Source organism: Nocardia vulneris (assembly GCF_001613425.1).
Lineage (GTDB): Bacteria > Actinomycetota > Actinomycetes > Mycobacteriales > Mycobacteriaceae > Nocardia > Nocardia vulneris.
Map to the genome: position 1 here is coordinate 1 of NZ_BDCI01000059.1, position 47,364 is coordinate 47,364.

The 47,364-nt window shown below is 68.1% G+C and carries 44 protein-coding genes, 2 tRNA genes and 1 pseudogene; 39 read left to right on the forward strand and 8 right to left on the reverse strand.

The window, feature by feature from the left end:
- The 10 genes and pseudogenes from NVU01S_RS44700 to NVU01S_RS41560 form a co-directional block, all read left to right on the forward strand.
- Positions 1-276: pseudogene (locus tag NVU01S_RS44700) on the forward strand (hypothetical protein); the annotation flags it as partial.
- An 86-nt stretch (positions 277-362) separates the two neighbouring features.
- The gene (locus NVU01S_RS41520; protein WP_156161891.1) at positions 363-1,316 is read left to right on the forward strand and encodes a hypothetical protein; all 954 of its coding nucleotides are present in this window, start codon (positions 363-365) and stop codon (positions 1,314-1,316) included.
- A gap of 59 nt (positions 1,317-1,375) precedes the next feature.
- Positions 1,376-2,194, forward strand: a complete 819-nt coding sequence (locus tag NVU01S_RS41525) for a hypothetical protein (protein WP_043679130.1) — start codon at positions 1,376-1,378, stop codon at positions 2,192-2,194.
- Positions 2,195-2,215: 21 nt separating this feature from the next.
- Positions 2,216-3,166, forward strand: coding sequence for a hypothetical protein (locus tag NVU01S_RS41530; protein ID WP_043679133.1), 951 nt, complete (start codon positions 2,216-2,218; stop codon positions 3,164-3,166).
- An 83-nt stretch (positions 3,167-3,249) separates the two neighbouring features.
- The gene (locus NVU01S_RS41535) at positions 3,250-4,203 is read left to right on the forward strand and encodes a DUF2157 domain-containing protein (protein ID WP_043679137.1); all 954 of its coding nucleotides are present in this window, start codon (positions 3,250-3,252) and stop codon (positions 4,201-4,203) included.
- Positions 4,204-4,319: 116 nt separating this feature from the next.
- Positions 4,320-5,819: a CoA-acylating methylmalonate-semialdehyde dehydrogenase gene (locus NVU01S_RS41540; RefSeq protein ID WP_043679140.1), complete on the forward strand. Its 1,500-nt coding sequence runs from the start codon at positions 4,320-4,322 to the stop codon at positions 5,817-5,819.
- Position 5,820: 1 nt separating this feature from the next.
- On the forward strand, positions 5,821-6,960 hold the full coding sequence (locus NVU01S_RS41545; protein ID WP_043679143.1) for an acyl-CoA dehydrogenase family protein: 1,140 nt from the start codon (positions 5,821-5,823) through the stop codon (positions 6,958-6,960).
- Positions 6,957-8,024 carry an enoyl-CoA hydratase/isomerase family protein gene (locus NVU01S_RS41550; protein ID WP_043679147.1) on the forward strand — a complete coding sequence of 356 codons (1,068 nt, stop codon included), beginning with the start codon at positions 6,957-6,959 and terminating at the stop codon, positions 8,022-8,024. Before NVU01S_RS41545 ends, NVU01S_RS41550 begins: the two co-directional genes overlap by 4 nt.
- On the forward strand, positions 8,017-8,910 hold the full coding sequence (gene mmsB, locus NVU01S_RS41555) for a 3-hydroxyisobutyrate dehydrogenase (protein WP_043679150.1): 894 nt from the start codon (positions 8,017-8,019) through the stop codon (positions 8,908-8,910). The genes NVU01S_RS41550 and mmsB overlap by 8 nt, the downstream gene beginning before the upstream one ends.
- Positions 8,910-9,686, forward strand: a complete 777-nt coding sequence (locus tag NVU01S_RS41560) for an enoyl-CoA hydratase (protein ID WP_043679155.1) — start codon at positions 8,910-8,912, stop codon at positions 9,684-9,686. The genes mmsB and NVU01S_RS41560 overlap by 1 nt, the downstream gene beginning before the upstream one ends.
- Positions 9,687-9,788: 102 nt before the next feature.
- On the opposite strand, the gene NVU01S_RS41565 is transcribed toward NVU01S_RS41560, so the two are convergent.
- Together NVU01S_RS41565 and NVU01S_RS41570 are read right to left on the reverse strand one after the other, a co-directional pair.
- The gene (locus tag NVU01S_RS41565) at positions 9,789-10,847 is read right to left on the reverse strand and encodes an Hsp70 family protein (RefSeq protein WP_043679158.1); all 1,059 of its coding nucleotides are present in this window, start codon (positions 10,845-10,847) and stop codon (positions 9,789-9,791) included.
- Positions 10,848-10,973: 126 nt separating this feature from the next.
- Entirely contained in the window at positions 10,974-11,525 is a 552-nt protein-coding gene (locus NVU01S_RS41570; protein ID WP_029902979.1) for a MarR family winged helix-turn-helix transcriptional regulator, read from the reverse strand.
- A gap of 150 nt (positions 11,526-11,675) precedes the next feature.
- On the opposite strand from NVU01S_RS41570, the gene NVU01S_RS41575 reads away from it, so the two are divergent.
- Positions 11,676-11,750, forward strand: a tRNA-Cys gene (locus tag NVU01S_RS41575).
- 119 nt (positions 11,751-11,869) lie between these two features.
- On the opposite strand, the gene NVU01S_RS41580 is transcribed toward NVU01S_RS41575, so the two are convergent.
- The gene (locus NVU01S_RS41580; protein WP_043679161.1) at positions 11,870-13,279 is read right to left on the reverse strand and encodes a metallophosphoesterase; all 1,410 of its coding nucleotides are present in this window, start codon (positions 13,277-13,279) and stop codon (positions 11,870-11,872) included.
- Between the two features lie 16 nt (positions 13,280-13,295).
- Complete coding sequence (locus tag NVU01S_RS41585; RefSeq protein ID WP_052281213.1) at positions 13,296-13,865, reverse strand: Rv0361 family membrane protein; 570 nt, start codon at positions 13,863-13,865, stop codon at positions 13,296-13,298.
- A gap of 282 nt (positions 13,866-14,147) precedes the next feature.
- On the opposite strand from NVU01S_RS41585, the gene NVU01S_RS41590 reads away from it, so the two are divergent.
- From NVU01S_RS41590 to NVU01S_RS41605, 4 genes are all read left to right on the forward strand, one after another.
- Positions 14,148-14,504 (forward strand): hypothetical protein, encoded by a 357-nt coding sequence (locus NVU01S_RS41590; protein WP_043679164.1) that lies wholly within the window; start codon positions 14,148-14,150, stop codon positions 14,502-14,504.
- A gap of 85 nt (positions 14,505-14,589) precedes the next feature.
- Positions 14,590-15,408, forward strand: coding sequence for a CPBP family intramembrane glutamic endopeptidase (locus NVU01S_RS41595; protein ID WP_244467478.1), 819 nt, complete (start codon positions 14,590-14,592; stop codon positions 15,406-15,408).
- A gap of 90 nt (positions 15,409-15,498) precedes the next feature.
- Positions 15,499-16,998 carry a flavin-containing monooxygenase gene (locus NVU01S_RS41600; protein ID WP_373864247.1) on the forward strand — a complete coding sequence of 500 codons (1,500 nt, stop codon included), beginning with the start codon at positions 15,499-15,501 and terminating at the stop codon, positions 16,996-16,998.
- An 81-nt stretch (positions 16,999-17,079) separates the two neighbouring features.
- Positions 17,080-18,090, forward strand: a complete 1,011-nt coding sequence (locus NVU01S_RS41605) for a hypothetical protein (protein WP_043679171.1) — start codon at positions 17,080-17,082, stop codon at positions 18,088-18,090.
- A 7-nt stretch (positions 18,091-18,097) separates the two neighbouring features.
- Here NVU01S_RS41605 and NVU01S_RS41610 read toward each other — a convergent pair whose 3' ends face one another.
- The gene (locus NVU01S_RS41610; RefSeq protein WP_043679174.1) at positions 18,098-18,781 is read right to left on the reverse strand and encodes a hypothetical protein; all 684 of its coding nucleotides are present in this window, start codon (positions 18,779-18,781) and stop codon (positions 18,098-18,100) included.
- Between the two features lie 312 nt (positions 18,782-19,093).
- Here NVU01S_RS41610 and NVU01S_RS41615 point away from each other — a divergent pair, with 312 nt between their 5' ends.
- Positions 19,094-20,269, forward strand: coding sequence for a beta-ketoacyl synthase N-terminal-like domain-containing protein (locus NVU01S_RS41615; protein ID WP_244467479.1), 1,176 nt, complete (start codon positions 19,094-19,096; stop codon positions 20,267-20,269).
- Between the two features lie 53 nt (positions 20,270-20,322).
- Here the strand turns inward: NVU01S_RS41615 and NVU01S_RS41620 are convergent.
- The 3 genes from NVU01S_RS41620 to NVU01S_RS41630 form a co-directional block, all read right to left on the reverse strand.
- Positions 20,323-20,398 (reverse strand) — tRNA-Arg (locus NVU01S_RS41620).
- A 101-nt stretch (positions 20,399-20,499) separates the two neighbouring features.
- Positions 20,500-21,219 carry a DUF305 domain-containing protein gene (locus NVU01S_RS41625; protein WP_043679181.1) on the reverse strand — a complete coding sequence of 240 codons (720 nt, stop codon included), beginning with the start codon at positions 21,217-21,219 and terminating at the stop codon, positions 20,500-20,502.
- A complete protein-coding gene (locus tag NVU01S_RS41630) occupies positions 21,216-22,139 on the reverse strand; it encodes a thioredoxin-like domain-containing protein (protein ID WP_043679184.1) in 924 nt (307 codons plus the stop codon). Before NVU01S_RS41630 ends, NVU01S_RS41625 begins: the two co-directional genes overlap by 4 nt.
- Before the next feature lie 114 nt (positions 22,140-22,253).
- On the opposite strand from NVU01S_RS41630, the gene argS reads away from it, so the two are divergent.
- The 23 genes from argS to murA all read left to right on the forward strand — a co-directional run bounded on the left by argS (position 22,254) and on the right by murA (position 47,227).
- Entirely contained in the window at positions 22,254-23,912 is a 1,659-nt protein-coding gene (argS, locus tag NVU01S_RS41635) for an arginine--tRNA ligase (protein WP_043679187.1), read from the forward strand.
- A 268-nt stretch (positions 23,913-24,180) separates the two neighbouring features.
- Positions 24,181-25,596, forward strand: coding sequence for a diaminopimelate decarboxylase (gene lysA / locus NVU01S_RS41640; RefSeq protein WP_043679189.1), 1,416 nt, complete (start codon positions 24,181-24,183; stop codon positions 25,594-25,596).
- A complete protein-coding gene (locus NVU01S_RS41645) occupies positions 25,596-27,002 on the forward strand; it encodes a homoserine dehydrogenase (RefSeq protein WP_280140882.1) in 1,407 nt (468 codons plus the stop codon). Before lysA ends, NVU01S_RS41645 begins: the two co-directional genes overlap by 1 nt.
- A 62-nt stretch (positions 27,003-27,064) precedes the next feature.
- Positions 27,065-28,126 carry a threonine synthase gene (gene thrC / locus NVU01S_RS41650; protein WP_043679224.1) on the forward strand — a complete coding sequence of 354 codons (1,062 nt, stop codon included), beginning with the start codon at positions 27,065-27,067 and terminating at the stop codon, positions 28,124-28,126.
- 49 nt (positions 28,127-28,175) lie between these two features.
- On the forward strand, positions 28,176-29,141 hold the full coding sequence (gene thrB, locus NVU01S_RS41655; protein ID WP_043679227.1) for a homoserine kinase: 966 nt from the start codon (positions 28,176-28,178) through the stop codon (positions 29,139-29,141).
- A gap of 377 nt (positions 29,142-29,518) precedes the next feature.
- Positions 29,519-31,501 (forward strand): transcription termination factor Rho, encoded by a 1,983-nt coding sequence (gene rho, locus NVU01S_RS41660; RefSeq protein ID WP_156161892.1) that lies wholly within the window; start codon positions 29,519-29,521, stop codon positions 31,499-31,501.
- A 679-nt stretch (positions 31,502-32,180) separates the two neighbouring features.
- Complete coding sequence (gene rpmE / locus NVU01S_RS41665) at positions 32,181-32,417, forward strand: 50S ribosomal protein L31 (RefSeq protein ID WP_014982060.1); 237 nt, start codon at positions 32,181-32,183, stop codon at positions 32,415-32,417.
- 88 nt (positions 32,418-32,505) lie between these two features.
- The gene (gene prfA, locus NVU01S_RS41670) at positions 32,506-33,576 is read left to right on the forward strand and encodes a peptide chain release factor 1 (protein WP_014982061.1); all 1,071 of its coding nucleotides are present in this window, start codon (positions 32,506-32,508) and stop codon (positions 33,574-33,576) included.
- A 25-nt stretch (positions 33,577-33,601) separates the two neighbouring features.
- Positions 33,602-34,477, forward strand: coding sequence for a peptide chain release factor N(5)-glutamine methyltransferase (gene prmC, locus NVU01S_RS41675; protein ID WP_043679197.1), 876 nt, complete (start codon positions 33,602-33,604; stop codon positions 34,475-34,477).
- Between the two features lie 38 nt (positions 34,478-34,515).
- Entirely contained in the window at positions 34,516-35,181 is a 666-nt protein-coding gene (locus NVU01S_RS41680; RefSeq protein WP_042257058.1) for an L-threonylcarbamoyladenylate synthase, read from the forward strand.
- 52 nt (positions 35,182-35,233) lie between these two features.
- Positions 35,234-36,391, forward strand: a complete 1,158-nt coding sequence (locus tag NVU01S_RS41685; protein ID WP_014982064.1) for a glycosyltransferase family 4 protein — start codon at positions 35,234-35,236, stop codon at positions 36,389-36,391.
- An 11-nt stretch (positions 36,392-36,402) separates the two neighbouring features.
- Positions 36,403-36,858 (forward strand): Cg1360 family ATP-synthase-associated protein, encoded by a 456-nt coding sequence (locus NVU01S_RS41690; protein ID WP_014982065.1) that lies wholly within the window; start codon positions 36,403-36,405, stop codon positions 36,856-36,858.
- A 253-nt stretch (positions 36,859-37,111) separates the two neighbouring features.
- Positions 37,112-37,960 (forward strand): F0F1 ATP synthase subunit A, encoded by an 849-nt coding sequence (gene atpB, locus NVU01S_RS41695; RefSeq protein ID WP_171904504.1) that lies wholly within the window; start codon positions 37,112-37,114, stop codon positions 37,958-37,960.
- A 76-nt stretch (positions 37,961-38,036) separates the two neighbouring features.
- Entirely contained in the window at positions 38,037-38,285 is a 249-nt protein-coding gene (locus NVU01S_RS41700; protein WP_014982067.1) for an ATP synthase F0 subunit C, read from the forward strand.
- A gap of 5 nt (positions 38,286-38,290) precedes the next feature.
- A complete protein-coding gene (locus tag NVU01S_RS41705) occupies positions 38,291-38,854 on the forward strand; it encodes a F0F1 ATP synthase subunit B (RefSeq protein ID WP_043679200.1) in 564 nt (187 codons plus the stop codon).
- Between the two features lie 97 nt (positions 38,855-38,951).
- On the forward strand, positions 38,952-39,764 hold the full coding sequence (locus NVU01S_RS41710) for a F0F1 ATP synthase subunit delta (protein WP_042257060.1): 813 nt from the start codon (positions 38,952-38,954) through the stop codon (positions 39,762-39,764).
- An 84-nt stretch (positions 39,765-39,848) separates the two neighbouring features.
- The gene (atpA, locus tag NVU01S_RS41715; protein ID WP_014982070.1) at positions 39,849-41,486 is read left to right on the forward strand and encodes a F0F1 ATP synthase subunit alpha; all 1,638 of its coding nucleotides are present in this window, start codon (positions 39,849-39,851) and stop codon (positions 41,484-41,486) included.
- A gap of 69 nt (positions 41,487-41,555) precedes the next feature.
- The gene (locus tag NVU01S_RS41720) at positions 41,556-42,527 is read left to right on the forward strand and encodes a F0F1 ATP synthase subunit gamma (RefSeq protein WP_043679203.1); all 972 of its coding nucleotides are present in this window, start codon (positions 41,556-41,558) and stop codon (positions 42,525-42,527) included.
- A gap of 99 nt (positions 42,528-42,626) precedes the next feature.
- A complete protein-coding gene (gene atpD, locus NVU01S_RS41725; RefSeq protein ID WP_043679206.1) occupies positions 42,627-44,075 on the forward strand; it encodes a F0F1 ATP synthase subunit beta in 1,449 nt (482 codons plus the stop codon).
- A gap of 6 nt (positions 44,076-44,081) precedes the next feature.
- Positions 44,082-44,459 carry a F0F1 ATP synthase subunit epsilon gene (locus NVU01S_RS41730; RefSeq protein WP_014982073.1) on the forward strand — a complete coding sequence of 126 codons (378 nt, stop codon included), beginning with the start codon at positions 44,082-44,084 and terminating at the stop codon, positions 44,457-44,459.
- Positions 44,460-44,697: 238 nt separating this feature from the next.
- On the forward strand, positions 44,698-45,114 hold the full coding sequence (locus NVU01S_RS41735) for a DUF2550 domain-containing protein (RefSeq protein WP_014982074.1): 417 nt from the start codon (positions 44,698-44,700) through the stop codon (positions 45,112-45,114).
- A 48-nt stretch (positions 45,115-45,162) separates the two neighbouring features.
- Positions 45,163-45,744 (forward strand): cob(I)yrinic acid a,c-diamide adenosyltransferase, encoded by a 582-nt coding sequence (locus NVU01S_RS41740; RefSeq protein ID WP_043679210.1) that lies wholly within the window; start codon positions 45,163-45,165, stop codon positions 45,742-45,744.
- A 223-nt stretch (positions 45,745-45,967) separates the two neighbouring features.
- Entirely contained in the window at positions 45,968-47,227 is a 1,260-nt protein-coding gene (gene murA / locus NVU01S_RS41745; protein WP_043679213.1) for a UDP-N-acetylglucosamine 1-carboxyvinyltransferase, read from the forward strand.
- Positions 47,228-47,364: the final 137 nt, after the last annotated feature.

The following is a 47,364-nucleotide window of genomic DNA, read 5'->3' on the forward strand; positions in this document are numbered from 1 at the left end:
GCTCCGGCGGCGCCCGCGCCGCCCGCACCCGGTGCGCCAGCGCCGGCGGCACCGCCGGCGGAGGCCCCCGCGCCGCCCGCCGCTGCAGCCGTTCCGGTGGTGCACGGTGACACCCAGGCCGCGCGCACCGACCCGGTGCTGGCCAGCAAGACGGTCGCGGTACCGCGCGAGCGGGACACCCCGGCGTGGGTGGTGCCGACGCTGTTCGTCGCCGCGATCGTGGCGACCGCGGTGTTCACCAACGCGGACCGGATCGTCCGTCGGCAACGACAGTGACCGCCGTGTCGGGGCTGCCCGCCTATTCCGAGTTCGTCTCGAACCCGGAACCCGCACCCCCGCGGCCCCGGAAGCGATGGCCGTTCGTGGTTCTCGTGGTCCTCGGCGCGGTGCTGGTGCTGGCCCCGATCGTCACCGGCATGTTTCCGCGGGCGGTCAAGGGCGAGGCCATGATCGACGCGTTCGAGCCCTACATGACCCGCTCGAGCCTCGACGGCTATCAGCGTGATCTGCAGGTGCTGGCAGACGCGCGCACGAACGTGGTGACCTTGCAGCAGCGTGGGCAACAGCCGGGTACCTACGACCGGGTCGAGCAGTTCGTCCGGGACTATCCGGAGATTCGCGCGCACCTGTCCGGGATGATCGGCGCGATCGACGACAACCGGCAGAACTACGAAAAGCTCTCCTCGGTCATACCTTTCGGCACGCTGCCCTGGTTGCTGGCGCTACCGGGCGCGGTGCTCGTGGCGGCGGGAGTGTTCGGCTATCGGCGGGCCAAGGAGGGGGAGCGGGCGCTCGTCTGGCGCTCGCTGGCGGGACTCGCGGCACTCGGGCTGATCGCGACATCGGCGTTCGGCGGGTTGTTCGCGGCCGCTCCGGCGGGGCAGCCCCTGATCGATGATCTGCGCCCGATCCTCACCCATGACGAGGTCCGCCAGCTACAGAGCTACTTCGTCACGCTGGTGGCCGCGGACGGTGAGCTGAACAGCCGATACACCGGCGCGGTCCGGAACGCGCACCCCGACGCGGATCTCACCGGCATCACCACGCTGGAGGCGCAGTGGCAGCCGATGACCTCGCGCTTCGCGGCCCTGATCGGGGCGATGAACGACAACGTCCGCAACTTCGATGCTGTTGTCGCGCTGAACGAATCGACGCGCCCGGTGGGTTTCGGCGCGTTCCGCGGTCTCGGCTATTTCTACCTCGTACCCGGCGTACTCGCGCTCGCGCTGGCGGGCACGGGTGCGCGGCTACCGAGCGGACGGCGCGGCGGCGTAGCACCCGCGCCGTCGGATTCGCCTGGCGGTCGAGAGAAATGAGTATCCGTCACACAGTCGATCGACCGCACCGTGGTCGAAAGCTCAGGAGGCAAGCCGGTATGCGCCTACGAAAGACGTTCGCACTGGCGGCTTTTGCCGCGCTGGTGCTGCTGGTTCCGGGGTGTTCCGGTGGTGGCGACGACGATCCCGCGCCGAGCGGGCCCGAGCAGTTGGTCGGATTGCTGCGGTTCACACCGGGTTCGGTGTCGGGCGACGAGGTGTCAGGCACCTGGTTCCGGATGGTCCAGCCGGGCGGTACCCCGGAGAAGGGGCCCTATATGCCCAACGGTGATTCACCGGCCCAGGGCGGTTCGACCACGCTGCTCGAACCCGGCACGGCCGGTGGGCTGCGCATCGGCGGATATCAGAGCGAGCCGAACCCTGGCTTCGCGCAGGGTAATTCGCTGTCCGCTTCGATCACCAAGCCGACCAAGTTCTTCGCGGTCGAGTTCGGCATCTCGACCAACCCGGTGGACCCGCAGACCCAGCGCCGGGTGCCGCCGCCGACGGTGACCGACGACGGCGGCACCCTGACCGCCGACCTGTCGTCCTGGGCGGCCTCGTGGAACGACCAGGAGTTCAACCAGGGCGCGCCGAAGCCGCCGGAGAAGCAGGACGCCCAGGTCGCGGGCGCCGAGCAGGTGCAGAAGGTGTGGGACTGGGTCGCTAAGCAATGGTTCGACAAGCCCAAATCCGATGCTGCGCAGGGGCCGTCGGCGACCGGCAGCTATGACCGCAAGTCTCGCGAGTTCACCCTGCAATGGACCAGCTTGATCGTCGGCGGGCCGTTCAACGGTTTCACCGGCGTGTGGCATCTGGAGGGCGTGTTCGAACCCGACGCCGCCGCGCCGGCCGCGCCGGCGCCCTCGGCCAAATAGACATCGAAGGAGTTCCGCCCGATGAGTTCTCGCACGACGACCCGGCCCGCGCTCACCGTGGCCATCCGCGCGGTGGCCGCGCTGACCGTGATCGGCAGCGCCGTCGCGGTCACCGCGTTGACCGTTCGCACCGACGACGACGTCACCACCGTGGTGGTCACCCAGGAGCAGGCGGCCGCGGCCGCCCGGCACGCGGCACCGGTCACGCCCGCGCCCGCACCTGCGGCGGCAGCTCCGGCACCGGCCCCGCCGGGTCCGGCGGCGCCACCCGCGGCGGCACCCGCTGCCGCGGTCCCGCTGGGTTCGGGTGGTGTGCCCGCCGCGGTCGCGATCAACCCGGGCGCCGGAGCCCCCAATGCCGGTGCGGCCCCGAACAGTTCCGTGCCGCTCGGTACGGGCAACGCCCCCAATAGCTCGGTGCCCCTCGGTGCGGGCAACGCCCCGAACAGTTCGGTGCCGCTCGGCGCCGCCGATCCGTTCGCGTCCGCGCCGGTCGCGACCCAGCCGCCGTGCCCGCTCGGCTGGCCCGCCCCGAAACAGCAGGGCGGACTTGCCTCGCTGATCGGGCTCGCGCCGCTGGCCGGTCCGTTCTCCTCGGAGGCGTTCGCGCTCGGCTCGGTCTATCAGCCCATCCTGCAGCTGGCCGGTCCGGTGCTGGCCGAGATCGCGCCGGTGATCGCGCAGTACCAACCGGTGATCGACCCGATCATCACTCAGGTGCAAGGCGTAGAAGCCGTTGTCCTGCAAGCGATCCTGCCCTATTACGGGCCGTATCGCGGACAGCTGATCGCCGCCGAGGGCGAGCTGGCCAAGGTGCTGACCCCGATCCTCAACCGGGTCTACAACAGTGAGATCGCCTCCTGCTTCGTCGCGTGGCAGGGCCAGCTCATCGACCAGGCCAAGGGCGGCCGGATCACCGTCGCGTCGCTGGCGCACCCCGGCACCGTCGTGGAGCTCGGCCCGGAATCCTGAGGTACCGCCGCGTCCCTGACGCGCGAGGACGCGCTGTGCCGTGATCCGGCCTCGGCCCCGCGGAATCCGGACATAATGTGCGGATGGCGAAAGCCCGGCAGGCGGCCTTGCGGAGGCTGGTCACCGACGGCGTGCTGACCGAAGCGCAGTACGCCGCGGTCGTGGACGCGCTGGCGGCGCGGGAGCAGCGCCCGCCGGGCAAGGTGGTGGCCGAGATCGCCGCGTATATCGGCGCCGGGCTGGTGTTCGGCGGGATCGCCTTGGTGATCGGGTCGTCCTGGGACGATCTCGCGCGGGCCGGGCAGGTCGCGGTGTTGTTCGCGGTGTCGCTCGGGCTGGTGCTCGGCGCCGTGGCCGTGGTCGGCGGCCCCGCGCGGATGTTCGGCCGGGCCGAGTCCGGCTCGCGGGTGCGACTCGCGTCGGCCTTGCTCGCGCTCGCCGCCGGATCGGTGGCCGGGATGGTCGGGACCGCCCTGGACCACAGCTCCGCCGATGCCGGGACTTGGGCCGTGCTCGCCGGGTTGGTGACCGCGGCGCTCGGCTATATCGCCGTCCCGGCGGTGCTCGGCATGCTCGCCTGCGGGGTGTGCAGTGCCGCGGCGGTGCCCGGCCTGCTCGGTGATCTGGCGGGCGCCACCGATGTCTGGGTCGGGTTCGGCCTGCTCGCCGTGGCGGGAATCTGGTTCGCGCTCACCAGGTTCGGCGCCTTCGTCGAAACCTGGCTCGGCTACGCGATCGCGGTGGCGATCGCGTTGCTCGGCGCGGTGGTCGTCGAAGCGGACGGCAGGCCGTGGGCGTTCCTGCTGAGTGTGCTGGTGGCCGGCGTCTGTTTCGGGCTGTTCGCGCAGCGGCGCTCGACGGTGCTGGTGGTCGGCGGCGCGCTCGCGGTCGCGCTCGCGGCGGGCCAGGCGGTCACCGAACTGACCGACAACCCGCTAACTGTCGCAGTGACCGTGCTTGCGATCGGCGCCCTGATCCTGGGCGGCGGCGCATTCCTGCTCACCCGTGGTCCGAAGTCCGAGCCGCCCGCGGCCTGAGCGAGCGCTCGACCGGGTGGGGTTCGTCACACTCCGCAAAAGCATGGACGTCCAACTATAGGATGACCGCATACCGCACGCGCGGTGTCATGGTCGGCTACCAGGACAGGACTGGCATGGTTCGCGAACTCACTCACTTCATCGGCGGGCAACACGTAGCGGGCACCTCCGGCAAGTTCGGCGATGTCTACGACCCGAACCTCGGTCAGGTGCAGGCCAGGGTGCCGCTGGCGAGCAAGGACGAGGTCGCCGCGGTCGTCGCGAACGCCGAAGCGGCGCAACGGGTGTGGGCCGCGTTCAATCCGCAGAAGCGGGCCAGGGTGCTGATGAAGTTCCTGACCCTGGTGCAGGACGACATGGACAACCTGGCCGCGCTGCTCTCCTCGGAGCACGGCAAGACCATCGCCGACGCGAAGGGCGACATCCAGCGCGGTCTCGAGGTCATCGAGTTCGCGACCGGTATCCCGCACCTGCTCAAGGGCGAGTACACCGAGAGCGCGGGCACCGGCATCGACGTCTACTCGATGCGTCAGCCGCTCGGCGTCGTCGCGGGCATCACGCCGTTCAACTTCCCGGCGATGATCCCGCTGTGGAAGGCGGGCCCGGCGCTGGCCACCGGCAACGCGTTCGTGCTCAAGCCCTCCGAGCGTGATCCGTCGGTGCCGCTGCGGCTGGCCGAGCTGTTCCTCGAGGCGGGGCTGCCCGCGGGGGTGTTCAATGTCGTCAACGGCGACAAGGAGGCGGTCGACGCGCTGCTGCACGATCCGCGGATCAAGGCCGTCGGCTTCGTCGGCTCCACGCCGATCGCCCAGTACATCTACGAGACCGCGACCGCGAACGGCAAGCGCGCCCAGTGCTTCGGCGGCGCGAAGAACCACGCGATCGTCATGCCGGACGCCGACCTCGACGACGTCGCGGACCAATTGATCGGCGCCGGTTACGGTTCCGCGGGCGAGCGCTGCATGGCCATCTCGGTTGCGGTGCCGGTCGGGCAGGAGACCGCGGATCGCCTGCTCGCCAAGCTCACCGAGCGGGTGCACAAGCTCAACATCGGGCGGTCCGACGATCCGGGCGCCGACTACGGCCCGCTGGTCGGCAAGGACGGCGTGGACCGGGTGAACAACTACGTCCAGATCGGCATCGATGAGGGGGCCGAGCTGGTGGTCGACGGGCGCGGCGTGACCGTTCCCGGCGCCGAGGACGGATACTTCGTCGGCGCGACGCTGTTCGACAACGTGACGCCGGAGATGCGGATCTACCAGGAAGAGATCTTCGGTCCGGTGCTGAGCGTGGTGCGCGCCAAGGACTACGAAGAGGGTCTGCGGCTGGCCAACGAACACGAATACGGTAACGGCGTAGCGATTTTCACTCGCGACGGCGACACCGCCCGCGATTTCGCCGCCCGCGTGCAGGTCGGCATGGTCGGCATCAATGTGCCGATCCCGGTGCCGATCGCGTACTACACCTTCGGCGGGTGGAAGCGTTCCGGCTTCGGCGACCTGAACCAGCACGGCCCGGACTCGATCCGCTTCTACACCAAGACCAAGACCGTCACGCAGCGCTGGCCTTCGGGTTTGAAGGAGAGCAACGCCTTCGTGATTCCCACGATGGACTGACATGTTCATCCTCGACGACGACGAGAAGGCGATCCGCGACACCGCGCGCGGCTTCGCCGACGAGTTCCTCGCGCCGAACGCGCTGGAATGGGATGAGCAGAAGCACTTTCCGATCGACGTGCTGCGCAAGGCGGGCCCGCTCGGCCTGGGCGGTATCTACGTGCGCGAGGACGTGGGCGGTTCGGGGCTGCGCAGGCTCGACGCCGTGCGGATCTTCGAGCAGCTCGCGACGGGGTGCCCGGCTATCGCCGCCTATATCTCCATCCACAACATGGCGACCTGGATGATCGACCGCTACGGCGATGCCGCACAGCGTGATCGGTGGCTGCCGCGGTTGACCTCGATGGAGCTGCTGGCCAGCTACGCGCTGACCGAACCGGGCGTCGGCTCGGACGCGGCGGCCTTGAGCACCAAGGCCGTTCGCGACGGTGACGACTACATCTTCAACGGCGCAAAGCAATTCATCTCCGGCGCGGGTGCCACGGATGTCTACGTGGTGATGGCGCGGACCGGCGCCGACGGGGCACGCGGTATCTCGGCGTTCATCGTGCCCGCCGAGACGCCCGGAGTTTCCTTCGGCGCCAACGAGAAGAAGATGGGCTGGAACGCTCAGCCCACCCGTCAGGTGATCTTCGAGGACGCCAGGGTGCCCGCGGCGAACCTGCTCGGCGCCGAGGGCGACGGCTTCCGGATCGCCATGAACGGCCTCAACGGGGGGCGGCTGAACATCGCCGCCTGCTCGGTCGGCGGCGCCCAGGCGGCACTGGACAAGACGGTGCCGTATCTGGCCGAGCGGCACGCGTTCGGCAAGCCGCTGCTGAAGAACGACGCGCTCCGATTCCAACTCGCCGATATGCGCACCGAATTGGAGGCGGCCCGCACCCTGCTGTGGCGGGCGGCGGCCGCGCTCGACGCGGACGCGCCGGACAAGGTCGAGCTGTGCGCCATGGCGAAGCGGTTCGCCACCGACACCGGTTTCGAGGTGGCCAACAAGGCGCTGCAACTGCACGGCGGCTACGGCTACCTGGCCGAATACGGTGTGGAGAAGATTGTCCGGGATCTGCGGGTACACCAGATCCTGGAAGGGACCAACGAGATCATGCGGGTGGTCGTCGCCCGTGCGGTGGAAGGAGCGGCATGACCGACGCGGCTGAGCCCGAGGTCCGCATCGAGCAGCAGGACGGCCTGGGACTGATCACCCTGAACCGGCCCAAAGCCATCAACGCGCTGAATCATTCGATGACACTGGCGATCACCGAGGCGTTGCGCGCCTGGGCGGACGACGACGCCGTGCGGACCGTCGTGCTCACCGGGGCGGGGGAGCGCGGTCTGTGCGCGGGCGGCGATATCGTCGCGATCCACACCGACGCCACCGGCGGTGCGGTCGGCCCCGATTCGCCGACCGGGCGATTCTGGCGGGACGAATACCTGCTCAACGCGCTGATCGGCCGGTACCCGAAGCCCTACGTGGTGGTGATGGACGGCATCGTGATGGGCGGCGGGGTCGGGCTGTCCGGCCACGGCAGCCACCGCATCGTGACCGAGCGGTCCAAGATCGGCATGCCCGAGGTGGGCATCGGGTTCGTGCCCGATGTCGGCGGTACCTACCTGCTCGCGCGCAGCCCCGGCGAGATCGGCACGCACGTCGCGCTGACCACCGCGCGGATGGACGCGGGCGACGCGATCGCGGCGGGCTTCGCCGACTACTTCGTCGCCACCGAACACCTGCCCGCGCTGCTGGAGACGTTGCGCACCGAGGCGGTCGAGGTCGCGATCGCCAAATTCGCCACGGGCGCACCGGAATCCGGCCTGCTCGCGCAGCGCGGGTGGATCGACGCCTGCTATGGCGCGGACACCGTCGAGGAGATCGTCGCGCGGCTCCAGGCGCACGAGGCGCCGCAAGCAGGCCGGGCCGCGGCCGACATTCTCACGAAATCGCCTGTCGCGCTGAAGGTCGCGTTACGGTCGTTGCGGTCGGCGGGTGCCGCGCCGAGCCTGGAGGTGGTGCTGAACGAGGAGTATCGGGTCTCCATCGCGGCCCTGGCCTCGCACGACCTGGTAGAGGGCATCCGCGCGCAAGTGATCGACAAGGACCGTGCCCCGCAGTGGTCGCCGGCGACCCTCGCCGACGTCAGCGCCGCGCAGGTCGACGCATACTTCGCCGAATTGGGCGATCAGGAACTGGGTTTGGTGAGCAATGACTGAAAAGATCGGATTCCTCGGGCTCGGCCACATGGGTGCGCCGATGGCGGCGAACCTGGTGAAAGCCGGCTACGAGGTACTGGCCTACGACCCGGTACCCGCCGCGCGGGAGCAGGCCGCGAAAGACGGCGCGACCGTCGTCGCCACCGCCGTCGAGGCGGCGGAGGCGGGCGTGGTGATCACCATGCTGCCGAACGGGCGGCTGGTGCTCGACGTGTACGCGGAGATCCTGCCCGCCGCGAAGCCGGGCACCCTGTTCATCGACTGTTCGACGATCGATGTGGCCGACGCGAAGTCCGCGGCCGTCCTCGCCATCGGCGCAGGGCACCGGGCGCTGGACGCCCCGGTTTCCGGCGGCGTCGCCGGTGCGGCCGCGGGCACCCTCACCTTCATGGTCGGCGGTGCCGCGGACGATTTCGCCACCGCGTTGCCGGTGCTCGAGGTGATGGGCGGCAAGGTCGTGCACTGCGGCGGCTCCGGAGTCGGGCAGGCCGCCAAGATCTGCAACAACATGCTGCTCGGCATCTCGATGATCGGCCTGTCCGAGGCCCTGGTGCTCGGTGAGCAGCTGGGCCTGACCCACCAGTCCTTCTTCGACGTCGTCTCCACCGCATCCGGCCAGAGCTGGGCCCTGACCTCCTACTGCCCGGTCCCCGGCCCGGTGCCGACCAGCCCGGCCAACAACGACTACCGGCCCGGTTTCGCCACCGCGCTGATGAACAAGGATCTCGGCCTCGCCGCGAACGCGCTGCGCGAGAACGGCATCGAGGGCCGGCTCGGCCTGCTCGCCGCCGAGATCTACGACCGGTTCAACCAGTCGTCGGGCGACCTGGACTTCTCCGCTATCGTCACCGATATTCGTAGCCGTTCTGAGCGAGAAGGTGCCTAGTGAGCGATTTCGAGACGATTCTGCTGGAGCGCAAGGGGCGGGTCGGCTGGATCACGTTGAACCGGCCGAAGGCGCTCAACGCGTTGAACGCGCAAGTCCTCGACGATGTCATCGCCGCGCTGGACGAGCTCGAGCGTGACGAGGAGATCGGGGCGGTCGTCATCACCGGATCGGAGCGCGCCTTCGCGGCGGGCGCCGATATCAAGGAGATGCAGCCCAAGTCGTACATGGACATGTTCCTCAACGACTACTTCGCCCGCTGGGATCGGCTCGCGGAGTTCCGCAAGCCGACCATCGCGGCGGTCGCCGGGTACGCCCTGGGCGGCGGCTGTGAGCTGGCGATGATCTGCGACATCCTGATCGCAGCCGATACCGCCAAGTTCGGGCAGCCGGAGATCAAGCTCGGTGTCATCCCCGGTATCGGCGGCTCGCAGCGGCTGACCCGCGCGGTCGGCAAGGCCAAGGCGATGGATCTGGTGCTCACCGGGCGCAATATGGACGCCGAAGAGGCCGAGCGGGCCGGCCTGGTGTCGCGCATCGTGCCGGCCGCCGAGCTGCTGGACACCGCGCTCGAGGTCGCCGAGACGATCGCGTCGATGTCGTTGCCGGTCACCATGATTGCGAAGGAGGCAGTCAACCGCTCCTTCGAAACCACCCTCGCGGAAGGCCTGCGCTTCGAGCGTCGCGTCTTCCATTCGCTGTTCGCCATCGAGGATCAGAAGGAAGGCATGACCGCCTTCGTCGAGAAGCGCCCCGCGAAGTTCACCAACCGCTGATCGGTCGTCCGCCTGCCCGCGATCCGGGTGGGCGGACCGTGGTCCGGACAGAATGCCTGTCCACTTAGCGGGTTCCGGACCGGCCGTGTTCTCGGGCTCCGGTCAGCCGAAGGTGGACGGTGACGGCCCGATGATCTCCGCGGGGGTCGGGGTGGTGCCGTCGCTCGGTTCGGCCGAACTCCGGTCCATGGCAAGGATTCCCGCGATGGTCGCGCCGAGCGCCGCGGTGACCGCGACGGCGGCGATGAGCTTGCGGCGGTCGACCGGGCCGTGCACCAGCGACGCGGACAGGGCCGCGCCCGTGCGCGCCCGCGCCATCCGCACCTCGCCACCGTGGCGCTCGGCCGCCAGCAGCACCGCGCCGCGGGCCGAGACGTAATCCGGTTCGGGGTCGTAGATGATCGGCAGGTCGATCAGCTCGGCCAGCTCGTCGCGGATGTTCGGGTTGCGGGTGCAGCCGCCGAGCAGCACCAGCGCCTCGGGCTGGACCCCGCTCTCCTCGATCAACTGGCGCACGAACGACGCCGAGTGGTGGATGCTCGCCGAGCACAGCTCCGCCAGGTCGCTGCGGGTCACCACCTCGCGGCCGCCGGAGATCGGGTCGATCGCGGTGACCACCCGCTCGCTGCTCAACGCCTCCCGATGCCTGCGGCTGGTGAGCTTGTCGGTGAGCACGCCGCCGCGGGCGAGTTGCCAGCGCAGCAGCGCGTCGTAGCCGTCACCGCCGAGCACGGTGCTGCGCTTGCCCGCCAGGATGGTGTCGGTGCGGCAATCGGCGTGGGTGATGGTGAGGCCGGAACTGCCGAGGTCGTAGAGCAGAACCGAGCCGCTGTCCGGCAGTTGCCCGGTGAACCGGAGATAGCGCAGCTGGGCCAGCGGTTCGTCGACGATGGTGAGCCCGCTGCGGCCCGCGCTGGCCCGGATGGCCTCGGAGTGCATGGTGCAGCGGCAGGTCACGGCCGTGCCGGTGACCAGCTCGTCGCGCCGATCGGCGGCGCCGCGCATCTGCCGGATGGCCTCGAGCACCGGCTCGTCGATGCCGCCGCCGGGGCGGCGCAGTACCTGGCAACGATCGATGGGCGGGAGGTGTGGCTGATCGGAATGCGTCAGCATCGCGCGTGCGCCACCAGCGCCCGCCGATACCCCCAAGACCAGCACCATGATTTACATGGTGGACCTTTTCCGCGCCGCTGCCAAGGCGACAGGGCGAGAAATTCGCTAGTTGGATGCCGGACCGTTACTGCACCGCCAAGTGCGGGGTGTATTGGACCGTCCAGTTGTGTCCGGTTATTCCGGTCCAGTCGCGGACCAGTGCGCCTGCGCCGCGCCGGTGTCGAAGTCGCCCGCGGCATGTCGGAATTCCGCGAGCAATTGGAGCAGGGTGTGCAGCCGATCGGGTGCCAGGCCGGGCAGCGCGAATACTCTGGTGTTCAGTTCCTCGGTCGCCTGCGCGACCAATTCCCTTCCGGCGGCGGTGATCTCGATGAGCGTGGCACGCCGGTCGGTGGGGTGCGGCACCCGCTCGACCAGCTGCGCCGCCTCCAGGCGATCGACGGTGTTGGTGACGCTGGTGGGGTGCACCTGCAGGCGCGCGCTGGCCTTCGCCATCGGCAGCGCACCGGTCTTGCTGAAGCTCAGCAGCATCAGCAATTCGTAGCGAGAGAAGGTCAAACCGGTTGGTTTCAGCGCCTCGTCCACCCGCGCCATGACGATTTGCTGGGCTCGAACCAGCGAGGTCACCGCGGCCATACCGTCGGCGACATCCCCCCAGCCGTGGTCGACCCATTGGCGATGGGCCTCCTCGATCGGGTCGAGCGGCAGGGGACGTGGCCGAGACATGCCCTGATCATTCCATGGGGCCGGGTGGTGATCGGGGACATCCACGGGCACTGTGGATCACAGTGCTCTTCGAACCAGACCTTGCTCTTCGAATCAGACTGAGCGCAAGGGTGTGGCCGGAGACCCGCGCCCGGCACTATCGATCACGAGGCGGGCGTGGCTGAGTGGTTGAGGCAACGGTCTGCAAAGCCGTTTACGCGGGTTCAATTCCCGCCGCTCGCTCCAAGCAGGGCTCGAGGTCGTCGATCGAGCGGCGCTCGGCGCGGTGTACGCCACCGCCGCGCCGAGCAGCTCGGGCCGGGCTCATTGCCCGGCGGCCGGTGGGCGCGGGCTGTTCCGGCGAATCAGCCGAGGCCCGAGAAATCGCGCAGCACAACGTGATTGCGGTCGGCGGTGGTGCCGAGGGTGTAATCCGGCAGCAGGCCGAAGTATTCGCCCCGGGTGGTCGCGCTCCAGCGGCGCGCGGCCGCGGTCCGCGTCTTGTAGAAGTTCACCATGTAACCGCCCTCGTACAGGCGCAGCAGGCTGTAGCCGCCCGGATATTCCTTGACCGCAGCCACTTCCAGGAATTCGACGGCGCACCCGGTATCCGGGCGGGTCCGGCGATTGCGGTGGGTGTGGCCGCTGTGGTGCAGGAAGACGCCCGGCGTGCGCTCGTAGCTCGCTTGGAGTTCGGCGCTGTCCCGGCCGTTCAACACGAACCCCGGACCCGCCAGATTGGTGTAGCCGGACTCCTTGGTGACCGGATGGTGGCTGAACACCAGTGTCGGCCGGTCCGGGTCGGCCCGCAGCCGCTCGGTGAACAGGTCGAACTGCGGTCGGTCGATGGTGCCACCGGAGCCGTCGAGTTCGCTGGTGTCCAGGCCGAGCACGCGCAGTCCGCCGAGCTCGTGCTCCACGAGTTGCTGGCGGGGGGTGAACGTCTCGGCCCAGCAGTCGTGGTGCTCGGCCGGCGCCGGGGCGCAGCTCGCATAGTCCGGTCCGGTGTGCGGCCGATCGTGGTTGCCGCGGACAACCAGGTAGTCGGTGCCCAGCGCGCCCCAGGCGTCGAGCTGTGCGCGGACCGCGCGCGAATCTGCAAGGGACGCTTCGTCGGTGAGATCGCCCGCGATCAGCAGGTGCGCGGCGCCCCGGTCGGGCCTGCGCAGGTCGTCGAGCAGCGCGGCCAGCATTGCCTCGGGATACGGCGGCACGTCCTGGCGGAAGCCGGGCGGCAGACCCGCGACGAGCAGGCCGCTGACCTCCTCGCCGTAGTGGATGTCGTTGGCCAGGGCGATGGTTCGCAGCCGACGTCCGGGCGGCGGCGTCAATGTGGTGAATTCGCCGGTGATCTCTGGGGTGCCGGGGCTCAGGGTCGTCAACGAGAGTGCCGGGATCGCGCGAACACCGTTGGACCAGGCCTCGAATCGGTACGCGCGGCCGGGCTCCAGACCGTCCACTTCGGCGTAGTGGAACGGCGTCGGCTCCGGGTCGGACCACATCGGAACCGGTGCGCGGGGCGAATCCGCCGGTGCGAGACGTACTTCCGCGTCCGCGGGGACCGGGACGAGCCGCCCCGCGGCGTCCGATGTCAGCGTCGTCCAGGTCACGATCACCGTCCGATCGGTGATCGTGACCACCTCCAGATCGGTGGCGAGAATCGGATTCGATTGGGCCTGAGCCGAACCCGCCCGCGCAGCGCCGACCACCGGCAGCAGTGCCGCCAGGCCCAGCGCGCCGAGCAGGGTGCGCCGGGACGGCCCGCAGCACGTCATGCGGGGCCGCGGCTCGTCAGTTGCGGCCGGAGCCCGCGGAGCAGACCTTCCACTTGCCGTCTTCCTTCTTCAGGTGCTCGGTGGTGCTGGTATCGGTGTCCGGCTCCTCGCCGGGCAGCTCCAGGGTGAGCTTGCCGGTGATCCGTGCGGTCGCCAGCTCGCCATCGATCTTGATGTCATCGATCTTATCGATGCTGACCGATACCGCGGCGGTGTCGAATTCCTGTTTCTGTTCGGCGGGCAGCGCGTCGAACTCGGCGCGGTCGGCCGCGCACGCTTTGGCCGCGGCCGCCGGGAAGCCCTTCTTTTCCAGCGTGTCGTAGAAGTCGTGGATGGCCGACTCGATCCGTTGCGCGTCGGAGGCGAACGGCCCCTTGCCCTGTGCCGTCAGCACCGCCCCGATCACCACCACGCCGCCGAGGGCCAGCAACACCACCGCGATCAATCCGATGACGAGGCCGACCTTGCTTTTCCGGGAGGGCTGCCGCGCGCCGGGTGGCCCCGGCGCAGGCGTCGCGGCCTGCGGATAGTGCGGCGGCGGGTAGCCGGTGGGCTGGTCGGGCTGGTGCGGATTCGGATAAGTCATCGTCTCGTCCTCCGTCGGCCCCCCTGGTTCCTGGAAGGTTACGGCAACCGGAGGTCGGGGCGAGTGAAAAGGGACGCCGACCGGTGTATCGAGCGCGGGCCCGGGCATGTCGTCGGCCGACTCGCTGATGTGTCATCGATCACGAGGTCGTGCGGTTCCGATTAGAGCATCCCGCGCGGGGTTAACCATGGGGGGAGGATGGTGCCGGTCCGCCGGCGCCCCGCCTATATTGACCGAGCGGGGGATCGACGCTCATCTTCGTTCGTGCAGAGGGAGATTCGGATGCGCAGGGTGCTCTTCATCGGTGCAGGCGCCGGGATCGGCCTGCTGGCCGCCGCCGGCCTCGCGGGCGCCGATCCAGGGCAAGGTGCGGTGCAGGTCCGGGCGACGACCGGGACCGATCAACTCGCCGTCGCGGGAGTCGAGGTCGGCATCGCGCCCTGCGGTGCCGCGCCCGCCCCCACCGCGCTGACCACCGGACCCGACGGGATCGTGCGCGCCGACCTGACGCCCGGCTGCTATCAGGTGCGAGTCACCGCACCGCCGTCCGGCTGTTCGGTCCGCGGCGTGGAGTACGTCCAGATGATCGTCTTACCGGGCGTCACCCAAACCGCGCCGTTCCAATTCAGCTGCGCCTGAAGAATTCGTTCCACGCGATCGGGTTCGCGTCTACTCCCACTTTCGTAGGACGCGCTGTGTTCGTTAGGCGGGATACGGTCGCGGGGTGCGGATTTCCGGTGCAGAATTGCGGGCGCGTCCCGCTCTGGTCGCCAGAGCGGGGATTGTTTTCGTCGCGGTGACGGTGTGGTGGTTGGTGCTGTACCACCTGGTGTCGCCCGCGGGGGAGTACACCCGTTCGGCGCACATCGTGCGCGCGGTGGGCGCGGCGGTGTTCACCGTGCCATTCATTCTGCTCGCTCGAAAGTTTCTCGACCGCAGGCGCATTGCCGAATTGGGATTCTCCTCGGTCGGCCGCGGTGGTCGCGCGTTTCTCGTCGGTGTCGCGTGCTGGGGAATTCCGGCTTGGTCGGCGATGGCCGTGATGTTGTGGCTCGGGTGGGCGGATATCACTGTGCGGGAGTCGTTTCCGCGCACGGTGCTGGCACTGCTCGGCCTGCTCGTACTGGTGCTTCTGTACGAGGCGATTCCGGAAGAACTCATCTTTCGCGGATACTTCTTCGCCAATCTGAACGAACGGTGGTCCGCCGCAGGCGCGGTCGTCGGTCAGGCGCTGCTGTTCACGGCGTGGGGTGTGCTCATCGGCGCCGCGGGCTCGGTGGGGCGAGCCGTGCTCTTCTTCAGCTTTTCCCTCGTGCTCGGCGTGCTGCGGTCGGTGACCGGAAACATCATGGCCTGCATGGGCTTCCATGCCGCGTTCCAGGTGACCACCCAGTTCCTCGCGAGCAAGTGGAACTATCTCGAACTGCGCGACCCCGATCTGTCCGTGCAGGGTCTGGCCTTCGTCATCCTTCCCTTCCTGGCCACCCCGCTCGTCCTGTGGTGGTACCGCAGGGGTCGGCGCGCCGTGCCCGCGGCCAGCTAGCCTGCCGTTCGCCACTCCATTGACATGCTGCCGGATTCACAATACCGTCAGTATTCGAATACCGAGGGTATCCGACAAAGGAGTTGGGCAGTGCGTGAGCGTTCGGCAGGGGACAGTGGGGCAGCGGTGACCGCGCCGCGCGCACCGCGGGTCGTGATCATCGGTGCCGGCGTCTCCGGCATTGCCAGCGCGATCACTTTGCAGCGCAACGGGATCGATGATTTCGTGATCCTGGAGAAGGGGGCCGATGTCGGCGGTGTGTGGCATTGGAACCACTATCCCGGGCTGACCTGCGATGTCCCGTCACAGCTGTATCAGTTCGGCTTCGCCCCGAAACCGGACTGGTCGCAGGTCTTTGCGCCCGGCCCGGAAATCCAGCGCTACCTCGCCGACGTTGTCGATCGGTTCGGCCTTCGGCCGCACGTACGCACGAATGCCGAGGTCACGGCGGCAACCTTCACCGGATCGGGCTGGCGGGTCGAGACCGGCGACGGGAACAGCTACGAGGCCGATTTCGTGATCGCCGCGACCGGCGTGCTGCACCATCCGGCCACCCCCGAGCTGCCCGGCCTGGCCGAGTTCACCGGCGCCGTGCTGCACACGGCGCGCTGGGACGATTCGGTGCCTACCGACGGCAAGCGCATCGCCGTCATCGGCACCGGATCGACCGGCGTGCAGGTGGTTTCGGCGCTGCAGCCGAAGGCGCGCCGACTCGTCCATTTCGTCCGTAGTCCGCAGTGGGTGATCTGGGCGCCGATGCGGCTGCCGCAACCCGCCGTCGTCGGCGCGGTGCTGGACCGGCTCCCGCAGGTCAATCGCGCGCTGTACCGCGCGGGCATGACCGGCGCGAAGTTGTTCACCGACGTGGTCACGCGGCCGAGCTGGCGACGCCGGGCGGTGCAGGAGTACGCGCGATTGAGCCTGCGGGTCCAGGTGCGCGACCCGCGACTGCGTGCGCAGCTCACCCCGGACTATCAGCCGCTGTGCAAGCGACAAGTGTTGTCCGGCAGCTACTATCGCGCGCTGCACGCCCGCAACGCCGAACTGGTCACCGACACGATCGCGGCCGTGACCCCCACCGGCATTCGCACCGCCGACGGCACCGAGCACGAATTCGACATGATCGTACTGGCCACCGGCTTCCAGGCGCACAACTACATGCGGCCGATGAATTTGGCCGGCCGCGACGGAATCGCGATCGACGACGCGTGGGTGAAGGGCCCGCGGGCCTATCGGATGACCGCCGTCCCGGGCTTCCCCAATCTGTTCACGGTGCTCGGACCGAACTCGCCGACCGGTTCCATTCCGCTGCACCACGCGGCCGAGGTCACCGCCCGCTATATCGTCGCGTGGATCAACCGTTGGCGGACAGGCGAATTCGACACCGTCGAGGTGACCGAAGCCGCCACCGCCCGATTCGAAGCCGAGGTCGGCAAGGCGTTGGAGCCCACGGTCTGGAACACCGGGTGCAATTCCTGGTACTTCACCGAAGGCGGCCACATCGATCTGCTGCCGTTCGACCGCGCCACCATGGAGGCGCTGCTCGCCACCCCCGACGATCGCGATTTCCACCTGCGCAAGGCTTCCTGAGCCCGCCGCCGCTGCCGGGAATCGGGCGCGGTCGGGGTGCGCGCGCGGCATCGCGGTTTTCGATCTCGCTAGGCTCTGGGCATGCGGGTACCAGGGGCGTGGGTGGCGGTCGATGTCCTCACGACTCGACTGCGGCGGGAAGCGCGGGTCGCGCGCGACGGAGCGGGTTCGCGACTGGGCCGCAGCGACATCATGGTGCACTCGGCCGCGGGCGAGCGCGTGGCACGGGTGTTGACGCGCTGTGCGAGCACGCTCGGGTTCGACGTCGAGGGCGAGCGGCTGTGGGCCGATATGGTCGCCGACCTCTTCGACGGACCGTACGACGACCGCACCGCCGACGAAGCCGGGATGGCATTGCGTGCGCACTGGGTGAAGGCGCCCGATGGCATGCCGCTCGGCTTGGTGCTGTGGCTCGCGCCGGGGCCGGTCCTGCCGCGCCCGGTCTACAACAGCTGGATCCTGGATCTGGACGCCGTCACCACCAGCAGCGCCGGCGACGATCTGGCGATGCTCGGCACCGACCGGCAGGCCGGCGAACCGCGCCCCATCCGCGATCTGCTCCGGTTCGCCAACGCCGACGACGTACCGCGCTTCCTCGCGCTGTACTGGGATGCGGCGACCGGTACCAAAGGGCTTACCGCCGAAGCGATCTGGTCGATCAACCCGCCCGGCGCCCCCGGCTGGGTGCATTTCTGGAGCGCCGCCCACCCCGGCATCGGTCCCACCGCACGATCCGTCTACGGCATGAGTTTGCAACTGGTCCGCCGCCCCGAGCCGGTGGTCGCGACGTTGCGGCACATCGTCCAGTTCACTCGGCACACGCTGATCCTGGTCGACGCCGAACGCCGGATCACGCTGCACACCGAAGGGGTGCTGCGCGAGGAACTGCGCGACAGCAATATCGTCGAACTACTGGAAGACCTGCAGATCGCCCGGATCGTTTCGGGGTCGCAGACCAGCGTCGAAGCCACCGTGACGATCAACGACCGCCGGTACGAGGCCACCGCGTGGCCCCTGCCGAGCGTGCAGTCCAAGCCCGTGCAACCCGCCGCGATCGTGCTCCGGCCGGTCGAAGAGGGTGCGGTGAGCTGAGCGCGGCTCACCCGCGGCGGCGTGGCTGCCGCGCGGTCCAGAACACGGTCTGCCCGACCCGGGTGATCGACACCTCCGACCATGAGCGGCCCAGGGCATAACGCAGCCCGTCCTCCGCGCCGCGCGCTTCGTCGAACAGCGGGAGTGCCGGGAAATACGCGGCGAGGGTCAGATCGAGGATTGTCGAGGGGGCCGCGAGAGTGATCGCGCCGAAGAAAATTCCGTTCGCGCCGGTGGTGTCGGCGACCCGTTGGAACGCACATCCCTTTTCCGCCCAGGTGACCGGCAGGCAATTGGTCAGCAAGCTCGCCCCGATCGAATTCGAGCGGTGGCTCAGCGGCAACTCCCGCAGCATCGTTCCGTAATGTGCGCGGCTCTCGGTGCCGCGTTTCAGCAGCCGGCGGGCGGCCGCTTCCAGCGCGGGCACGGTCCGGTCGCCGAGTTCGACCAGTCGATTCCGGTCGCCGCCGACCGGCACGCGGCCGAGGACATTCCCGGCGTGCGGGTCGAGATCGAGGCGCACCGCGAACGAGGGCCGCCCGTGCTGATCCAAGAGATGCGTTGTCTCACAACGCCATACGGCCTCGTCATGGATCCCGAGCACGATGTGATCGAAGAAGTGCAGGCGCGCGGGCGTATCCGGGGTGGTGCCGTCGAGTTCTGCTCGGCCGATGCGGCTGACCTGATCCATCAACTGGACTCCAGAAGACACCGGGGCAGCCGGGAGCGCGGCCCCGTTCCAACGGGGGATCTGCTTCCGGGCTCGGGAATCGCTCTCCGGCCGACGCTGACTCGATCATAGCAAGTGCGTCTGTCTGGGCCAGGGGCCGGGAAAGTGCAGGTGTACGGTGGCCGACCTGCGAATGTGCGCCACCGAGCAAACACAATCAGGCGCTTGGCTACCATGCCTGCCGGGCCGTGTTGAATAGATCATAGTTCCACCCATCGGCGGCCTCGGTGCGGTGATCATGACGAATACCGGCTCGCGAAGGAACGATGTGAAATGCCAGGCAAGAACTCTGCTCGAGATCGTGTGGTCATTGCGGGGCTGGGCACAGTCACCGGATATGGCTGGGGGCGTGAGGCGCTGTGGCAGGGACTGCTGAGCGGTAAACACGCGGCTCGGCCGCAGCCGGGTTTCGGCCCGGATCGGGACACCGACGGATGGGTCGCCCGGATACCGGACGGCGGCGATCCGGAATGGGGTTCGGTGTACGTGCGCTCCGTGCAGGAGTCGGTCCGCGAGGCGGTGGCCGACGCCCGCGCGCGGGGCTGGCGACCGGGCGCCACGGTGGGGCTGCTGCACGCGATCGTGCTCGGCGACACCGACGAGTGGCACGATTTCTACGTCCGCGACCACGGCAAGCGCCGTTCGCGGGACTTCTTACGACTGTTGCCCTCCACGCCGAACTCCAACCTGATTAGCGAGCACGGGTTTCACGGTCCGGCGATGAACGTCACGGCCGCCTGCTCCTCGGCGAACGCCGCGCTCATGACCGCCCAGATGTGGCTGGCGCAGGGCTTCGTCGACGACGTAGTGGTGGTCGCGAGCGACCTGAGCGCGATCCCGGACATCGTCCAGCCCTTCGTGACCTTGGGTGCGGCGGTCACCGACGAGGATCCGCTCATGGCCTGCCGCCCGTTCCAGGAGGGCAGTCGCGGCTTCGGCTTCGGCGAGGCCGCCACGGCGTTCGTGGTGACCGGCGCGGCCGACCGGCCGTACGCGGCGGTACTGGGTGGCGCCATGACCAACGACGGCTACCACGTCATCTCCGTGGAGCCCTCGCACGAGCAGATCTTCGCGTGCGTGCGGCAGGCACTGACGGCCGCACGGGTGGACCCGGCGCAGGTGGCCTACCTCAACAGCCACGGTTCCGGCACGCAACAATGCGATGTGGCCGAAACCGCTTTACTGGCAACCATTTTCGACGACCGCCCGCAGGTGCTGGCCACCAAACCGCTGACCGGCCACTGCCAAGCCGCCTCCGGCGGAGTCGAGGTCGCCGCCACCATCATGGGCTACGAACACGGCCTCATGGTCTCGGCCCCGATCGTAGCCGCCGCCCACCCCCGATTAGTCGACGGCGTCATCGACCACGCCGGCAACGGCCTCACCATGAAAATCGCCCTCGGCATGGGCGGCAACAACTCGGCCCTGGTACTCGGCCCGGCCGACTGAACTTCGCACACGAGAAAGGCCCCCGACCGTAACGATCGGGGGCCTTTTTCTCGTGGTGCCCTCGGCAGGATTCGAACCTGCGGCCTTCTGCTCCGGAGGCAGACGCTCTATCCCCTGAGCTACGAGGGCGGGATAGGGCCGAGCGGGGCTTGGGGCCGCCGTTCGGGCGGGGAAAGCGTATCGCATCAAGGGCCGTGCGCCAAAAAGCGTGGCGGAGGCGGCGGTTGGGGTCAGTTCGGCGGTAGGGGTTGGGCGCCGCGGGCCGTGAGCATGGTGGTGATGAGCTGGGCTTCGCCGCGCTGGGTTTTGTCCATGGTGTCGGCGAGGGTGCGGATCGCGGTGGTGTCGGCGTGCTCGGCGGCGTACTGGATCATCGACAGGCCACCCTGGTGATGGCGCAGCATGAGTTGCAGGAACAGGGTGTCGAGTTCGGTGCCGGTGGCCTGGCGCAGGGCGGCGAGGTCGGCGGGCGTGGCCATGCCGGGCATGGCCGCCATCGGACCGGACATGGCCGTGGTGCCGCCGGAGTGACCGTGGCCGCCGGGCTGCCCACTCATCCAGCCCATGTAGCCGTCGACGCTCTGCGCGGGCTTGCCCCACAGCTGCAGCCAGCCCTGCATCCGGCCGACCTGGCTCTGCTGGGTGGTCATGATGTCGTAGGCGAGGCGGCGCACGTCGGTGTCGGTCGACTTCACCAGCACGACCCCGGCCATCTCGACGGCTTGCGCGTGATGGGCCGACATGTCCTGGCTGAAACCGACATCGACCGCACCCGGGTCCGGCTCGGACGAGCCGGTGAACGGCAGCCGGACCAGGGCGCCGATGGCGACGCCGAGCACGATCGCGCCGATGACGCCGAGCACCAGCAGCGCGGTCCGCTGCCGCTGGAACTGGCCGCCGAGGCCGGACGCGGCGGGTTCGGCCGCGCGCTCCAGCTCGGTGGGCGTCACTGCTGCACCGGCGCCTGCTGGCCGGGGACCGGCGCGGGCTGCGGCCGGCCGGGCTGACCGGGCAGCGGCGCACCGGGCAGCCCGGGCACGCCGGGTACACCCGGGATGCCGCCCGGCAGACCGCCGGGCATCTCGGACGGATCCTGCTGCAGTCCCTTGCCGTCCATCGGCACCGCGTCCGGTCCGGGCGGGGTCGGGTCGAACGGCGGCGGGTTGTCGGTGTCGAAGGCGATGGTCGAGCAGTCCGCGCCGACCTCGGGATAGGTGTAGGCGTTGAGCCGCAGGGCGGTGATGAACTGGCCGACGCGCTGATCGTCGGCCTTGTCCAGCTTCAGCTGGTGGCCCCAGGACTGCAACGAGATCGGGGTGTCCAGACCGGGATACGGCGACATGAGCGAGTACGGCTTGCCCTTCACCTTGCTCGCCAGCAGGTCGCGGCCCGCGGCATCCACCTTGTCGGGGTTGTAGGTGATCCAGACCGCGCCGTGCTCTAGCGAGTGCACCGCATTCTCCATCCGGATCGGCTTGTCGTACACGATGCCGGTGCAGGTCGCCCAGGACGCGTCGTGCGGTCCGCCGAACGCGGGGCTCTGGTCGTAGGCGACCCGCTGGGTCGGGCCGATGTGCAGTCCGGCCGGATACTCCTTCTTGACCACGCCGGAGATGGACTCGGACGGGTCCTTCCGGTCGGCGCTGGGCGTGTACTTGTCCAGCGCGGCCTTCTCCTGGTACTTGGGTACCAGGCTGTAGGCGAGGGCACCGATCAATGCGATGATGACTACGGCCGCGCCGATGGCCAACCAGGGAATCTGACGATTGTTCTTGGGAAGTTGACCCCGGCCGCCCCCTTTACGGGAGGCCGACAACTTCGCGCCGGCTTTGGTGGCCTTGGCCGATTTGGCGCTGGGACTGCTCGGCATCGCTCGTTGTGCTCTCTCGACGTGACGGATCCGCGTGCTGCTACAGGTTGCGGACGGTTCCGGCGCAATGCCCACTCGAGGTGCACACCCGCCAAGACCATAGGATAGAGACTCGTGACTCCAGCTGACCTTGCAGATCTCCTTCGCACCACCGCGGCGAAGGTGCTCGTCGAACGTGGGCTCGATCCCGCGGTCCTGCCCGACGAGGTCACTGTCGAGCGTCCCCGCAACCCGGAACACGGTGACTATGCCACGAATGTGGCGATGAAGGTGGCAAAGAAGGCGGGCACGAATCCGCGAGATCTGGCGACCTGGCTGGCCGAGGCGTTGACCGCCGCGGACGGTGTCGAGGTGGCCGAGGTCGCCGGGCCCGGCTTCCTCAACATCCGGCTGGCCGCGTCGGCGCAGGGTGCGATCGTCGAGCAGGTGCTGGCCGCGGGCGCGGCGTATGGCACCGCTCAGACGTTGCAGGGCACCCGGATCAACCTCGAGTTCGTCTCGGCCAATCCGACCGGTCCCGTGCACCTCGGCGGTACCCGGTGGGCGTCGGTCGGCGACGCGCTCGGCCGGATCCTGGCCGCGCAGGGCGCGGAGGTGGTGCGTGAGTACTACTTCAACGATCACGGCGCGCAGATCGACCGGTTCGCCCGGTCGCTGGTCGCGGCGGCCGCCGGCGAGTCCACCCCGGCGGACGGTTACGCGGGCGCCTACATCGGCGAGATCGCGGGCACGATCGTCGCCGCGCACCCGGACGCCGTCGCGCTGCCCGAGGCCGAGCGGCTCGAACTGTTCCGCGCCGAGGGCGTCGAGCTGATGTTCGCGCAGATCAGGCAGTCGCTGCACGAGTTCGGCACCGACTTCGACGTGTACTTCAACGAGAGTTCGCTGTTCGCCTCCGGCGCGGTCGAACAGGCCGTCGCGACGCTGAAGAATTCCGGCGACCTGTACGAAAAGGACGGCGCCTGGTGGATCGCGAGTACGGAGTACGGCGACGATCAGGATCGTGTCGTCATCAAGAGCGACGGTAATCCGGCCTATATCGCGGGTGATATCGCGTATTTCCAGAACAAGCGGTCGCGTGGATTCGATCTGTGCATTTATATGCTCGGCGCCGACCATCACGGGTATATCGGACGGTTGAAAGCCGCCGCGGCCGCCTTCGGTGACGATCCGGCGACCGTCGAGGTGCTGATCGGGCAGATGGTGAATCTGCTCAAAGACGGTGTCGCGGTGAAGATGAGCAAGCGCGCGGGCACCGTGGTCACGCTGGAAGATCTGGTCGAGGCGATCGGGGTCGACGCGGCGCGGTATTCCCTGGTGCGTTCCTCGGTGAATTCCAGCATCGATATCGACCTGACCCTGTGGACCAGTCAGAGCAGCGAAAACCCGGTCTACTACGTGCAATACGCGCACGCGCGGACCGCGTCCATCGCGCGCAACGCCGCCGAATTCGACTACGACCAGGTCACCGCCGACCTCGCGTTGCTGACCGCGGACGAAGAAGGCGAACTCATTCGCACCCTCGGCGAGTACCCGCGCGTGGTGAGCAGTGCGGCGAGCCTGCGGGAACCGCACCGGGTCGCCCGCTACCTGGAAGAGCTGGCCGGTACCTACCACCGCTTCCAGACCAACAAGAACCTGCGCGTGCTCCCGCTCGGCGACGAGCCGGTGAGCCCGACCAACGCCGCCCGCCTGGTGCTGGTCAACGCGACCCGCCAGGTGCTGGCGAACGGCTTGGCGCTGCTGGGCGTGAGCGCACCGGAGCGGATGTGAACGGGTTCCGCGAATATCCCACCCGCGCAAAATCATTTGCGGCGGCGGGCAGAGTTGTACACGGGCAGAAAGCCTTTCGTATAGAAATGAAGAAGGGATCAGAGCCCGTGCGGGAGCGCAGCGAGCGAACCAGAATTACAGCCGCTTGCGCGGTCACAGTGGAGCCGAGCGTCAGCGAGGCGGTGTCCGTGCGGGAGCGCAGCGAGCGAACCAAAGTTACAGCCGCTTGCGCGGTCACAATGGAGCCGAGCGCCAGCGAGGTGGAATTGTGAGCGCGCATCCGGCCGGGCCCCGGCATGCTGAGATACCGCACGCACCGAGTTTGCCGGAGCGGCCGCGGGATCCGCAGCAGATGATCGATCTGCCCGCGAATGTGTGGCCGCGCAACGCGAGCCGTGATTCCGACGGCGTGGTGCGGCTGGCAGGCGTGCCTGTGCACGAGTTGGCCGCCGAATTCGGTACGCCGCTGTTCGTGGTCGACGAGGACGATTTCCGTTCGCGCTGCCGCGATATGGTGCGCGCCTTCGGTCCGAATGCCCGGGTGCATTACGCCTCGAAGGCCTTCCTGTGCGGCGAGATCGCGCGCTGGATCCGGGACGAGGGCCTCTCGCTGGACGTGTGTTCCGGCGGCGAACTCGCGATCGCCCTGCACGCGGGATTTCCGGCTGAGCGAATCGCGCTGCACGGCAACAACAAATCCGCCACCGAGCTGGAGGCCGCGGTGACCGCGGGGGTCGGTCACGTGGTGGTGGACTCGCTCATCGAGATCGAGCGCCTCGAGGCCATCGCGGGCCGTGCCGGGGTGGTGCAGGACGTGCTCGTCCGGGTCACCGTCGGCGTGGAAGCCCATACCCACGAATATATTTCGACCGCGCACGAGGATCAGAAGTTCGGCTTCTCGATCGCCGGGGGCGACGCGATGGAGGCGCTCGCGCGGGTCTTCGAGGCGGACAACCTGCGCCTGGTCGGCCTGCACAGCCATATCGGCTCGCAGATCTTCGAGATCGACGGTTTCGAGATCGCCGCGCGCCGCATGCTGCGCCTGCTGCACGACGCCATCGAGAAGTTCGGCGTCGAACGGACCGCGCAGATCTCCACGCTGGATCTCGGTGGCGGCCTTGGTATTTCGTACCTGCCGAACGACGACCCGCCGCCGCTGGACGATTTCGCCGCGAAGGTGCGCGACCTGGTCGCCGCCGAGGCCGCGAGCATCGGCCTGCCGGAGCCGAAGATCGCCGTGGAACCGGGCCGGGCCATCGCCGGGCCGGGCACCGTCACGCTGTACGAGGTCGGCACCACCAAGGACGTGTCGCTCGACGGTGGCCTGCGCCGGCGCTACATCAGCGTCGACGGCGGCATGAGCGACAACATCCGCCCCGCGCTGTACCAGGCGGACTACGACTGCCGCCTGGTCTCGCGCAATTCGGAGGCCGCGGCTGTGGTCGCGCGCGTGGTCGGAAAGCATTGTGAGAGTGGCGATATCGTCATCCGGGACACCTGGATGCCGGAGGATGTCGGCCCCGGTGATCTGGTCGCCGTCGCCGCGACCGGTGCGTACTGCTATTCGATGTCCAGCCGATACAACCAGCTGACCCGGCCCGCCGTGGTCGCGGTGCGTGACGGACAACCGCGACTCATTCTGCGCCGGGAAACGGTGGCGGACTTGCTCAGCTTGGAGGTGTGATGAACGCAGTATCGCAAGGCGATTCGATCAGGGGTGGTGGCCGGGCGGCGGGCGGGCCGAATTCGGCTCAATTGGTGTGGGGGAGAGACCAGCCCATCGGTGTCGCGGTGCTCGGCATGGGCAATGTCGGCACCGAGGTGGTGCGGATTCTGCGGGAGCATTCCGAGGATCTGCGTTCCCGGGTCGGCGCGCCCGTCGTGCTGCGCGGCGTCGCGGTCCGTGATCTGGCGACCGATCGCGGCATTCCGGCCGCGCTGCTGACCACCGACGCCGACGCACTCGTCGCGCGCGACGACGTCGATCTGGTGGTCGAGGTCATCGGCGGTATCGACCCGCCGCGCCGGCTGATCCTGGCGGCCTTGAACGCGGGCAAATCCGTGGTGACCGCGAACAAGGCGCTGCTGGCCGACTACACCGGCGAGCTCGCCGCCGCCGCCGAACGCAACCGCGCCGACCTGTATTTCGAGGCCGCGGTCGCCGGGGCCATCCCGGTGGTCCGCCCGCTCATCCAGTCGCTGGCCGGTGACCGGGTGAACCGGGTCGTCGGCATCGTCAACGGCACCACCAACTTCATCCTCTCCGCGATGGACGAGACCGGCGCGGATTACGCCGACACGCTGGCCGAGGCCACCCGCCTCGGTTACGCGGAGGCGGACCCGACCGCCGACGTGGAGGGCTTCGACGCTGCGGCCAAGGCCGCGATCCTCGCCTCGCTCGCCTTCCACACCCGGGTCACCGCCGCCGACGTGTACCGGGAGGGCATCTCCAAGATCAGTTCCGAGGATCTGGAGACCGCGTCCGCGCTGAACTGCACGGTGAAGCTGCTCGCCATCTGCGAGCGGGTCGCCGCCGGTCCCGGCGAGCCGAGCCCCGAGGAGGGCGGCAAGGAGCGGGTCTCCGTGCGCGTCTACCCGGCGCTGGTGCCGCGCAAGCATCCGTTAGCAGCCGTGAGCGGGGCCTTCAATGCGGTGGTCGTCGAGGCGGAGAACGCGGGCAGGTTGATGTTCTACGGCCAGGGCGCGGGCGGCGCGCCCACGGCCTCCGCCGTGCTGGGAGATCTGGTGATGGCCGCGCGCAACAAGTTCTACGGTGGCCGTGCGCCGGGCGAATCGGTTTATGCTGAGCTACCGATCGCACCGATCGGCGATACACCCACCCGCTACCACGTGAACCTGCAGGTGGAAGACCGTCCCGGGGTCCTGGCCGCGGTGGCGGGCGAATTCGCCAAGCACGGGGTGAGCATCTCGACCGTCCGCCAAGAGGGGCACGGCACGGGAGCCCGCCTGGTCGTGGTCACCCACCACGCGTTGGAATCGGCGCTCGCGGACACCGTCGCCGCCCTGGCGGAGATGGAATCCGTCACATCCATCACCAGCGTTCTCAGATTGGAAGGCACCGAAGAATGAATACCTCCAGGAGCGGGCAACCGGCTGGGTGGGCGAATGCCGGTGTGGCACCGCAGGCCGGAGTGCATTCTCGTTGGCCGGGGTTGATCGCGGCCTATCGTGACCGGATCGCCGGTGCGCGGGACTGGGAGCCGGTCACCCTGCTCGAGGGCGGTACGCCGCTGGTGCCCGCACCGCATCTGTCCGAGCTGACCGGGTGTGAGGTATATCTCAAGGTCGAGGGCCTGAACCCGACCGGCTCGTTCAAGGACCGCGGCATGACCGTGGCCATCACCGACGCGAAGTACCAGGGCCAGAAGGCGGTGCTCTGCGCCTCCACCGGCAACACCTCGGCATCCGCCGCGGCCTACGCCACCCGCGCGGACATGACCTGCGCGGTGCTCATTCCGCAGGGCAAGATCGCGATGGGCAAGCTGGCCCAGGCGGTCATGCTGGGCGCGAAGATCATCCAGGTGGACGGCAACTTCGACGACTGCCTCGAGCTGGCGCGCAAGGTGACCTCCGATTTCCCGAGCATCGGCCTGGTGAACTCGGTGAACCCGGCCCGCATCGAGGGGCAGAAGACCGCCTCGTTCGAGATCTGCGACGTGCTGGGCCGCGCGCCCGACGTGCACGCGCTGCCGGTCGGAAATGCGGGCAATATCACCGCCTACTGGCGGGGCTATCGCGAGTACTACGCCGACGGCATCACCACGCAGCTGCCGCGCATGCTCGGCGTGCAGGCCGCGGGGGCCGCACCGCTGGTGCACGGCGCCCCGGTGAGCGATCCGGAGACCATCGCGACGGCCATCCGGATCGGTGCGCCGGCTTCGTGGAACGCCGCGGTCGCGGCGAAGGAGGAGTCCGGTGGGGCCTTCCGTGCCGCCACCGACGAGGAGATCCTCGCGGCGTACCGACTGGTCGCGGCGACCGAGGGCGTGTTCGTCGAGCCCGCGTCGGCCGCCAGCGTTGCGGGTCTGCTCGCCGCGCGCACCGAGGGCTGGCTGGACGCCGGCCTCACCGTCGTGTGCACCGTGACCGGTAACGGACTCAAGGATCCCGACACCGCCCTGCTGGGCATGCCGCAGGTGCAGGCGATTCCGGTGGACCCGGTCGCGGTCGCCGCCGAGCTAGAGCTGGCCTGAATTGAATTCGAAGGATAGTCAGCTGGCCGAACGGCGACGCGGTGCGGCGATGAGCCGGACGCTGCCCGCGGGTATTTCGGTGACCGCGCGGGTACCCGCGTCCACCGCGAATCTCGGTCCCGGGTTCGACTCGCTCGGGATGGCGCTCGGCATGTTCGACGAGATCGACGTGCGCACTACCGATTCGGGGCTCAGCATCCGGGTCGAGGGCGAGGGCGCCGACGATGTGCCATGGGGCCCTTCGCATCTCGTGGTGCGAGCGATCGAGCGCGGCCTGGAGGCCGCGGGTGTCTGGGCCGACGGCCTCGATGTGGTGTGCCGCAACGTGATTCCGCATTCGCGCGGGCTCGGCTCGTCCGCCTCCGCGGTGGTCGGCGGGCTGGCCGCGGGGTGTGCCATCGCGGCGCAATTCGATTCGGCCCTGGCCACCTCGGACGACCAATTGGTGCAGCTCGCATCGGAATTCGAGGGTCATCCGGACAACGCGGCGGCCAGCGTGCTCGGCGGCATCGTGGTGTCCTGGACCGAGACCGACCGGGCGGCCGATATCGGCCGTGACGGCGTCCCGGTGGCTGAACATCACGGCCGGGTCTACCGGGCCGTCCGGCTGGACGCGCATCCCACGCTGCGCCCGGTCGTGCTCATCCCCGAGGAACGGTCGGCGACCGCGCACACCAGGGGCTTGTTGCCCGAGGTGGTGCCGCACGGCGACGCCGCGTTCAACGTCAGCCGCGCCGCTCTGGCCGTGGTGGCGCTCACCCAGCGCCCCGACCTGCTGATGCCTGCCACGGCCGATCGGCTGCACCAGGCCCAGCGTGCGCCCGCATTACCGCTGACCACCACCTGGATTTCCCGGCTGCGAGCGGCCGGTATCGCGGCCACCGTCTCCGGTGCCGGACCGACCGTCCTGGCCCTCGGGACCAGTGAATTCCCTGCCGAACTCCGCGAACTCGCGGCCCTGGACGGCCTGCGGGTGGTCGAGCCGGGACTGGCCGACGGAGTCCGGATCGACTGACGGCGCGTCTGCCTTGCCGATATTCGCAGTGTGCAGCTATCCTGAGCGAGTCCGTACATCGTGCGCATCAGACGCCGGTGCTTCATCAGGGCAATCGCTCCAGCAGGCTCCAGGCTCGAGCCTCCAGGCCATGGGGGTGCTGCGTAGCTGCGCAACTGGAATGATCTCTCCCACCTCTCACCACCGGTGGCGAAGCGGACGGACGCATCCGAGTCCGGCAGAATGCCCGGACTGCGGGACGAACCCTCGAAACAGCACACGGCAATCGAGGGAAGGAAAGGATTTCCGTGACAGATACGGACCTGCTCGCGACACCAGGGGTGGAATCCAACCCAGCCTCGGGCGACCGCGAAAGTGACTCCGGACAGATTTCGAAGATGAGCGAACAAACCGACGTCGCACGATCGGGGCTGACTGGAATGTTGTTGCCGCAGTTGCGCGCGCTCGCGGGGGAGCTCGGTATCCGAGGCACCTCCGGAATGCGCAAAGGTGATTTGATCGCCGCCATCAAGGAAAATCAGGCCGGAAAACCGGCGAAGGGTGAAAAGCCCGAAGGGGGACAGGCCAAGTCCGCGGTTTCCGCCAAGGCCGAAACGTCCGGTAATACCGAAGCTCCCGCCGCCGCGCCCGCCCGGGCCGAACAGGGCACCCTCGATGTCGGCACCGCCCCGGTGAAAAAAGAGGCGCCCGCTGCCGAGGCCGCCGCACCGGCGAAGGAAAAGGAAGCTCCCGCGAACCAGGCCCCGGCCGAGAACGCGCAGCCCACCTCGAACGAGTCCGACGACTCGGGTCGCGAAGGTGGTCAGCGTGGTCGTGGTCGGCAGCGGCGCGGCCGTGACCAGGCGCGATCCGGCGGCGGCGAGGCCGCGGCCGATGCGCGTGGTGACGAGCCGAAGCAGGACTCCGAGCAGGGCGAGCGGCGCCGTGAGCGCAACCAGTCCGGCGACCGCAACCAGTCGGGTGAGCGTAACCAGTCGGGTGAGCGCAACCAGTCCGGCGAGCGCAACCAGTCCGGTGACCGCAACAACCAGAACGGCAACGGCGGCAACGCGAACGGCGGCCGGAACAACGACCGCAACAACGCGCGCAACGACGACGACGAAGAAGGCGGACGCGGCCGGCGGGGCCGGCGGTTCCGTGAGCGTCGCCGCGGGCGCGACCGCGAAACCGGTGGCGGTGGCGGCGAGGCCCGCGAGCTGGAGATCCGCGAAGACGACGTGTTGCAGCCGGTCGCGGGCATCCTCGACGTGCTGGACAACTACGCCTTCGTCCGGACCTCGGGCTACCTGGCCGGGCCGAACGACGTCTACGTCTCGATGAACCTGGTCCGCAAGAACGGCCTGCGCCGCGGTGACGCGATCACCGGTGCGGTGCGCGCCCCGCGCGACGGCGAGCAGAGCAACCAGCGGCAGAAGTTCGATCCGCTGGTGCGCCTGGACACGGTCAACGGTGGTGAGGTCGAGGCGGCCAAGCGGCGCCCCGAGTTCAGCAAGCTCACCCCGCTGTACCCGAACCAGCGCCTGCGGCTGGAGACCCAGCCGAACAAGCTGACCACCCGCGTCATCGACCTGATCATGCCGATCGGTAAGGGCCAGCGCGCCCTGATCGTCTCGCCGCCCAAGGCCGGTAAGACGACGATCATGCAGGACATCGCGAACGCCATCGCGATCAACAACCCCGAGGTCTACCTCATGGTGGTGCTGGTCGACGAGCGTCCCGAAGAGGTCACCGACATGCAGCGTTCGGTGAAGGGTGAGGTCATCGCCTCGACCTTCGACCGGCCGCCGTCAGACCACACCTCGGTCGCCGAGCTCGCCATCGAGCGCGCCAAGCGACTGGTGGAAATGGGCAAAGACGTTGTGGTGCTGCTCGACTCGATCACTCGACTCGGCCGCGCGTACAACAACTCCTCGCCCGCGTCGGGCCGAATCCTTTCCGGTGGTGTCGATTCCACCGCGCTGTACCCGCCCAAGCGGTTCCTCGGCGCGGCGCGCAACATCGAGAACGGCGGCTCGCTCACCATCATCGCGACCGCGATGGTGGAGACCGGATCCACCGGTGACACGGTCATCTTCGAGGAGTTCAAGGGCACCGGTAACGCGGAGCTCAAGCTGGACCGCAAGATCGCGGAACGGCGCGTGTTCCCCGCGGTGGACGTCAACCCCTCCGGCACTCGTAAGGACGAGCTACTGCTCAGCCCCGACGAGGCGGCGGTGCTGCACAAGCTGCGCCGCGTACTGTCCGGCCTGGACTCGCACCAGGCGATCGATCTGCTGATCGACCGTCTGAAGAAGTCCAAGAACAACCTCGAGTTCCTGATGCAGGTCAGCAAGACCGCGCCGGGCGCACTCGACGAATGAGTTCCTGAGTTGTACTGCCGAAAGGGCCTCGCCACCGCGGGGCCCTTTCGGCGTCTGCGGGCTGAAGAACATCAGCCCGATCATGGCCGCGCCGCTGATCATGAAACCCAGAATGATCGTCGAGCCAGGCACCGCGCTCCCCTCCGGAGCGGTGTTCGTGGTCTCGACATGGACGGCGGCTGCCGGAGTCGTGGTCGGAATGTCCGGCAACGCACACCAGCCGACCGCGACAGCGAGAAGCAGCAGACCGAAGATCGCGGACGCGACTCGGATGTTCACAAGTTCTCCCTTCTGTCACGGCACGCCGATGTGCGCTCGACACTCGAGATGGCTTTCACGCTTTCGAGGGCTGTGCTCACGCCGCGAACCGGCCCGAGGTCTCAACTCTATGAACGTCGCTGTTCGTGTTCGTGAGTAGCGGACTACCCGACTTCAGGGTTCCTGAGACAGCGTCGATGCGCGTGCCCGAACTTCCTGGGGCGACAACGGCAGGGGGTCTACCTAGGGCGGGAACAAACCACCCGCCCGGGGTGTTTTGGGAGCGTAGCGACAGTTCTGGCATACTGAACGGTCGTTGCGTCTGCTCACTCGAGCAGACCTCCCGCCTAAGTCGGCTCCGGTTCACGTTCCCGCGATTCCGCGCGTGAGCGACCCGGCGGCCAATATCGAGAGGACACCCATGAAGGCAGGAATCCACCCGACGTATGTCGACACCACGGTCGTCTGTGGTTGCGGCAACACCTTCCAGACTCGCAGCACCAAGGAGTCGGGACACATCACCGTCGAGGTCTGCTCGCAGTGCCACCCGTTCTACACCGGCAAGCAGAAGATCCTCGACACCGGTGGCCGCGTGGCCCGCTTCGAGGCGCGCTACGGCAAGCGGGCCGGCAAGAAGGCCGACTCCGACGCCAAATAGCTTCCTCGCCGACGCCCGGTCCTGCGCTGCAGGCCGGGCGTCGGTGCTTTGTCAGGGGGACAGGGAAACTAGAGAAGGAAGCGAAGCTGTGACGCAACCGTCCGCGATCGACGACATTCTGGCCGAGCACGCCGGCCTGGAAACGCAGCTGTCCGATCCGGCGCTGCACAACGATCCGGGCGCCGCGCGCCGGGTCGGCAAGCGGTTCGCCGAGCTCGCGCCGATCATGGCGACCTACACCAAGCTGAAGTCCGCGCGCGAGGATCTGGCCGCCGCGCAGGAACTCGCCGCCGACGACGCGGCCTTCGCCGCCGAGGTCCCGGACCTGGAACGTCAGGTCGGCGAGCTGGAGCAGGCGCTGGCCGATCTGCTCGCGCCGCGTGATCCGCACGACGGTGACGACGTGGTGCTCGAGGTGAAATCCGGTGAGGGCGGCGAGGAATCGGCGCTGTTCGCCTCCGATCTGGCCCGCATGTACGTCCGCTACGCGGAGCGGCACGGCTGGAAGGTCGAGATCCTCGACGTCACCGTGTCCGATCTCGGCGGCTACAAGGACGCGACGCTCTCGATCAAGAGCCGCGATGCCGCGCGTGACGGCGTGTGGTCGCGGTTCAAGTTCGAAGGCGGCGTGCATCGCGTACAGCGGGTGCCGGTGACCGAGTCGCAGGGCCGGATCCACACCTCCGCCGCGGGCGTGCTCATCTACCCCGAACCCGACGAGGTGGAAGAGGTGCAGATCGACGAGAGCGACCTGCGCGTCGATGTCTACCGGTCCTCCGGCAAGGGTGGTCAGGGCGTCAACACCACCGACTCCGCCGTCCGGCTCACCCACCTGCCCACCGGCATCGTGGTGACCTGCCAGAACGAGCGTTCGCAGCTGCAGAACAAGGCTCGCGCCATGCAGGTGCTGGCCGCCCGGTTGCAGGCGCTGGCCGAGGAGCAGGCCGATCAGGAGGCGGCGGCGGGCCGGGCCAGCCAGATCCGCACGGTCGACCGTTCCGAGCGCATCCGCACCTACAACTTCCCGGAGAACCGGATCACCGACCATCGCATCGGCTTCAAGGCGCACAACCTGGACTCGGTGCTGGACGGCGACCTGGACGCACTGCTGGACGCGCTCGGCAAGGCGGACCGCGAGGCCCGAATGGCCGCGGAGTAACGAGCTTTCGGGCAGAGTCTGCGAAATGTCCACGACCAGGGTGGCGTTGCGCCCCGCCATCAACGATGCCGTCGCGGCGTTGCGGGCGGCGGGGGTGCACAGCCCGCAAGCCGACGCCGAACACCTTGCCGCGCATGTGCTCGGCGTGCAGCGCAGCCGGTTGCTGATGACGCCGCTCATCACGCCGGGGGAGCTGGCCGAGTACCGTGCGCTGGTCGCGCGCCGGGCGGAGCGAATTCCGTTGCAACACTTGACCGGAACCGCGGCGATGGGCGATATCGACCTGGCGGTCGGGCCCGGTGTCTTCGTACCGCGGCCCGAGACCGAGCTGCTGTTCGCCTGGGCGCTGGCGCAATTGGCGGCGCTGCCGCACGACCATGCGCCGATCGTCGTCGATCTGTGCACGGGTTCCGGCGCGCTCGCGTTGGCCATCGCGCATGCCCGGCCCGATGCCGTGGTCCATGCCGTCGAACTCGATCCGGCCGCGCTGCGGTGGGTCCGGCGCAACGCCGATCAGCGCGGCGCCGACGGGGACACCCCGATCGTCCTGCACGCCGCCGACGTCACGGACCCGAACCTGCTGCGCGAGCTGGACGGCCGCGTCGATGTCGTGGTGTCCAACCCGCCCTACATCCCCGAGGGCGCCCAACTCGATCCGGAAGTGGCCGACCACGACCCGCACCTGGCCCTGTTCGGCGGTCCGGACGGCCTGGACGTCATCCGCGGCATGCTGCCCACCATCGTCCGCCTGCTGCGCCCCGGCGGCAGCACGGCCATCGAACACGACGACGCGAACGGTTCCGACCTGGCCGCGCTGCTGGCCGCCGCGGATTTCGCCGACATCGTCGAGCATCCGGACTTAGCGGGCAAACCACGCTTCGTCGCCGCAAATCGCCCCTGAAAGGTGGTCGGGGCGAGCCCGCGTGACAGGATGGTCCGGTGAGTACCGTCTACGACTGCGCGGATCCCGACCTGCGCGCCGCCGGACTGACCGCAGCCACCAGCGCGCTGAAATCCGGCCGGCTGGTCGTGCTGCCGACCGACACGCTCTACGGTCTGGCCGCGGACGCCTTCGATGCCACCGCGGTGAGTTCGCTGCTCGCGGCCAAGCGCCGCGGCAGAGACATGCCGGTGCCGGTCCTGGTCGGTTCCTGGCACACCATCGACGGCCTGGTCTTCTCGGTGCGCCCGCAGGCGCGGGAGCTGATCCGGGCGTTCTGGCCCGGCGGCCTGAGTCTCGTTGTGCAGCAAGCGCCTTCGCTCGCCTGGGATCTCGGGGACACCCGCGGCACGGTGATGCTGCGGATGCCGCTGCACCCGGTCGCCCTCGACCTGCTGCGCGAGGTCGGCCCGCTCGCGGTGTCCAGCGCCAACGTGTCCGGGCAGCCGCCCGCCAAGACCGCCGCGGAGGCCCGCGAGCAACTCGGCGACCTCGTGGGCACCTACCTCGACGGCGGGCCCGCCGCGCACGCCGTCGCCTCCACCATCGTCGACCTGACCGCCGATCAACCGCGCGTGCTGCGCGAGGGTGCCGTATCGATCGGCGATATCGCCGACGTCCTCGGCATGTCGCCGGAGGCGCTGTCCAGCGCCTCCATCCGATGATCGATCAGGCGCCGGCGCGAATGGGTGACCCGATGCTCGGGCGGTGCCGCGGATGACCGGCTCCGGTGCGGTGGTCCCGCTGCGGGAGCTGCTGCTCGTCCTGCTCATCTCCGCGGTGATCACCTTCCTCGCCACCGGCGGAATCCGCACGCTCGCCATCGGTTTCGGCGCCGTGGCGGTGCCGCGGGAACGTGACGTGCACGTCAAGCCGATCCCGCGGATGGGCGGCGTCGGCATCTACGTCGGGGTGGTCGGCGCGATGCTGTTCGCGCATCAATTGCCCGCGCTGCGAAGGGGTTTCGACTACAGCCCGAACATTCCGGCGGCGGTGCTGGTGGCCGCGACGATCATCGTCGCGGTCGGCATCGTGGACGACCGCTGGGGCCTGGACGCGCTCACCAAGTTCGCCGGGCAGGTGACCGCCGCCGGTGTGATGGCCGTGATGGGGCTGAGCTGGTACAGCATCTACAACCCGTTCAACAACACCACGGTGTTCCTGGATGCGTTGCAGGGCGGCCTGGTCACCGTCGCGGTGACCGTCACGCTGGTGAACGCGATGAACTTCGTCGACGGCCTGGACGGCTTGGCCGCCGGGCTCGGCCTGATCGCCGCGATCGCGGTGTTCGTGTTCTCGCTCGGTCTGATGAACGAGCAGGGCGGTTCGGTGGACACCTACCCGCCCGCTCTGCTGGCCGCCGCGCTGGCGGGCGCCTGCCTGGGCTTCCTGCCGCACAATTTCCAGCCGGCCCGGATCTTCATGGGCGATTCGGGCTCGATGCTGATCGGGCTGGTGCTGGCCGCGGTCTCGACCAGCGCATCCGGGCGCATCCCGCTGCAGGGTTTCGGCCCGCGCGACATCGTCGGCCTGCTGTCGCCGCTGCTGCTGGTCGGCGCGGTGATGTTCATTCCGGTGCTGGATCTGGTGCTGGCCATCGTGCGCCGGGTGCGCGCGGGTGTGAGTTTCTCCACTCCGGACAAGATGCACCTGCATCACCGGCTGCTGCAGATCGGGCATTCGCACCGGCGGGTGGTGTTGCTCATCTACTTGTGGGTCGGCATCCTCGCGTTCGGCGCCGTCGGCACCGCGCTGATGGACCGGCGCCTGGTCATCCTGCTGATGGCGGGCGGCCTGGTGTTCGCCCTGGTGGTGACCGCGATCCCCGGCCTGCGGCGCGGGGAGGAAGCCGAGCACCATCCGCCCTCCGGGTAAGGTTTGTCGGCGTGAGCTTTGTTCCTACCCCTGTTCCCGGTCCGGACGCCCCGCTGAAGGCGGCGCTGCGCTACGGCTTGATCGGGCTGGGTGTGCTGGTCGTGCTCGCCGTCGCGATCGCCACGGCGGTCGCCGGCGTGCCCGGCCTGTGGGGTGCGCTGCTCGGCGCGGCCATCGGCGGTGGCTTCATCCTGACCACGGCCGCCGTGGTGTTGTTCGGCGCGAAGCTGCCGCCGACCACCGCGGGCATGGTGATGCTGGCCAGCTGGGTCGGCAAAATGCTGGTTGCCCTGATCGTTATAGCGATCTTGAATCAATTCGCCTTTTATGACCGGATCGCGCTGTTCCTGACCGTTGTCGGAGCGCTGGTAATCGTGCTCGGCGCGGAGACGTACGGCGTTCTGCGACAGAAGGTTCCGTACGTGACGGTGCCCGATGTGCCGAGCGACACAGCTACCGGCGAGTAATGACCGCCACCCCCCTACACGCTGTCGTAGATAACTTGGTAAAGTGTTGGTAAGCAAGCTGCCAAGCGAAGGGTGGTCACCCCGACCGCCCCGAGTGACGCTATGCTTACTGCCGTGCCGGGCTCCGAGGGGTTCCGGTTCTGCATGTCGACGATGTCGCCGACACACGTACAGACGCCAGGTGGAATCCCAACCCGCCGCACAGCTGCTGACGAATTTCGAGCCGACCTGAGTCGACCCAAATTGATCGTCAATGTCCGATCGAACCGCGGGATCAACCGAACCCACGGCCCGAACACGGGAGAGAACGCTGAGCGTCACCACTTTGGCGGGCGAGTTCCACGCGCCATCGCTAACCGACTTCTTCCCTCCAGCGCTGCTGTTCGAGGGTACGCCGTTCGAACTCGATCGTTTGATGGCGATCCGGCTTCTGATGACCGGTGTCCTGATTGTCGTGATGATGCTCGCTTTTCGCAATCCGCGCCTCATCCCGCGCGGGCTGCAGAACGTCGCGGAAACCGGTCTGGTCTTCGTCAAGGAACAGATTTGCGACGAAGTTTTGGGCAAGGAATCCGGACGTAAGTTCTTCCCGCTCATCGCGACCATCTTCTTCGCGGTCCTGTTCCTGAACTTCTCCGGTGTCATTCCCGGATTGAACATCTCGTCGAACGCTCGAATCGGCATGCCGCTGGTCCTGGCCGTCATCGCGTACGTCGCCTTCAACTACGTCGGCATCAAAAAGTACGGATTCTTTACGTACCTGCGTAGCAGCATCGTGGTACCGAATGTGCCCCCTGCGCTCCACGTACTGCTGATTCCGATCGAGTTCGTCTCGACCTTCATCCTGCGTCCGTTCACGCTGACCGTCCGACTCATGGCGAACATGCTGGCCGGACATATCATGTTGGTGCTGTTCTTCAGTGCTACCTGGTTCTTCTTGTTCGACGCCGTCGCGTGGATGAAAGTGTTCTCGCCCTTCTCGCTCCTCGCGGGATTCGCGTTCACTCTCTTCGAGCTGTTGGTCATCTTCCTGCAGGCCTACGTGTTTGCGCTGCTGACCGCCGTTTACATCGGACTCGCACAACACGCAGATTCACACTGACCTGCCTGACCGAACGTTAAAACCTGCTACACCTCGTCGACCGGCGGGTGTGCAACAGAAAGGGAATGGAAGACTCATGAGCCTCGCGTACCTGGCCCAGGAAGCCGCAACCACCTCTGAGAAGATCAAGGGCTACGGCGCCATCGGCTACGGTCTGGCGGCAATCGGCCCGGGCATCGGCGTCGGCATCGTCGTCGGTAAGGCCATCGAAGGTATCGCCCGTCAGCCGGAGCTGCAGGGCACCATCCGGACCAACATGTTCCTCGGCATCGCGTTCACTGAGGCGCTTGCCCTGATCGGCCTCGTCGCCGGCTTCATCTTCTGATTCCGATGAACGAGTTCTCTGTTCTCGCAGCGGGAAGCGGAGAGGATGTGAATCCTCTTCTCCCCGAGACATACGACATCGTCTGGTCCGTGGTCTGCGTCGCGATCATCGCGGTTCTCTTCTACAAGTACGTGATCCCACGTCTGATGAAGGTGCTCGACGAGCGCACCGACAAGATCGAGGGCGGCATCAAGCGCGCCGAGGTCGCGCAGGAAGAGGCCCAGCTCACGCTGCAGCAGTACCAGCAGCAGCTGGCCGACGCCCGGCTGGAGGCGGCCCGCATCCGCGAGGAAGCGCGCACCCAGGGCCAGCAGATCCTCGCGCAGATGCGCGCGGAGGCCCAGGCCGAAAGCGACCGCATCGTCGCCGCTGGTCAGCACCAGCTGGAGGCACAGCGTCAGCACATCCTGACCGAACTGCGCACCGAACTCGGCCAGACCGCCGTAGATTTGGCCGAAAAGATTATCGGACAGTCGGTTTCGGACGAAGCTAAGCAGGCTGCGTCCATCGAGCGGTTCCTGACCGAACTCGATGACGAGTCGAAGGCCGGCATCGGGGTCGGAAGGTAGCCATGCCTGAGCGAGTCAGCGGCCGGAGGCGGCAGCGCAGCGTAACCATGCAGGCCGCCTCGCGCAGGCAGAATCGAGCAGAGTGAAAGTGAGAAGCATGTACGCAGCGAGCCGCGAGGCCTGCGCCCGGTCTCGGGAGGCGCTCAGGGCCGCTCTGACCGGAAGCGACAGTGTCGCGGCCACAACGGGTTCCGAATTGTTCGCCGTTGTCGCCGTGCTGGACGACCAGCGTTCGCTGCGTGTTGCGCTCGCGGACGTGTCGGTGCCGGGTTCGGCCCGGGCCGAGCTCAGCGAACGGGTCTTCGGTGGAAAGGTCAGCCCGGCCACGCAGGCGGTGCTGACCACCGCCGTGGCCCAGGACTGGTCCCGGACCACCGACCTGGTCGACACCCTGGTGTTGCTCGGGCAGGAGGCATTGCTCGAGTCGGCCGCGGACACCGGCCGGCTCGACGCGGTCGAGGACGAACTGTTCCGGCTCGGCCGGATCGTCAGCGACAACCCCGAGCTGGAGCAGGCCCTTTCCGATCGGACGAAGCCGGCCGAGGCCAAGCGGGCACTGATCGAGCGGCTGCTCAACGGCAAGACCGAAACCATCACCCTCACCCTGGCAGAACAGGTGGTGGCCAGGCAGCAGGGCTCGGTCGGCGCCTCGGCGTTCGACGAACTCTCCGACCTGGCAGCGGCTCGTCGTGACCAGATCGTCGCGCATGTCCGCGCGGCCATCGCACTCTCGGCACAGCAGCGGGAGCGGCTCGCCGCATCGTTGCACCGTATCTACGGCAAGCCGATTCAGGTGCACGTGCAGGTCGACCCGAGTCTGCTGAGCGGGCTGGTCGTACACGTCGGCGACGACGTGATCGACGGCAGCGCCATCGGCCGACTGGAACGGCTGCGTCGGTCCCTGGCCTGACGCACACCCGGGTTCACCCACCCCGCCGGCTTCGCCGGCTGCCGACCCCCTCCCGACATTCGACACAGCGAGAGCAGGAAGAACATGGCGGAGCTGACGATCTCCTCCGACGAGATCCGTAGCGCGATCGAGAGCTACACCCAGAGCTACACCCCGGAAACCTCCATCGAGGAAGTCGGTGTTGTCACCGACACCGCCGACGGCATCGCGCACGTGAGCGGGCTGCCCTCGGCGATGGCCAACGAGCTGCTCGAGTTCCCGGGCGGGGTGCTGGGCGTGGCGCTGAACCTCGAGGACCGCGAGATCGGTGCGGTCATCCTCGGCGAGTACGCCGACCTCGAAGAGGGCCAGCAAGTCCGCCGCACCGGCGACGTGCTCTCGGTGCCCGTCGGTGACAAGTTCCTCGGCCGCGTGGTCGACCCGCTGGGTCAGCCGATCGACGGCCTCGGCGAGATCGAGGCCGAAGAGCAGCGCGTGCTCGAGCTGCAGGCCGCGACCGTGCTGGAGCGCCAGCCCGTCGAGGAGCCGCTGGCGACCGGCATCACCGCCATCGACGCCCTCACCGCGATCGGCCGTGGCCAGCGTCAGCTGGTCATCGGTGACCGCAAGACCGGCAAGACCGCGGTCTGCATCGACGCCATCCTGGCGCAGAAGGCCAACTGGGATTCCGGTGACCCGGCCAAGCAGGTGCGCTGCATCTACGTCGCCATCGGTCAGAAGGGTTCCACCATCGCGGGCGTCAAGACCGCGCTGGAAGAGCACGGTGCGCTGGAGTACACCACCATCGTCGCGGCCCCCGCCTCGGACTCCGCCGGCTTCAAATGGCTTGCGCCGTACACCGGTTCGGCCATCGGCCAGCACTGGATGTACCAGGGCAAGCACGTTCTCATCGTGTTCGACGACCTGACCAAGCAGGCCGAGGCCTACCGCGCCATCTCGCTGCTGCTGCGTCGCCCGCCGGGCCGCGAGGCGTACCCGGGCGACGTCTTCTACCTGCACTCGCGCCTGCTGGAGCGTTGCGCCAAGCTGTCCGACGAGATGGGCGCCGGCTCGATGACCGGTCTGCCGATCATCGAGACCAAGGCCAACGACATCTCGGCGTTCATCCCGACCAACGTCATCTCCATCACCGACGGCCAGGTCTTCCTCGAGTCCGACCTGTTCAACAAGGGCGTCCGCCCGGCGATCAACGTCGGTACCTCGGTCTCCCGTGTCGGTGGCGCCGCGCAGACCAAGGGCATGAAGAAGGTCGCCGGTTCGCTGCGTCTGGAAATGGCCCAGTTCCGTGAGCTGGAGGCGTTCTCCGCGTTCGCCTCCGACCTCGACGCCGCCTCGCTCGCTCAGCTCGAGCGTGGCGCCCGCTGGGTCGAGCTGCTCAAGCAGGACCAGTACTCGCCGGTCGCGGTCGAGGACCAGATCGTCTCGATCTACCTGGTCGATGCGGGCTACTACGACTCGGTTCCGGTCGCCGACATCCGTCGCTTCAACCGTGAGGTGCTCGAGCACCTGCACCGGGCCGCGGCCGATGCCTTCAAGACCATCGAGGGCGGCAAGGTGCTCGCGGACGAGGCCGCCGACCAGATCAAGGCCGAGACCGACAAGTTCAAGCAGGGCTTCCTCGCTTCCGACGGCAGCCGTGTCGTGAACGAGGCCGAGGCGGGCGACCTCGAGCACGAAGAGGTCGAGACCCTCTCGGTCACTCGCAAGCACGTCGAGAAGTGACCCAGGTTCGAGACTGATGCGAGCCATGGGTTACCCAATGCAAGCGAATGAAGGGAGTGTGAACCGCTGATGGCAAGCTTGCGTGAATTGCGCTCCCGCATTCGTGGTGTGAATTCGATCAAGAAGATCACCAAGGCCCAGGAGCTGATCGCGACTTCGCGAATCTCCAAGGCGCAGGCCAGGGTTGCGGCCGCGAAGCCCTACGCCGAGGAGATCACCAAGGTCCTCGGCGAGCTGGCGAGCGCGTCGCAGAACCTGACCCACCCGCTGCTGACCGAACGTGCCGACCCGCGCCGGGCCGCCGTGCTGGTGATCACCAGTGACAGCGGCATGGCCGGTGGCTACAACTCCAACGTGCTCAAGCGCGCCGAGGAGTTGATGCACACGCTGCGTGGCGAGGGCAAGGAACCGGTGATCTACGTGATGGGCAACAAGGGCCTCACGTACTACACCTTCCGCAACCGCACGCCGGTCGCGTCGTGGACCGGGTTCTCGCAGCAGCCGAAGTACACCGATGCTTCGGCCGCCTGCAACCACCTGGTCGAGGCCTTCATGGCCGGCTCCGACGGCACGGTCCCCGCGCCGAACGGGACCGGCGATATCGCGGGCGTCGATGAGCTCCACATCGTGTACACGCGGTTCGTGTCGATGCTGACGCAGACCCCGGAGGTGCGCCGCCTGGCGCCGATCCAGGTGAGCTACGTCGACGAGAACTTCGACATGGGTGAGGATTTCGTGTCCGATTCGCCGACGGCGGACGTGCACGCGCAGTACGAATTCGAGCCCGATGCGACGGTACTGCTGGCAGCCCTGCTGCCGAAGTACATCAACACGCGTATCTACTCATCGTTGCTCGAGGCAGCGGCATCCGAGTCCGCGGCTCGGCGCACCGCAATGAAGGCAGCCACCGACAACGCCAACGAACTGGCCACTGATCTTTCCCGGCAGGCGAACTCGGTGCGGCAGGCCCAGATCACCCAGGAAATCAGTGAAATCGTGGGCGGCGTGAACGCGCTGGCCGCGAGCTCGGACCGCGACTAGCGCCGCGGCCTGAGGGACGGGCCCCGGAGGAGGTAGCGGAGCGTGACCACGCAGGGGCCCCCGAAGGCCGCAATCTGACACAGAGAGAATCCAAACCAAATGACCGCAGCTGTCACCCAAGACAACACGAGTCGGACCGGCGCACACACAGGTCGCGTCGTCCGAGTCATCGGCCCCGTCGTGGACGTCGAGTTCCCGCGTGGCTCGATCCCCGACCTGTTCAACGCCTTGCACGCCGAGATCACGCTGACCTCGGTGGCCAAGACCCTGACCCTCGAGGTCGCCCAGCACCTCGGCGACGGCATCGTCCGCTGCATCTCGATGCAGCCGACCGACGGCCTGGTCCGTAGCGCGCCGGTCACCGACACCGGCAAGCCGATCTCGGTGCCGGTCGGCGACGTCGTCAAGGGCCACGTGTTCAACGCGCTCGGCGACTGCCTCGACACCCCCGGCCTCGGCCGCGACGGCGAGCAGTGGGGCATCCACCGCAAGCCCCCGTCATTCGATCAGCTCGAGGGCAAGACCGAGATCCTGGAAACGGGCATCAAGGTCATCGACCTGCTCACCCCGTACGTGAAGGGTGGCAAGATCGGCCTGTTCGGTGGCGCCGGTGTCGGCAAGACCGTGCTCATCCAGGAGATGATCACCCGTATCGCGCGGGAGTTCTCCGGTACCTCCGTGTTCGCCGGCGTCGGCGAGCGCACCCGTGAGGGCACCGACCTGCGCCTGGAAATGGAAGAGATGGGCGTCCTCCCGGACACCGCCCTCGTCTTCGGCCAGATGGACGAGCCGCCGGGCACCCGTATGCGCGTCGCCCTCTCGGCTCTCACCATGGCCGAGTACTTCCGCGACGTGCAGCACCAGGACGTGCTGCTGTTCATCGACAACATCTTCCGGTTCACCCAGGCCGGTTCCGAGGTCTCGACCCTGCTCGGTCGTATGCCCTCCGCCGTCGGTTACCAGCCCACGCTGGCCGACGAGATGGGTGAGCTGCAGGAGCGCATCACCTCGACCCGTGGTCGGTCGATCACCTCGCTGCAGGCCATCTACGTGCCCGCCGACGACTACACCGACCCGGCCCCGGCGACCACCTTCGCCCACCTCGATGCGACGACCGAGCTCTCCCGCCCGATCTCGCAGAAGGGCATCTACCCGGCCGTCGACCCGCTGACCTCGACCTCCCGCATCCTGGAGGCCTCGATCGTCGGCGAGCGGCACTTCGCCGTGGCCAACGAGGTGAAGCGGATCCTGCAGAAGTACAAGGAACTGCAGGACATCATCGCCATCCTCGGCATGGACGAGCTCTCCGAAGAGGACAAGGTCCTCGTCGGCCGCGCCCGTCGCCTGGAGAAGTTCCTCGGCCAGAACTTCATCGTGGCCGAGAAGTTCACCGGCCAGGTCGGTTCGGTGGTTCCGCTGGAGCAGACCATCGACGACTTCGACCGGGTCTGCAAGGGCGAGTTCGACCACTTCCCGGAGCAGGCGTTCAACTCCTGCGGTGGCCTCGACGACGTCGAGGCGGCCGCGAAGAAGATCGCCGGAAAGTAGTCCCCGATGTCGGAAATGTCAGTTGATCTCGTCGCGGTCGAACGCCTGCTCTGGTCCGGCCAGGCGACGTTCGTCAGCGCGCAGACGACCGAGGGCCAGATCGGCATCATGCCGGGCCACGAGCCGCTGCTCGGCCAGCTGGTCGAGGGTGGCATCGTGTCCATCGTCGACACCGACGGTCAGCGGATCGTCGCGGCGGTGCACGGTGGCTTCTTCTCGGTGACCGCTACCACGGTCCGGGTCCTGGCCGAGTCCGCGGAGTTCGCGGACGAGGTCGATGTCGAGGCGGCACGTCGCGTGCTGGCCGACTCGGCGGCCAGTGAAGAGGACCAGCTGGCGGCGCAGGCCCAGGTGCGCGCGGTGGAGCAGACCGCGAACGCGTAGGCGACAACCGAAAATCGAGTAGCAGACGGTCGGCGGCGAAGGCTTCTTCGCCGCCGACGGTCGTTTCAATACACGGGTGGCCCGTTTGTAAACTCGAGGTCGTGGTTGAATGACCGCACGGCGGTGATCGCGATGGGCCCGGAGCCGGATCCTCGGAGGGCTTGCGAGCACCGCCAATTGAATAGGGTGTCGACGACACGGCGACAGAGCGAAGGGACGAACTGCATTGCAGACCGGGATGGTTCTCCTGATCATTCTGGTGCTCACGCTCGTGTTCCTCGCCCTGGCCTCGACCTATCGCCTGATCATGTTGCGGCGCGGCGGAACCGCCGCGATCCTGCGGGTATTGCCCGCGCGCGGTGGTCAGGGCTGGCGGCACGGACTGATCCGCTACGACGAGGACCGATTGGTCTTTTTCAAGTTGACGAGTCTGAAACTCGGACCCGACTGCACGATTCATCGGCAGGGCATCGAGATCGGCGACCGCCGCGCCCCGGTCGGCGACGAATACGACATCATGACCGACGACATCGCGGTGATCGCGGTGACCGATCGCGACGGCAGCTACGAACTGGCCCTGGATCGCGCCTCGCGCACCGCGTTTCTGTCCTGGGTGGAATCGCGCCCCTCCGATCGCACCCGCCGGATGCGCTGACCGGCGCACCCGCCCGGACATCGCGCGACAACGGATAGGCTGAGGCTCGTGAGTGTGCACCTGACGCGGATCTACACGCGAACCGGCGACGATGGGACCACGGGTCTCAGCGATTTCTCGCGGGTCGCGAAGACCGATCCGCGCCTGGTCGCCTACGCCGACTGCGACGAGACGAACGCCGCGATCGGGGTGGCGATCGCGCTCGGACAGCCCGCCGACGAGTTGCGCGCGGTACTCCTGCAGATACAGAACGATCTGTTCGACGCGGGCGCCGATCTGTCCACCCCGGTGGTCGCGGCGCCGAAGTACCCGCCGCTGCGCATCACCCAGCTCTACATCGACCGGCTGGAAGGCTGGTGCGACGAGTTCAATGCTGAACTGCCGGCACTGAATTCGTTCATCCTGCCGGGCGGCACGCCGCTGGCGGCGCTGCTGCACACGGCCCGCACGGTGGCACGGCGCGCCGAACGCGCGGCCTGGGCCGCCATCGAGACACACCCGGAGGACACGAATGTGCTTCCGGCCAAATATCTGAATCGCCTCTCGGACCTGCTGTTCATCCTGAGCCGCGTGGCGAATCCCGGCGGCGATATCCTGTGGAAGCCCGGCGGAACCAGGTCGAGCACCTGATAATGCTCGAGACACGAGGACACTTGTCTCGGATACATGGGTAAACACCCCGGGTATACCCAGAACTCAGCCCGGCGTCGGACCGCCGGCCCGCAACCGAACTACCGTGGCACCCACCAGTGCGCTGAATACCCGGAGTGGCGGAGCTGGATACCTGGAGTGGCGGGCCAGTGCCGCAACTATCCTTGCACCCAACAGTGCGCCGAATACGCGGAGAGGCGGCATGGAACGGTTTTTGGTTACCGGCGGGAATCGACTCGTCGGTGAAGTCGCGGTGGGAGGCGCCAAGAACAGCGTCCTCAAGCTGATGGCCGCTGCCCTGCTGGCCGAGGGCACCACCACGATCACGAACTGCCCGGACATTCTCGACGTGCCGCTGATGGGCGACGTGCTGCGCGGCCTCGGCTGCGACGTCGCGATCGACGCGGGAACGGTCACCATCAACACCCCGGCGGAGCCGAAGTATCACGCGGACTTCCCCGCGGTGACGCAGTTCCGCGCGTCGGTGTGTGTGCTCGGGCCGCTGATGGCGCGTTGCAAGCGCGCAGTGGTCGCGCTGCCGGGCGGTGACGCGATCGGTTCGCGGCCGCTCGACATGCACCAGGCCGGCCTGCGGTTGCTCGGCGCGACCAGCGAGATCGAGCACGGTTGCGTCGTGGCGCGCGCCGACGAGCTGCAGGGCGCCAAGATCCGGCTCGACTTCCCGTCGGTGGGCGCCACCGAGAACATCCTCATGGCCGCGGTCCTCGCCGAGGGCGAGACCGTGATCGACAACGCCGCACGCGAACCCGACATCGTCGACCTCTGCAACATGCTGGTGCAGATGGGCGCCCGGATCACCGGCGCGGGCACCTCGGTGCTCACCGTGCAGGGGGTCGAGCGGCTCGCGCCGACCACGCACCGGGTGATCGGCGACCGGATCGTCGCCGCCACCTGGGGTATCGCCGCCGCCATGACCATGGGCGACGTCCGGGTGACGGGCGTGAACCCCAAGCATCTGTCGCTGGTGCTGGACAAGCTGCGTTCCGCGGGCGCGCGGATCTCGTTCGAGCAGGACGGTTTCCGCGTCGTGCAGGCCGAGCGGCCGCGCGCGGTCAACTTCTCGACGCTGCCGTTCCCCGGCTTCCCCACCGACCTGCAGCCGATGGCGATCGGGCTGGCCGCGATCGCCGACGGTACGTCGATGATCACCGAGAACGTCTTCGAAGCGCGTTTCCGTTTCGTGGAGGAGATGATCCGGTTGGGCGCCGACGCGCGCACCGACGGGCATCACGCTGTGGTGCGCGGTATTCCGCGCCTGTCGAGCGCGCCGGTGTGGTCCTCCGATATTCGGGCCGGCGCCGGATTGGTACTCGCCGGTCTGGTTGCCGAGGGCACCACCGAGGTGCACGACGTCTTCCACATCGACCGCGGCTATCCCAAATTCGTTGAGCAGCTACAGGCTCTGGGTGGGGAAGTGACCCGAGTCGGCGCGGCGGAATGAAGCGTTAACCTCGAAAACGCTTCTTGACCAGGCGATTTGACATGATGCACGCAGACACGTAACTTTATTCAAGTCAGAGCGACACGGACACCGACCCGGGGCCGAGGAGCTGAGCCGAAAGGCTGAGCGAGAGGCCA

Coding starts and splice junctions, on each gene's coding strand:
- NVU01S_RS41525 (WP_043679130.1), top strand. CDS start 1,376: ATGCGCCTACGAAAGACGTTCGCACTGGCGGCTTTTGCCGCGCTGGTG.
- NVU01S_RS41530 (WP_043679133.1), top strand. CDS start 2,216: ATGAGTTCTCGCACGACGACCCGGCCCGCGCTCACCGTGGCCATCCGC.
- NVU01S_RS41535 (WP_043679137.1), top strand. CDS start 3,250: ATGGCGAAAGCCCGGCAGGCGGCCTTGCGGAGGCTGGTCACCGACGGC.
- NVU01S_RS41540 (WP_043679140.1), top strand. CDS start 4,320: ATGGTTCGCGAACTCACTCACTTCATCGGCGGGCAACACGTAGCGGGC.
- NVU01S_RS41545 (WP_043679143.1), top strand. CDS start 5,821: ATGTTCATCCTCGACGACGACGAGAAGGCGATCCGCGACACCGCGCGC.
- NVU01S_RS41550 (WP_043679147.1), top strand. CDS start 6,957: ATGACCGACGCGGCTGAGCCCGAGGTCCGCATCGAGCAGCAGGACGGC.
- mmsB (WP_043679150.1), top strand. CDS start 8,017: ATGACTGAAAAGATCGGATTCCTCGGGCTCGGCCACATGGGTGCGCCG.
- NVU01S_RS41565 (WP_043679158.1), bottom strand. CDS start 10,847: ATGGTGCTGGTCTTGGGGGTATCGGCGGGCGCTGGTGGCGCACGCGCG.
- NVU01S_RS41570 (WP_029902979.1), bottom strand. CDS start 11,525: ATGTCTCGGCCACGTCCCCTGCCGCTCGACCCGATCGAGGAGGCCCAT.
- NVU01S_RS41580 (WP_043679161.1), bottom strand. CDS start 13,279: ATGACGTGCTGCGGGCCGTCCCGGCGCACCCTGCTCGGCGCGCTGGGC.
- NVU01S_RS41585 (WP_052281213.1), bottom strand. CDS start 13,865: ATGACTTATCCGAATCCGCACCAGCCCGACCAGCCCACCGGCTACCCG.
- NVU01S_RS41590 (WP_043679164.1), top strand. CDS start 14,148: ATGCGCAGGGTGCTCTTCATCGGTGCAGGCGCCGGGATCGGCCTGCTG.
- NVU01S_RS41605 (WP_043679171.1), top strand. CDS start 17,080: ATGCGGGTACCAGGGGCGTGGGTGGCGGTCGATGTCCTCACGACTCGA.
- NVU01S_RS41610 (WP_043679174.1), bottom strand. CDS start 18,781: ATGGATCAGGTCAGCCGCATCGGCCGAGCAGAACTCGACGGCACCACC.
- NVU01S_RS41615 (WP_244467479.1), top strand. CDS start 19,094: ATGCCAGGCAAGAACTCTGCTCGAGATCGTGTGGTCATTGCGGGGCTG.
- NVU01S_RS41630 (WP_043679184.1), bottom strand. CDS start 22,139: ATGCCGAGCAGTCCCAGCGCCAAATCGGCCAAGGCCACCAAAGCCGGC.
- NVU01S_RS41645 (WP_280140882.1), top strand. CDS start 25,596: ATGAACGCAGTATCGCAAGGCGATTCGATCAGGGGTGGTGGCCGGGCG.
- thrB (WP_043679227.1), top strand. CDS start 28,176: ATGAGCCGGACGCTGCCCGCGGGTATTTCGGTGACCGCGCGGGTACCC.
- rho (WP_156161892.1), top strand. CDS start 29,519: ATGAGCGAACAAACCGACGTCGCACGATCGGGGCTGACTGGAATGTTG.
- rpmE (WP_014982060.1), top strand. CDS start 32,181: ATGAAGGCAGGAATCCACCCGACGTATGTCGACACCACGGTCGTCTGT.
- prmC (WP_043679197.1), top strand. CDS start 33,602: ATGTCCACGACCAGGGTGGCGTTGCGCCCCGCCATCAACGATGCCGTC.
- NVU01S_RS41685 (WP_014982064.1), top strand. CDS start 35,234: ATGACCGGCTCCGGTGCGGTGGTCCCGCTGCGGGAGCTGCTGCTCGTC.
- atpB (WP_171904504.1), top strand. CDS start 37,112: ATGTCCGATCGAACCGCGGGATCAACCGAACCCACGGCCCGAACACGG.
- NVU01S_RS41700 (WP_014982067.1), top strand. CDS start 38,037: ATGAGCCTCGCGTACCTGGCCCAGGAAGCCGCAACCACCTCTGAGAAG.
- NVU01S_RS41705 (WP_043679200.1), top strand. CDS start 38,291: ATGAACGAGTTCTCTGTTCTCGCAGCGGGAAGCGGAGAGGATGTGAAT.
- NVU01S_RS41710 (WP_042257060.1), top strand. CDS start 38,952: ATGTACGCAGCGAGCCGCGAGGCCTGCGCCCGGTCTCGGGAGGCGCTC.
- atpA (WP_014982070.1), top strand. CDS start 39,849: ATGGCGGAGCTGACGATCTCCTCCGACGAGATCCGTAGCGCGATCGAG.
- NVU01S_RS41720 (WP_043679203.1), top strand. CDS start 41,556: ATGGCAAGCTTGCGTGAATTGCGCTCCCGCATTCGTGGTGTGAATTCG.
- atpD (WP_043679206.1), top strand. CDS start 42,627: ATGACCGCAGCTGTCACCCAAGACAACACGAGTCGGACCGGCGCACAC.
- NVU01S_RS41730 (WP_014982073.1), top strand. CDS start 44,082: ATGTCGGAAATGTCAGTTGATCTCGTCGCGGTCGAACGCCTGCTCTGG.
- NVU01S_RS41735 (WP_014982074.1), top strand. CDS start 44,698: ATGGTTCTCCTGATCATTCTGGTGCTCACGCTCGTGTTCCTCGCCCTG.
- murA (WP_043679213.1), top strand. CDS start 45,968: ATGGAACGGTTTTTGGTTACCGGCGGGAATCGACTCGTCGGTGAAGTC.